Below are 52,986 nucleotides of genomic sequence, written 5' to 3'. Positions count from 1 at the left end.
GACCTGGGACCAGGGCGTCGAGATGATGCGGCATGCCCGGTTCACCGTCGCGACCGGGATCCCGGTCTACTTCTGCGATCCCCACAGCCCCTGGCAACGCGGTAGCAACGAGAACACCAACGGTCTGCTCCGCCAGTACTTCCCCAAGGGCACCGACCTGTCCGTCCATACCCCCGACGACCTCGCTCGCGTCGCCGCTCAGCTCAACGCCCGACCTCGACAGACCCTGGGTTGGAAGACACCATCACAGGTCTACGCAGAAGCCTGTGCGATGACCCCCTGAAGACAAGCGACCAAAATCCTCCTTTTTTGCGGGTTGCCAGGCAAAACTGCTCCCGCTTTGCCCCTCTTGGGGTGAATTATCGGCGCCATGTGGCGATGGCCGGAGACAAGGAAGCACCGCGACGCCGCGCCAGCACCACCCCGGCCAGCTTTCGATCACCTCCGGGTGGCCCGGCCACAGCCGACGCGGGCCGTTGGTCACCGAGACGACCTGATCGTTGACAGCAGGCCCGTCAGGCGACATCCGGGACGCGCACGATGGTGAAGGTGAGCGTGCGCCGCGCGCGGAAACCCAGCGCCTCGTAGAGCCGCAGCGCGGTGTCGTTGCCGGCCGTGACGTGCAGGAAGGGAAGCTCGCCGCGGGCGGCGATGCCGGCGGTGAGGGCCAGCACGAGCCGGGTGGCCAGGCCCTGCCCCCGATACGCGGCGTCGGTGCACACGCCGCTGATCTCGGTCCATCCGGGCGGATGGACCCGCTCGCCGGCCATCGCGACGAGCCGGTTCCCGCGCCGGATCCCGAGGAACGTCCCGAGCTCGATCGTGCGGGGCAGGAACGGCCCGGGATTCGTGCGGGCGGTCAGTGCGAGCATCTCCGGCACGTCGGCGGCGGTGAGGCGGACGATTCCGGAGCCACCCGGGGAGCCGGCGACCCCTTCGCCCGTCATCTGCACCCCGGTGCCACGCAGGACGACCTCCCAGCCGGCGGGTGGCGGGGTCTCGACCGCGGCGAGCGGCACGACCACTCCCGGGCCGGCGAGCGTGCCCAGATCGGCCCAGTCGGCGGCGGCGGGCCGTTCGGGCATGGCCGCGAACGGCGACATCTGCGGCGGGTAGCGCCGGACGTCGCCGCACCGCTCGGCGAAGGGGGCGTGCGGGCCGCACAGCGACGAGCGCACCGGGTTGTCGAGCACGTGGTGCCCGCCGGGGCCGGCGGACCCGGCGGGCCGGGTCCGCCCCAGGTCCGCCTCCGCCGCGGCCTCGGTCACCGCCGGGCCGGCTCCGGGCCGGCCGCCCCCGGAATCGCCGCCGCTGGGATCGCCGCCGCTGGGATCGGGGGCTCCGGGCCGACTGCCTCCGGGATAGCCGGCCCCGGGATCGCGGGCAGGCCGAGGTTGGCGCGCAGCGTGGTCCCCTCGTACTCCGTGCGCAGCGACCCCCGTTCCTGCAGCAGTGGGACGACCTTGTCGACGAACTCGTCGAGCCCGGTGGGCGTCAGGTGCGACCCGAGGATGAAGCCGTCCGAACCGTCGTTCTGGACGAACTCGTCGAGCCGGTCGGCGACCTGGGTCGGCGTTCCGACGAACTCGGCGCGGGCGAACAGGTGGATCGCCAGCTCGCGCAGCGAGTACCCGTTCGCCTCCGCGAGCTCGCGCCACGCCTTCACCGTCGCGTGCGCGTCGCCGTGCCGCCTGGTCCTGCCCTCGATGGCCGGTGGCCCGTCGGTGTCCGGCTCGACGTCGGGCAGCGGGCCGTCCGGGTCGTAGCCGGACAGGTCACGGTTCCAGACCGTCTCCAGCAGGATCTGCGCCGTCCGGCCGGAGACCTGCGCGCGGGCGATCTCCCGGGCCCGCTCGCGGGCGTCCGACGCGGTGTCACCGAGGACGAACAGCGCGGCGGGCAGCAGCCGCACCGAGCCCGGTGGACGTCCGGCGGCGGCGACCCGGGCGGTGATGTCCCGGTAGAACTCCTGCGCCTCGGGGAGGCTGTGGTATGGAGAGAAGATCGCGTCAGCGCCGGCGGCGGCGAAGTCCCGGCCCTGCGGGGAGACCCCGGCCTGCAGGATCACCGGGCGGCCCTGCGGGGAGCGGGGCACGGTGAAGCGTCCGGCGATGTCGAACTGGCGGCCGTGCCGCGCGAACCGGCCCACCTGTCCGTCCCGCAGGAAACGCCCGCGGTCGCGGTCGGCGGCGACGGCGTCGGCCGGCCAGCTGTCCCACAGGGCCCGCGCGGCGTCGAGGAACTCCTCCGCGCGGACATAGCGGTCCTCGGCCTGCAGGAAACCTCCGCGCCGGAAGTTGCGGCCGGTGAACGTGTCGAGGGACGTCACCACGTTCCAGCCGACCCGGCCGTCGGAGAGGTGGTCCAGGGAGGCGAGCTGGCGGGCCAGCTCGTAGGGCTCGTTGAAGGTGGCGCTGACGGTGCCGACCAGCCCGAGGTGCTCGGTGACGGCGGCCAGCGCGGCGAGCACCGGCAGCGTGTCGGGGCGGCCGACCACGTCGGTGTCCAGGAACGCCCCGAACCGTTCCCGCAGGGCCAGGCCCTCCGCCAGGAAGAAGAAGTCGAACTTCCCGCGTTCGGCGGTCTGCGCCAGGTGCTGGAAGGAGGAGAACGCGATCTGGCTGCCCGCGGCCGGGTCCGACCACACCGTGTGGTGGTTCACGCCCGCCAGGTAGGCACCGAGGATGATCTGCTTGCGCGGCTTGCTCACGAGGGCGGCCCTTCGGAGTCAGACGGCGGCGATGTCGGCGTCGGCGCAGCGGTTGGCGGGGCGGGGTGCAGGGTGCCACCCCGCCCCGTCGAGCGCGACGGCGAGATGGAGCGGAGTGGAATCGGGCATGGGTCCCGTCCCTTCCCGGCCGACATGTCGAAATGCGGCCCAGGAAAGCACTCTGCGTAAACACACCTTGTCGAGTCAAGAAGTAGGAAAGTGATCCAGAACACGCCCTGATGGACGTTGACCGGCCGAGCAGGTGGTGCGGGCCCGGACCCGCGGCTACTCGAGCAGGGCGCTCAACCGAACCGGGCGACCAGCCGAACCGAGCGGTCGGTCGAACCGAGCGGTCAGTCGAACCGAGCGGTCAGTCGAACAGGGCGGCCACCAGCGCGGCGCCTCGACGCTCCAGCCAGGTCTCGAACGTCATCAGCTCCGGGTGCAGCGCCCGAGCGGTCGCGATGTCGGCACCGTAGCCGCCACGGTCGTTGACGAAGGCCACCGCGTCGGCGAAGTCCTCGTTCGCCGCGCGGACCACGTCGACGGGCAGCTGCACGTGACCGATGTCGCGGCCGGTGGCCCGACTCAGTGCCCGCGCCGTCTCGGCGGGGCGCAGCTCATCGCCGGCGATCGCGAGGGTCCGCTCCGCGAACCGGGCGGGATCGGCGAAGGCGAGCGCGACGAACGCGCCGATGTCGTCGAGGGCGATGAGCTGCTCGGCGACGTCCGGCGCGAACGGGCTCGCAAGCGTGCCGGTCTGCACGCCGAACGCCGGCGAGGCGTAGTTCTCCATGAACGACACCGGCCGCAGGATCGTCACCGGCAGCCCGCTGCCGCGCAGGTACTCCTCGATCTCCCACTTGCTCGCCAGCGCCCGCGGAGCCGCCGGCCCCACGCCCGCCGCCGAGGCGTGGACCACGTGACGGACACCGGCCCGCGCCGCCGCGTCGGCCACGTTGCGACCCCAGGCGACCTCTTCCGCGAACGGCACGGGCGGATAGCCGAGCGCCCCCCGCTGGACACTGAACACCCCGTGGACGCCCTTCGCCGCCACGTCCAGAGACTGCGGGTCGGCGAGATCGCCGATCACGATCTCCGCACCCCGGTCGGCGAGCCGGCGGGCCGCCGCTCCCGTTGGGTCGCGCGTCAGCGCCCGCACCGCCCAGCCGTCGGCGAGCAGCCGCGCCGCGACCGCACCACCCTGGTTACCCGTCGCTCCTGTCACCAGAACGACATCCCTGCCACCACCGACCATGACGACACTGCCTCTCTCTGCTGCCGGATGGGACCAGAGAGCGGACCATCCGACCTCATCAGCACACGAATAATCACCGAACGTGATTGCCGTGCACACTACGAGAGTGGCTCCCCGAGCCTGGCGGCGATCTCCACGTGTCGCATAAGGCCGACGCAGATCACACCTGGACTCCCCGTGGCATCCCGGGCAGACCACCGCCACCGCCACCGCCGATCAACGACCAGAACGCTCGCAACGCGAGCGTGCCGGCTCCCTGCCGGCCGATGCCTGGGGAGAGCCCGAGGATTGTGGCCGCGCGGGAGCGTGTAGCAGCATCCCGAGCTTCGGGCCGCCGCAGCTGCCGGGCAAGATCTGAGGACCGCGGTCGCCCAGGACGACGAAGATCCTCAGATCTGCGGGCTCCGGATCAGGCTCGGATCGGTGTATGTCTGTTCCGCAGGAACGATCGGACGATGGGGCATCAGATGGAGCCACCGGACAACGCCACGGCGGGGAGCGGGCGGCCTCCCGCACCGCTCCCAGACGGCGACACGCCAGGCCCACGCGGCCACGAGCGGCAGGCATCCGACGAACCGGGGCGACTGTCGGATCTCGGCCTCACTCTCGCACTCAGATTCGAGCACACCGACGCGATCGCGGACCTCGACGCTGCGGTCGCGGCCGGCCAGAAAGCCGTCGACGCCGCCCCGCCCGGCCACCCCCATCGCGCCCGATATCTGTCCAACCTCGGCAACACGCTGCGAACCCGCTACGAGCGCACCGGCACGCTCGCGGACCTGTCCGCCGCGATCGACGCCGGCCAGGCCGCCGTCACCGCCACCTCGCCCAACGACCCCGCCTGGGCCGGGCGTCTGTCGAACCTCATCCTCGCCCTGACCTACAGATTCGAGCGCACCCAGTCGATCGCGGACATCAACGACGCGATCGATGCCGGCCAGGCAGTCGTCGACGCCGCCGCGCCTGACGACCCCTACCGCGCCCGGTACCTGTCCAACCTCGGCAACTCCCTGCGAGCCCGCTACGAGCGCACCGGCACGCTCGCGGACCTGTCCGCCGCGATCGACGCCGGCCGCGCCGCGGTCGCCTCCACCGCACCCGACGACCCCGACCTGGCGGGTCTACAGTCCAATCTCGGTATCGCGCTGCGTGGCCGGTACGAGCGCACCGGCGGGACGACCGACCTCGACGACGCGGTCCACGCCGGCCAGGCGGCCGTCGACGCCACCCCATCAGGCCACCGAGACCGTCCGATGTATCTGGCCAACCTCGGCGCCGCGCTGCGCGCCCAGTTCCGGCGGCGAGGCCGAACGGCCGACCTCGACGCGGCGATCGACACCGGACGAGCCGCGGTCGCCGCCACTCCCCGGGACCACCCCGACCGGGCCGGGTACGAGACCAACCTTGGCATGGCTCTGCGCTCACGGTTTGAACGGACCGGAACATCCGCCGACCTCGACGCCGCGATCGAGGCCGCCCACGCCGCGGTCGCGGCCACCGTCGACGATCACGCGCAGTACGCCAGGTACTCGTCGACCCTGGGCAACGCGCTGACGGTCCGATTTGGGCGGACGGCGGTGGCCTCCGACCTCGACGCCGCCATCGTCGCCTGCCAGGCCGCGGTGAATGCGACCCCCGGCGATCACCCCGACCGGGCCGTCTACCTCTCCGGCCTTGGCCTCGCGCTGCGGACCCGGTACGGGTTCGCCGGCCGCATCGACGATCTTGACGCCGCGATCGAGGCCAGCCGAGCCGCCATGGACGCCACCCCCGACGATCATCCGGATCTCGCTGGCCTTCGCTCCAACCTGTGTGCCGACCTGCGCGCAAGGTTCGAGCGCACCGGCAGCGTGGCCGATCTGGAAGCCGCGATCGAGGCCGGGCGGGCCGCCGTCGACTGCGCCGAGCAGGACCATCCAGATCGCGCCGCGTACCTGATGAACACCAGTGTCGTGCTGGCCGCCCGCTTCAGACTTACGGGTGATCCGACGGACCTGGACGCCGCGCTCGACGCGGCGCGGACGGGCACGCGCCTACTGACGGCCTCGCCTCGAATACGCGCGCGGGCCGCGCGCGCGTGGGGGCGGATCGCCGGCGACGGGCAGCGGTGGGACGAGGCGGTCGAGGGATTCGCGGCCGCCGCCGACCTGCTGGGACGGCTGGCCCCGCGCAGCCTTGCCCGCGGCGACCAGGAGCACCTGCTCACCGAGTTGGGCGGCCTGGGCGCGGACGCTGCTGCGGCGTGCGTCCGCGCCGGCCAAGTCGACCGGGCGCTGGAGTTGTTCGAGCAGGGGCGGGGCGTGCTGCTCGGACAGGCGCTGGACACTCGCACCGACCTGACCGCGCTCGCCGGCGTACGCTCGGAACTGGCGAAACGGTTCACCGCGCTGCGGGCAGACCTCGACCGGGTCGACACGCACTTGGCCCTGACGTCGGACGAGTTCACGCGGAACCACACCGCTCCGGATCCCGAGCGCCAGACCGTGGTGCGAAGAGAGGCGGCCGCGGCGTTCGAGCAGACGATCGACGAGATCCGGGATGTGCCGGGTTTCGAGCGATTCCTTCGTCCGCCCGCCGCCGCCGAGCTGAGAGCGATGGCAGCCGAGGGCCCGATCATTGTCGTCAACGTCTCCCGCTTCGGCTCACATGCCTTGCTCGTACGGCCTGACGGCGTGACCGTCCTACAGCTGCCTGACCTGACCCCGCAGGCGGTCGCCGCACATGTCGACGCACTTCTCGACGTGGTGGCGCAGGTGCCCTCGACGACGGCCGAGCAGCGGCTGACCGGGATACTGGGGTGGTTGTGGGACACGGTCGCCGGGCCGGTGCTGGCGCAGTTGGGGATCACCGACTCTCCCGGGGAACATGCGTCTTGGCCCCGGTTGTGGTGGTGTCCCAGCGGGCTCCTGTCGTTGCTGCCATTACACGCCGCGGCCCGAGCCGGCTCCAGCGGCAATCCTCCGGCAGGAGTCCTGGACCGAGCCGTCTGCTCCTACACCTCGACCGTTCGCGCGTTGGCGCATGCGCGCCGGCCTCCTGCCGGTGCCGGCACGGACGGCGCGGGACCGAGCCGCTCACCGTTGCGTGTCGTGGCGTTGGCAATGCCCGTCACCGAAGGCGAGTCAGACCTGACCGGTGCCGGTAAGGAGGTGGCCGGGCTGCAACAGCGGCTTCCCGGCCATGTCGAAGTACTGACGGGTACAGAGGCAACCTACCAAAGGGTCGTTGCCGCGCTCCCGGGCGCTCGATGGGCCCATTTCGCGTGCCACACCGCCGCCGATCTCACCAATCCGTCGGCCAGCGCGCTGTTGCTGCACGACCACCGGGAAAGGCCACTGACCGTCCTGGACATCGCACGGCTGCGCCTGGACGATGTCGAGCTGGCTGTGCTTTCGGCCTGTTCCACAGCCCGTCCCGGGACCCGGCTGACCGACGAGGCCATCCATCTGGCCTCGGCGTTCCAGCTCGCCGGCTACCGGCATGTGGTCGCGGCCCTATGGCCCGTCCCAGACCGGCCCACCCAGAGGGCCGTCACCGCGATCTACGATCGCGTCATCGCGAACGGTGAATGCCGCGCCGGCGCGGCGCCGGCGGCAGTACATGCAGCGGCCCTGGCGCTGCGCGGACGATATCCGGAATATCCCTCGATCTGGTCCGCATTCGTGCACGTCGGTGGCTGAGAACAACCGTGGCGGCGCGGTGGCCTTTCCCGCCGAGACCAACGACTCTCCCGAGAAGGTGCCACCTGTGAGAAGGCTCGTCTGCGCCAGTCGCGAACCTTTCTCCGGCGATTCGGCCTTCCGCGACCTGGGCTGACTTCGTCCAGCGTCTGCCCACTATGTCCACCGTGCGCGACGCGCGGGTCCGCTTCGGCCCCCCGTGGCAGAAGCGGACCCGCGCCCCGGGCGGACGATCGACTCGCACCCGGCACCAGTCACGTACGCCTCGTCGGCGTCGTGCCTGTTTGCTCCGCACAGCGTCGGACGGGGCATCGATGCCACGGAACCACGCCCGGCTGGCGGGCAACGGCCTTCCTGGAGAACTCTGGAATATCCTGAACACGGCAGTAGCAGCGGCGGGCGACGGCAACGTTGGCATCGGGAGCGTGAGTGGTCGACGACATCACCCCGCTCGCCGAACCCGCAGCCACCGCCGTTGCCGTTACCGAACAACAGCTAGCGGCCAAGCAAAGCCCAGTCGCGCTTTATACAGAGCAATGGCTGGTGCGAGGTTACCGCCGGCCGAGGTGTTCGACCGTTTGATTGCCGCACTCGGCATAACCGGCCGCGAGGCAGGCCGGCGGCAGCATTCAGGACACGGTCGAGGGCTCGCGGCGCGTGGGTCGAGGGTTTCGGGGGCATCGGATGGCAACCATTCCAGCCGCGCGATGGGCGTCCTGGATACGGGCGCGGTCGGGACAGTGGCTACGGCGGCGGCTCGCCCGACGCGCGTCGCCGCCACGCCATCTGCGGCCAGCTGACCTGCAGGCCGCCCTGGACCAGGCGGCCGAGTTACTCTCGGCGGCGCTGCACACCGCCGACACCGCCACGCTGGACGCGGCGATCGACGCGTTCCGGCAGTTGGCCACAGTGATTACCGAGGGCTACCCGGGCCGGGACGTGGTGCTGTACAACCTAGGCGGCGCGTTGGGTACCCGGTTCCGGCGCGGCGGAGACCTCGCCGACCTCGCCAAGGCGATCGTGATGATCAAAGGGGCCGTCGTCGAGGCCGGCGACGACCACGCCGCCCGGCACCGCTACCTCACCGGGCTCGGGGTCGCACTGCGGGACCGGTTCGAGCAGACCGGGGACCTGGCCGACTGGGACGAGGCGGTCGAGGCTGATCGATGGGCGGTCGCGTCCCTGCCGGCGGACCACCCCGACCGTCCGGGCCGTCTTTCCAGTCTGTGTGGAGCGCTGCAGGTGTGGTCGGCGGCCCGCGGCGACGTCGCCGGATTGGACGAGGCCGTGGTCGCGGGCCGCGCCTCGGTCGACCTGCGTCCCGACGACCCCGGCGCACTGTCCAATCTCTGCGGAGCGTTGCAGTACCGATTCGAGCTCACCGGGAACCGGGCGGACCTGGACGCCGCGATCATCGCAGGCCGGTCGGCCGTCGCGCATGCACCGGCCGATGCCACTGATCGTGGGACGTACCTTGCCAATCTTGGGAACAGTCTGCGCAACCGCTTCGAGGTGGCCGGGGATCTGGCCGACCTGGAAGCAGCTGTGCGCGCTGGCCGGGCATCAGCGGCGGCCCTTCCAGCCAGTCACGAGGACCACGGCGCGTGCTTGTCCAACCTCGGCCTCGCCGTGCTGGCCCGGTTCGACCACGCTGGAGAGCGCTCGGATCTCGACGAAGCGGTCGAGATCTGCCGAGCCGCGGTCGACGTGGTCGCCCCAGACTTTCCCGGCCGTGGGCACTACCTGTTCAATCTCGCCACCACACTGCAGACCCGGTTCGAGCTCGTCGGCGACATGGCAGACGTCGACGAGGCCGTCCGCGCCCTGCGGATGGCGACCGCAGGTGCCTCGGCCAGCACTGATCTCGGCTCGCGTGCCCGCTACCTTTCAAACCTTGGTGCCGCGCTGGAGGCCCGATGTGCGCGAGCCGGGGGGCTGGCTGACCTGAACGAAGCGGCCGATGCCGGCCGGCGGGCCCTCGATCTACTGGCCACGGCAACGGTGGACCATCCCGACCGGGCCATGCATCTGTCCAACCTCGGTCTTACGCTCGAACGTCGGTTCGATCGGACTGGCGACCTCGCCGACCTCGACGAGGCGGTCACCGTCGGCCGAGCGGCGGTCGCCGCAGCCGGGGACGGCCACCACCGAGCCGGGACGTCGGGCAACCTGTGCGGGACGTTGCACGCGCGCTTCGCCCGTCTCGGGGTTCTCGCCGACCTGGACGAGGCGATCATCGCCGGTCGAGTCGCGGTCGCCGTCGTCCCGGACGGTTATGCCAGGCACACCAGACAGGCCCGGTACCTGTCCAACCTCGGCACCGCGTTGGAGAGTCGGACTGAACGCACCGGAGACCTCGCCAACCTGGACGAGGCGTTGACGGTCCTCCGGGCCGCCGCCTCCTCTACCCCGGCCGGACATCCCGACCGAGCCAAGTACCTGTCCAATCTTGGGCTGGCACTACAGGTCAGCTGCGAACGGACCGGCAGCCTGGCTGATCTGGACGAGGCGGTCGACGTCGCGCGAGGCGCTGTGGCCGCCGTCATCGACGTAGCCGCGGACCATCCGGACCGGGCGATGTACCTGTCCAACCTGGGCCTGGCGTTGCAGATCAGGTTTGACCTGGTCAAGCGGCCCGCCGACCTCGACGAGGCGATTGCTGCCAGCCGGGACGCCGTCGCCGCCGTCCCCGACGGACATCCGGACCAGGCGATGTACCTGTCCAACCTGGGCCTCGCCTCGCAGGTGCGCTACGAACACTGCGGGAACACGGCCGACCTGACGACAGCCGAGCGTGCCGGCCGCCAGGCCGCTGCGGTCGCGGTCGCGTCGCCGCGGACTCGTACCGAGGCGGCCCGGGGCTGGGGCAGGGCGAGCGCGCTCGGCGAACGCTGGGGGGCGGCGGTGGCCGGGTACACCGTCGCGTCCGAGCTGCTCGGACAAGTGGCCCCGCGCAGGCTTGCCCGCAGTGACCAGGAACATCTCCTCGACACGTTGGGTGAGTTGGGGTCGGAGGCAGCGGCGTGCTGCGTTCACGCCGGCCAGCTCCAGCGGGCGGTCGAGCTGTTCGAGCAAGGCCGCGGGGTGCTGCTCGGTCAGGCCCTGGACACTCGCACCGACCTGACCGCGTTGGCCGAGCAGCATCCGGGGCTGGCCGAACGGTTCGCCGCGCTGCGGGAAGACCTCGACTTCGCCGACAGGACACGACGCCCGCAGCTCGCGGACACCTTCGAACAGCTGATCACGCAGGTTCGTGCGTTGCCGGGCTTCGATCGCTTCCTGCGACCCCCGCAGCTGCGCGAGCTGGCCGAAGCGGCCGCTGACGGCATGGTCGTGATCGTGGTCGTGTCCCGGTTCGGGTCGCAGGCGCTGATCATCGATGCAGCCGGCGCGGTCGAAGCGGTGTCGCTCGGCGAGCTGACACCGGAGGCCGTCGAGCAGCGGGTGAACGAATTCCTGGCCGTGCTGGACGACGAGATACCGCTCGGCGACGACTGGCCGTCGGCGGAGGCTCAAGTGAACGCGATGTTGGCCTGGTTGTGGGACGTCCTCGCCGAGCCGGTACTGGAGCGGATCGGCGCGACGGGCCGGCCAGCTGACGGAACCCCCTGGCCACGGCTGTGGTGGTGTCCGTCTGGGCTGTTGTCCTTCCTGCCGCTGCACGCGGCGGGCCGTCATGAGACTCGGGACGAACCCGTGCCGGCAACCGTGATGGACCGGGTGTACTCGTCCTACACACCGACCGTCCGTGCGTTGACGCACTCTCGCCGTCGCCGTCCGGTGAGGGACCTCGGCGAAGGGTCGGCACGGTCGGAGTCAATGCTTGCGGTGTCGATGCCGTTCACGCCGGGTGCCGCCGACCTCCGCAGCGCGCGGGCCGAGACCGACCGCCTGGCGAACCAGCTGTCGGACCGGGTTCAGGTGTTGACCGGTCCGGCCGCGACCCGCCAGGCCGTGCTGGCGGCGCTGCCGGCGGCGCGGTGGGTGCATTTCGCCTGTCACGGCTACAGCGACGCGACTGATCCCTCGGCGAGCCGCCTGCTGCTGCACGACCACGAGACCGAGCCGCTGCGCGTGGTCGATCTGGCCCGGCTTCGGCTGGACGACGCCGAGTTGGCGGTGTTGTCGGCATGTTCCACGGCGCGGCCAGGCCAGCGTCTGACCGACGAAGCCATCCACCTGGCCGCCGCATGTCAGCTCGCCGGCTACCGACACGTGGTGGCGACCCTCTGGCCCGTCCCCGACCGACCGGCTCGGCGCGCGGTCGCGGCCTTCTACGACCGTGTCTTCCCCGACGGCGGTTATTCGACGGACCGCGTGCAACCGGCACTGCACGCCACGACCGTGGCGTTGCGCGCCCGCTACCCGGCCTACCCGTCGGTCTGGGCCGCCTTCGTGCACGTCGGCGGCTGACCGGCCGACCGCCGCTATTTTCCGATCTTGTGGATGGTTTCGTTCAGCCGGTCCCTGACCGGTTCCGGCGGCGGCGTCTTCGGTCCCTTGCCCGCGTCGGTCGCCCTTCGCGTGCTGAGGTATTCGAGATGGGCGGTGGCCGTCGTCAGTAGCTGGACGTCCCCGGTGGCCGCGGCGGCAGCCATCGTGGCGACCGTCCGGTCAATCTCTGTCCAATGCGCTGCGCTGGCGATCCAGGTACCGGCGTCGGTCAGCGCGTCGAGTGCGTCCTGCCGCGCATCCTCGTCGATCAGCAACATCTTCGTCTCCTCGGTATCGTTCCGCCAGCTGTCCGGTTTGCCGGCGACCTGGTCTCGTCAGCGGCCCGCGCGCACGAACGCGGCCCAGGTCGCCGGGTAGTCGGGTAGTCGGGCCACCGCAGGCGCAAACTGGTGCGCCCGCGATGCGCCGGATTCGTATCGCCCCCGTGATACCCGCCGCCATGGACGGTACGGGTGAGGCCCGGCGCCGGGACGGGAGGGGGAGCAGCCGGGCGCCGTGCCAGACTTGGGACGACGCCGCCGGGGGTGGCGGCGAAAGCGTCTGGGGACACATGGATCACGGCCATTCTCAGCTGCTAGTAGCACCGGAACTCGTCGTGCACGTGTTCGGACCGACTCGTGGGCCGCACTCCGCGGCCGTCTACGACTACCTGACACGAATCTGGCGCGCCTGTGCCGACGAGCTCGGCATGCGTCACCCGATCGAGGCGCTGGGTGTGCCGCGGCTGCCACCGCCTCGCCACGAGCTCGACGTCACCGAGGTGCGGGCACCGGTCGCGGCGCAGCGCCGCGTCGGAGACGGCGTCTTCCAAAGCCTGCTCCGCCGCGAGCACGATGTGCTGTGCCTGTCGGTGATGCTGGCGCCGCCGCCGACCGATCCGACAGGTAGTTGGGCCGATCTCAGCGGTCGGTGGGCACGCGTCTGCCAGCCGGTGCCCGACACACTCCTGGGGATCGCGGAGGTGTACCAGGCTCGGCTGGCCCGTCCCGAGCCCCCGGACCTCGGACCGACTACGGCCCAGCAGAGACCGAGCCGCGAACTGGCGGCGTCGTGCCGGCTGTTGCTACCCGAGCCGGCCGTACGACCGTCCTTCGACTCGTCGGGTGTGGCCACCTCGAACGGATTCGCCGTGTGGGAGGCCAGCAGCGAGGATGACACCCGGTCCACGCGGCGCGCAGTGGTGGTGGCGGGCCACGACCGCGACGCCGAACTCAGCTCGTGGACCTGGAACCGCGGTGGCGACATGGCCGTCACGCCGTTCGCCCGGTACCTGATGCACGCTTCGAAGCTCCGTTACCATCTGCGGGTCTGGTCCGGCGGTCAGCCACTGCGCGGTCTGCGAGACGACGTCGAGCGAGCGGTCGAGCCGGTGGCCCGACTCATCGACGACCGGTTCGGCGCCTCGGCCGGTGACCGGCTGGCCGGCCAGCCGACGTCATCCGACGAGGTGCTGCTGGCGACCCTCCGGCTCGAGACCTATCGGCTCGACTCCGGCGTGACGCAGCTGAGAAAGCTTCGCCGGTCGGTGGACATCGCGGCCGCCAACATGGCCAACTACGTTCCGGCGGGGCCCTCCTCGGTGGGGCAACCGGCGGTCGGGCTGTTCGCCGACGACCACAACCTCGCCGGCTGGTTCGTCCAGCAACTCGACGACGACCTGTTCTACTCGACCACGACGCTGCGGCAGGCTCGGGAAACCATTGCGATGGCGGACTCGCTTCCGCCGGCCACCCTCGACGGGTCGAGGGGGTTGCCGAAGCCGTCGGCCCCGGAGCGGCGGACCGAGTCCGGCGTCCGCCCAGGCGCAGGCGTGAGCGCCAGCCGGGTTCCCGGGCCGCTGCGGGTGCTCGTGCTCGCTGACGAATGGCTGCCGCGGCGCGGTGGCCTCAGCGCGCTGAACCGGTACCTGTGCGTCGCGCTGGCGAAGGCCGGCGTAAGTGTGTACTGCGTGGTGCCGGCCGCGGACCAGTTCGACCGCGACGATGCCGCCGAGATGGGGGTCGAGCTGCTGACCGCGCTGATGGCACCCGGCACGGCGGAACGCGACGTCCTGATGCGGCGACCGCCGCTGCCGACCGGAGTCGTCCCCGACGTCGTGATCGGGCACAGCCGCATCACCGGCGCGCATGCGAAGGCGGTCACCGAGGACCATTTCCCAGCCGCACGTAGGTTGCACTTCGTCCACATGTCGCCTGACGAGATCGAATGGTGGCGGCGCGACCGTGGCGCGGATGCAGGAGCGCTCGCGGAGAACCGTACGGCGACCGAACTGGCGCTCGGCGAGGACGCCACGCGGGTCGTCGCCGTCGGCCCGAACCTGCACCAGTGGATGCGCCGCGAGTTGTCGGTGTTCGACGACACGCCTGAACCGGTGCGCTTCGACCCGGGGTTCGACTACCCCGACGGTCGTCCTGAGCACGATGACGAAAGCCGGTCCGGCAACGGTTCAGGTGGCGGCTCAGGCAGATTCGACCGGCGCTCGCGGACACCACCGCCCGGTAACCCGCAGATCCTGCTCCTGGGCCGGCTCGAGGACGCCAGCATCAAGGGTCTCGACATCGCGGCCCGGGCGGTCGGGTATGCCGTCGGGCTCCGCGGTCGCAGCGATCCTCCGGCGGACCTGTTGCTGCGTGGCGCACCCCCCGGCCAGGCGCAGGATGTCCGTGATCGCATCCTGGAATGGTCCGGCCGACCGGGCCTGACGGTGACCGTGCGCAACTATTCGACGGAGTCGATCCGGCTGCAGCGAGACCTGCGACGGGCCAGCCTGGTTCTCATGCCATCCAGGGTTGAGGGATTCGGTCTCGTGGGACTCGAGGCGATCGCGGCGGGCACACCGGTGCTCATCAGTGATCGCAGCGGTCTCGGGACGCTGTTGCACGAGGTGCTCTCCGAACTGGACGCCGACCGCATGGTCGTGCCGGTGACCAACGACGAGCACGATGTGGCTCGGTGGGGACTAGCCGTGCACGAGGTACTACGAAACCGACCCGCCGCGTTCGCGCGAGCGGCTGCCGTGCGCGACCTCATGCGGCAGCGTCGTAGCTGGGGCCTCGCCGTCGAGCAGCTGCTCAGCACGCTGGGCCCGGCCGCTTCCACGGCCACCGACGACTGAGCGTGCCGGCGAGCGGTGAACCATGGCGACCCGGAATCACGACGCGCTGAACGCGGCTGCCGAGACATCACGTTCAAGGCTTGCCGCCTGGTGACCGTATGTCTCTGTCGACGCTGCTTTGATGACTATGCAGAACCGGTTCTGAGACTCGACGGTCTTTGCCAGCTCGCGGTGCTCTCGGTTGAGATAAGAGATCGCGGCACGGTTCGCGAGCGCCGTCTGGCCGCAGATCAGAATAACCGGCCGACTCGCTCCGGGTGGCGTGAACTTGGCGACAATCGCGTGTTCCTCGCGACCGCGGGCGAGGAGGAACTGCTGTTCGTCAACAACAAAGGCGGCGGTATCGGGCCTGGTCGCGTGATGCGGGAGGACCGTCACGCCCGGCAGCTGCGATGCCAGGTGACCGCCAGTGCGAGCGTTCGACTCCGGACCACCTATACAGAACTCGGCCCGATCCCCGTTACTGCCGTGAAATTCCTCGGCGGACAGCACAGAGGTCATACACCCGGCCTCCTTGGCGATGATCACTGCCTCTATCATGGCATGGACGTCATGATGGCTGGTGCTCCCGGGCGCGTCCCACTTCCTGTTCAGGATGACAAGGCATGTATCGCGGGTCTCGAAACCAAAGAAGGCCGCCTTCGCGCGGAGGACCCGTACGTTCTTCACACGCTGCCAGGCCCAGACCGCACCACCGCTGAGGAGGCTGGTGACGAGTCCGATCACGATGTTGAGTAAGGCTGCTGACATCGGCGCCTTTCAGCTCGACCCGTGTTCACGCTGGAGCGAGCTTCGCATGCCGGAGACGGCGGTGCCATGAAGTAGCGGCGACGGCACCGTGGGAATGACAGCCGTCTCGGCTTCGGCGGGCATAGGTCGTCCGTTCACGACCACGGTGACCCGGCCTTCCTGCGGCAGCAACGTTCGGTGTTCGGCCAGCCCGGCGTCGGGCCTGAGCCGAGTGCAATACGATCAACGGCGGTCCTTGAGCGCTACGGCCTTTGGGGGAAGATCGGTGAGCGAGGGGGCCGCCAGGTCCGCACAGCCGGAGGCGTCCGACGCCCGCGCGCGGTTCGCCTCTGGCCTCTCCCACGCTGTCCTGGACGCCGAGAAGCACCACGGCCGCAGTTTCGACCGCGGTGAGCTGGCGAAGAGGCTGCGGATCTCACGCGCGAGCCTGTACGCGTACCTGAACGGCACGACCCTTCCCAGCAGCCAGACGCTCGATCGCCTGCTCACACTGCTCGGCACCGCCGGTCCGGAGACGGGGCAGCTCGCCACGCTACGCGACGATGCCGAGATCGCCCAGCGCCTGCGCAGACCGCGCCCTGCGACGGGCGCGGTCGCGCCGGACGGCGGCGTCGCTGTGGCGAGTGCCTACGCAGGCGAGACAAGCTCGCTGGCCGTGCCCGCCCATCCACGCCCCGTCCCTCGCCAACTGCCCGGCACGATCCGGGACTTCGTCGGGAGGGCAGCCGAGACCGCTGCGCTCGATGCTCTTGCCCTTCCCCCCGCGGGCGTCGCGCCGGCGCGCGTCCTCACGATCACCGGCACCGCCGGAGTCGGCAAGACGACGCTGGCGGTCCACTGGGCCCACCGGATCGCCGACCGCTTTCCCGATGGCCAGCTCTACGCCAACCTCAACGGCTTCGGCGCCGGCGCCCCGCGTGACCCGGCCGCGGCGTTGCACGCCGTCCTGCTGGCGCTCGGTGTGGGGCCCAACGCGATCCCGGAGGACCTGGAATCGCGGGCAGCCCTGTTGCGCACCCTGCTTACCGGGCGGCGCGTACTGGTCGTGCTCGACAACGCACGATCCGCCGAACAGGCACGTCCCCTCCTGCCCGGGTCCGCCGGCTGCCTGGCAGTGGTGACCAGCCGCATCCGGCTCGAAGGGCTCGTCGTCCGGGACGGTGCAAGCCTCCTCACGCTTGAGGAGCTCCCCCACGATGCCGCGGTGGCGTTGCTCGCCCGGCGGCTGGGCATGCTGCCGTCGCAGCACCGCCCCGAGCTCGATGAACTCGCCCGCCAGTGCGCTCACCTGCCGCTGACACTCAGCGTCGCCGGCGCCCGCGCCGCCGCGCGCTCCCCGGACGTGCTCGGCAAGCTGGTTGCGGACCTGCGTCATCAGCGCTCCCGCCTCGACGTGCTGGGCTCAGACGATGCGGACCTAGACCTTCGCACGGTGCTCCGCTGGTCCTACGAGCCGTTGAGCGCTCCCGCAGCGCGACTGTTCCGCCTTCTCGGCCTGCACCCGGGCCCCGACATCGATCGCGGCGCCTGCGCCGCGCTGCTCGGCGAACCGGACACGGCCGACCAGGCGCTTCGGGGCCTGGTCGCGGCACACCTGGTGACCGAACACAGACCGGGCAGGTATACGTCCCATGACCTGTTGCGCGGCTTCGCCCAGGAACTGGCGGCGCGTCTCGATGCCGCACAGTCGACGGCCGCGGTCGCACGCCTGCTCGAGTACTACCTCGATGCCGCGCAGCGGGCCAACGGCGCGCTCCAGCCGTGGGTAACCTACCTTGCCCCGGCCGTGACGGGTGCCGAGCCGGAAGCGTGGCCCGCGAGCGTGCTCCCGGTACCGCTGTCCGGCGCCACGCCCACGGGCGGGCCGAGCAACGCGCCTACCAGCTACGACACCGCCATCGCCTGGTTCGAGAACGAGCTGCCTGTCCTGCTGGCACTGCTCGAGACTGCCGCGGGCCACGGCTTCGAGTCTCATGTGTGGCGGCTCGCCTGGACGCTGATGCTCTTCCTGCGTCGCACCGGCCGGCGCGCCGAACGGGCGGGCACGCAACAGCTGGCGCTGGACGCGGCCGAGCGGGCGGGCCACCGGCACGCGCGGGCCGCGTCGCGGCGCAAACGCGCCGACGCTCTGGCAGGTCTTGGCCGGACCGGCGACGCCGAGTCGCTGCTCGCCCTTGCACTGACCGAGTTCGAGGCGCTCTCCGATCGCGACGGCGCCCGTCACGTCCACCTCTCCTATGCCCGGCTCTACGAGGCGACTGGCCGCCACAACGACGCACTCGAGCACGCCCGACAGGCACTCACGCTCAGCGCGGGCGACACGGCGAATCCGCTCGCGGTCGCCGACTGTCAGACCCAGATCAGCGTCCAGCTCTGCCACCTCGCCCGGCACGACGAGGCGTTGTCCCATGGGCGGCGCGCGTTGGATCTCTACAGCCGTATCGGTCATCAGGACGGGCAGGCGAACATCCTGCGCTACCTCGGCCGGGCCGAAGGGAACCTGGGGCGGCACGACACCGCGATCGGTCACTACGAGCGGTCGCGTCAACTGGACCACCAGCTGGGTGACCGTTTCTGGGAAGCACAGGTCATGGACCATCTGGCGGACGAGTACCTCGCGTGTGGGGACGGGGAGGCCGCCGAACGCTGGCGCAACGCCGCCCTCGTCCTGCTCGAGTCGCTGGCGCATCCTGGCACCGAGGCCATCCGTGCCAAGGCGCACCGAGCACGCGCCGATGGCACAGCCGGATGCCCCTGACACCCCGGGGAGCCCAGCCAGCTTGACCTTGCGCCGACCAGGCGCACCCTGCGGCTGAGCACGGGAACCGAGCGACGCCGGCGGCGGCGTGCCTGCCGAACGGGCCCGTGACGCGCGCGATGCCGGTGGCCGAACTCCCACCGCGCGCCGTCGGAATCCGACGCAGCCCGGTGCCTGCCCACCTGTTCAGCGAAGTCCAGCTCTTTCCAGACTGTGGTTCTGCGCCGATCCACCTCGTGTTGTCCTCACCTCACGCTTACGGACGCATCCCGTCCCGAGCCCGGAGAACCCCCGGTTCGAATGAGGTGAGACGTGCCCGAGCAGAGAGCGGTCCGCGCAGCAGACCGTCAGGTGGGGGCCGCGCCGCGTGGTCCCGGACGACAGCGAACGGACGTGGCCCACGTGGACGTTGCCGAGGGCGCCCATGGGGACGCGGACGAGAAGCCCGCAGCACCGTTTCCGGTCGGGGACGCCCGGACGCTCAGGACGGTGGCCGGCCTCTCCGCGGCGGGTCTCGTGGCACCCGAGGGACGCGACGAGCTCGAGAAGGTCGCGGCCCGCTACGCAGTGTCGATCACGCCCGTCATGCTCGAACGGATCCGGGACGGCGACGAGGACGGTGGCGTCCACCGGCAGTTCGTTCCCACCGCGGACGAACTGGCCGTGGATCCCGCCGAGACAACGGATCCGATCTCCGACGGGCCGTTCACGCCCGTACGCGGCATCGTGCACCGCTATCCAGACCGCGTGCTGCTGAAGCCGCTGCTCGTCTGCCCGGTCTACTGCCGGTTCTGCTTCCGGCGCGAGTCGGTGGGGCAGGGCGAGAGCGTGCTGCCCCACCGCGACCTGGAGAGGGCCTTCGGCTACATCCAGGATCACCGGGAGATCTGGGAGGTCATTCTCTCGGGCGGCGATCCGCTGCTGTTGTCCGACCGCAGGCTCAGCCACATCCTCGAGAGGCTCGACGCCATCGAGCACGTCCGTGTCGTCCGCATCCACACCCGCGTTCCGGCCGTCGATCCGGCACGGATAAGCGACGCGCTGTGCGACCTGCTGGACCGGGGAACACCGGTGTGGCTCGTCGTGCACATCAACTCCGCGCACGAGCTGGGCGCCGAGGCAGCGGCGGCGCTGCGGCGCCTTTCCCGCGCCGGGATTCCGCTGCTGAGCCAGTCCGTCCTTCTGCGGGGCGTCAACGACAGCACCGAACAGCTCGAGACGCTGTTGCGCACGCTCGTTCGCAACAGAATCAAGCCCTACTATCTGCATCACGCCGACCTTGCGCCCGGGACCGGCCATTTCCGGACCAGCATCCAGCATGGGCAGGAACTCGTCGCGGCGCTGCGCGGCAGGGTCTCAGGGCTCTGCCAGCCCACCTACGTCCTGGACATTCCGGGGGGCCACGGAAAGGTGCCCGTCGGCCCGTCCTATCTCGAGGGCGACGAGCACGTCATGACCGTCCGGGACCCGTGGGGCGGCGTCCACCGGTACCCGCCGGCCCAGGACGCGGCCCGGGTGAGCGCCCGTGCCTAGCGCGACGATGACACCGGTGCGCCCCGTCGCGACGACGCTCGGCCGCACCACCGCCGACCTGGTCTGGCAGGCGGCGCTCGCCGCCGGCGAACGAGAGAGCGCCGGAGAGGCCGCGGGTCTCACGAAGGTCATCGTCAACGGGGCACCCGTCCCCTCGACGCTCGGGGCGTTCGTGCGGGGCCTGAGTGCCGGTGGGCCGGCGCCGGCTCTCGCCGACCTGTGCGCGCTGAGCGCCGAGAAGGTCGAGACGTTGCTCGTGTACGCACGGGCAATCGAGGGTCATGACCGCGCGCTGTACGAAGCGGTCCTCTCCGATCTGGGCGAACACCTGCTCGAGACGGGCCTGCCCCGGGGGCGCGCGGAGTGCGAGATGTTCCTCGGCTGGTATCCCGCCACACCCGGCGGGATCCACCGCGAGGACTGCGACAACCTGCACCTGGTGCTGCAGGGGCATAAGGAGTTCCTGTTCTTCGCCGGGGGCGACTGGATCCCCCGCGACGAGCCGCGACGCCCCGACAGCGACCCGGTCACAGGCCTGGCCGAGGACTACCTTCCTTCCCTGCGCCCCGAGGTCGTGGAGAGTGCCGCGCGGGTGTGTTCGCTCGGCCCTGGGGAGGGTCTCCGGTGGCCGCGGCGCCTGTGGCACGTCGGGCGATCACCGCAGCTGTCGCTGTCGCTGAACGTGGCCTCCTACCGCGATGCCCCCGAGGCCTACCCGGTGCTCCGCGGCACCGACGGGCAGGTAACGCCCGCCTGGCTGCGGGGCTACCATCGGTTCCTCGGCCGGACCGGTACGCCGGGCGACGACCTTCCCACCCTGCTCGCCCAGGCCTCCTCGGCTGGTCTGCGCCCCGCTCCCGCCCCGCTCCGACGCCTCCCGTCCCGGCCGCGACACGCCCGGCGACGTCTGCACACCCCGGTGTTGTGGTGCCAGCTGCGGCCGGGGCTGGTCTCGGTCGCCGTCACCGGAGCGCACCTCGCACTGCCCTCTGCGGTGATCCCGATGCTGGCCTGGCTTTCCCACCCCTCGTCAGCGGAGTGGCCCATGCGTGAGAAAGACCGTGTTCTGGTCCACTGGCTCGCCCAGCAGGGCGTCGTGGAGGTGTCCGCGTGAATGGCCCCGACAGCGCGCTCCCGGGGGTCCGCGGCCAGACCGGACGCGGCGGTCCGACCGGACCCGACACGTGGGCGAGCGACGACACCGACCTGTTCCTGCGCTACGGCGACGCGTTCGTCCCGGCGCGCGGACAGCAGCTGGCACTGCTGGTCGCCGCCGTCTCCGCCACCGGCGAGAGCCCGCACGTCCTCGACCTGTGCTGCGGCGCCGGAACGCTGACCCGGCTGGTGCTCGAGCACGTCCAGGATGCGAGCGTCGTCGGTCTCGACGGCAGCACGCGGATGCTCGCGGCCGCCGAGACCGCCTGCGCGGCGTACCGCGACCGGGTGGCGTTCACCGCCGCCGCGCTGGAGAGCGCCCACTGGCGGACCCCATCCGCCTACGACGCCGTCGTGACGTCGCTTGCCGTCCACCACTTGGACGATGCCGGGAAGCGAGCGCTCTACGAGGACGTCCACCGCATGCTGCGGCCCGGCGGCTGGTTCGCGATGGCGGACCTGGTGCTTCCGACCACGGAGTGGGCACAGCGTGTCGCCGCCGAGCAGTGGGACGAGACGGTCGCGTCAGCCTCGCACCGGCAGTTCGGCTCGCGGGAGGCTTCGGAGGCGTTCGCCGAGCATGGGTGGAACCACTTCACCGATCCCGAACCTGATCCCGTCGACAGGCCGTCCCCGATCGCGAGCCATCTAGCGTGGCTCACCCGGGCGGGTTTCGCGGACATCGACGTGCCGTTCGCGTTCGCGGGCCACGCGGTCATCGTCGCGCACCGTCGGCGAGATGAGCGGTGAGCACCGTCGTCCTGGCGAACACCATCAGTCCCGTCATGGTCAGCACTCCGTCGCCGCGTTACGGGCGCATGATGGCGGCCGTCACGCCACGTAAGCTCTGGCAGGCGTGCGGAGGCGATGCCGTGGTGACACTCGCCCCGGCCTCCTGGGAGTTCCGTGCCTACGTCGGGGCCACCCTGGGCCGAGAGCCCGACGCTGTCGACGTCGTCGCGCCCCCGGCTGTCAGCACCGGGCATGCAGTGGATGTCCTTCGTGCCAGCGGGCGTATCGACGAGGTGGTCGCCCGCGGCACGGTGGCGCCGTTCGCGCTCGATCCGCAGGTCGCGTCGCTCGCGTCCGCCTATGGGCTGCGGGTCGCGCCCTACCGCGACCAGCCGCCGGCGGAGGCCGTGCGCGCCGCCTCGCTGATCAACACCAAGGCGGGTTTCCGTGCAGTGGCCGCCGAGCTCGGGCTGCCACTCGCGCCTGGCGGGGCCGCGGGTGACGCGGCGCAGCTGCGAAGGAAGCTCCCCGCGGTCGCCGAGAGGCACCGCCGGGTCATCGTGAAGCTCGACCGGGGGTCCAACGGCTACGGCAACTTCGTCGTCGACGCGGACCAGGGACCGGTCAGCGAGCAGGTCGAGCGCGGCCTCGCCGAAGCCGCCGAACAACGCTCGGGCTATGTCTACGAAGCATTCCTCGACTTCCACTCCGTGCCCAGCATCGAGATGGAGGTCCTCGACGACTCCGTCCGCCCGCTGTACACATGTGACCAGCGGACGGTCGACCGCTCGTTCACCGGCATGGTCACACCCGCCACCACCGCCTCTTCCCTGCTCACCCGGCTCACGGCACACGCCACGCAGGTCGGCTGGTGGCTGCACCGCCACGGCTACCGGGGCGTGTTCGACCTCGACACCGGTCTCCACGACGTGGATGGCAAGACCGCCTTCGTGTGCAGCGAGGTCAACGGGCGCCGAACCGGTGGGACCTATCTACACGAACTCAGCCGCCTTCTCCTGGACGCCGGTCCGTACGAGGAGATCGCCTGGCGCGCGGACAGCCGGCGTGCGCCGGCCGGTGCGCGCTTCGCCCAGGGAGTCAGGGCGCTCGCGGACGCCGGCCTGGCACCATCCGCCACCGGCGGCGGGGTGGTACTGACCGCCGACACGCTGGAGATCGACGGTCGCTGGCGCTACCTCGTCGTCGGCACCAGCCCGGCCGCGGTGGCGGAGCGTGAAGCGGCCTGCCTCGCGGTGCTGGGCACGGCGTGATGCTGCATCCGGACATCGTTCCCGGGATCAGCCGGCACGGCTCGGGTCTCTTCGCGGCGCGTGACATCCCCGTCGGCGCCGTCGTGTGGGGGCCCTGCCCGTCATGCACACGGCTGCGCCGCGCCGCGCTGCGCACCCTGCCGGAGCCCAGCGCGGCCTGGCTCGACGAGCACGGGTACTGGTGCCGGGACGGCAGCCTCATCCTGCCATGCGGGCACGCACATCTGATGAACCACTCGTGTGCCGCAAACGTGCTCGACGCCGGACTCGCGGTGGGCATCGCCGTCCGGGCGATATCCCGGGGCAGCGAGGTCACCTGCGACTACCGGACGTTCCGGTACGACCCGCCGTGGAGCTTCGTGTGCGCCTGCGGCAAGCCGCAGTGCGCCGGGAGCGTGCGGTCGGCGAGCCTCGGCATGCCGGCCGGGCTCGAGGAGACCTGGGCGCGTCGCGTCGCGGCGGCGCTCCGCAAGGCGCCGGCGGCGCCGCAGCCACTCGGCATGGGCGTCCTCAGCCACGGCGACATCACCGAGCCGGTCAGGAGGCAGCGCTGAGGTCCGTCGCCCCGGTCATCGACCTGGTGGCGCGACGGGACATCCGCCAACGAGACGAAAGGAAGGGACGTGCCGCTGCTCGTGGTGGCGACGCCGCCGACACCCAACGGAGATCTTCACCTGGGCCACCTTTCGGGCCCATACCTCGCCGCCGACATTCTCGCGAGGGCTGCGACCCAGCGCGGTGACCTGGCGGCATTGGTCACCGGACTCGACGACCACCAGACCTACACCGAACTGCGCGCCCTGCGGGACGGATCGGCGCCGGAGGCAGTCGCCGACCACTTCGGCCAGGCGATCGAGGCGTCGTGGCGCGCCGCGGCGGTCCGGCCAGACCACGTCACCTATCCCCGCCAGGACCGCCACCATGCCGCGCGTGCCGCCCAGGCGGTCGCGACGCTGCACCGCCTCGGGCAGCTGGACCTGCGCGAGCGCCCGCTGCCCTGGTGTCGCGCCTGCCAGCGCTGGTGCTACGAAGGATTCGTCACCGGCATCTGCCCGCACTGCGCCGCCCCGTCGGGTGGGAACGTCTGCGAGGTATGCGGGCATCCGAACGACTGCGCGGACCTTGCCCAACCCACCTGCGCCCTGTGCGGCCGGGCCTGCGACCTGCGGCTTTGCGCGCGCTGGTATCTGCCGCTCGAGGCGCACCGCGATCAGCTGCGCGACTTCTGGGACCGCACCGTGATGGACGACCACGTCCGCCGGCTATGCGAGCAGCTCGCCGAGCAGCGGCTGCCCGACGTCGCGGTCAGCCACCCCGGCCATTGGGGCCTCCCACTCGACCTGGCCGGAGCGGCTGGTCAGCGGATCTTCACCTGGCTCGAGATGGCGTCCGGCTACATCGCGGCCACCGACACGCTCACGGCCCGCCAGAGGTTCGACTGGAGCGCCCAGTGGCGCGGCGGACAGGTCGCGGAGTGCTTCGGGTTCGACAACGCCTTCTACTATGCTTTCCTCTTTCCGGTCGTCCTGCGGGCGCTGGAGCCGGATGCCGCACCCGCGACCACGTTCGTCGGCAACGAGCTCTACCAGCTGGCCGGAGAGAAGTTCTCGACGAGCCGCCAGCACGCAATCTGGACACCGGACGCGGTACGACGCCGCCCGACCGACCACCTGCGCCTGTTCCTCGCCTACGACCGCCCGGCCACCGGTCACACGAGCTTCACCTGGCCGGCGCTCGCGGCGCGGCTCGACGACGACCTGCTCTCCCTCTGGCACGGCTGGCTGGCCGAGGCGGCACGGCGCCGCGACCTGATCCAGGCCGCCGCCCCACCCGGCGCCGCGGACGCACTCGCGCAGGGCCGTGCCTGGAGCGAGCCCGCGCGCCACCTCACCGCGGAGAGCTTCTCCCCACGCACGGCCCTCGGCGCCCTGCGCGCCCTGGCCGCACGGGCACGGGCGCACGCTGCCGCGGCGGAGTCCGAGGCGGGCAGCGCCGCAGGGCGTGCCCGCCTCGCCCGCGCCGTCGCCGAGGAGTCGAGCGCCCTGGCCTGGCTGGCGATCGGTCTCTGGCCCATCGCACCGACGCTGGCCGAGCAGCTGTGGCACGCGCTCGGTCTCCATGGCCTGCCGTCCGCGGCCAGCGGGCCGCCGGCCGCGGACGTGACGGCCGAGGCGCCCGGGCGCTGTGCGCTACTGCGCCCCACACTCGCGGGAGCCGCACAGTGAGCGCGTCCGTGCCATCATGTCAGGTGCTGGCGATCGGCCTGGGCCCCGCGAACCTCGCGCTCGGAGCGCTCGCGGCGCCCGTTGCCGACCTGCAGGTCCGCTTTCTGGAAGCCCGCGACGGGATTCGCTGGCACGAAGGGCTGATGCTGGCGGGAAGCGAGCTTCAGGTGTCGTTCCTGAAGGACCTCACTACGATGGTCGACCCGACCAGCCCGTTCACGTTCCTGAACTACCTCGCGGTGCACGGGAACCTCTACCGCTTCCTGATCGCGTGCGATCGTGGGCAGGCGTTCCGCGACGATTTCGCCCGCTACTACCAGTGGGCGGCAAGCCACCTCCCCGACGTCGCCTGGAACGCCCGTGTCGAGGACGTCCGGCTCGTCGGCGGCCGACTCGCCGTCACCACCGACAAGGGCGCCACCTACCGGACCGACAACCTGGTGCTCGGCACCGGACGGCGCCCCTACCTGCCACCGTTCGCTGACAGACCGGGCCTGAGCGGGGTGATTCACGCCTCCCGGTACGACGTAGCCCGCGACCGGATCGCCGGGCGTGACGTGTTGGTCGTCGGCGGAGGGCAGTCGGGCGCGGAGGTCGTGCGGGACCTCATCGACCGGGAGGGGAACCTGCCTCGCTCGCTCACCTGGGTGACCAGCCGGCTGAACTTTCTCCCGCTCGACGATTCCCCCTTCACCAACGAGTGGTTCCACCCGGCCTGGGTCGATCACTTCGGTGCGCTGCCGGCCGCGCGGCGGGCAAGCCTGCTCGAGCACCAGCGGCTCGCCAGTGACGGCATCAGCGGGGACATCCTGCGCGAGATCTACCGTCGCCTGTACCACCTCGACACCATGCGCCCCGGCCTGCTCCGGGCACGGCTCGTCGTCTCCAGCCGCGTGACCAGCCTCGAACCACTGGCGCACCACCGCCACCGCTGCGTACTCGAGGGCATCGACGACGGTGCCACCAGCACGGTCGACGCCGACGTCGTCGTGTTCGCCACCGGCTACCGGCGCGCCGAGCCGCCGGACTACCTTGCCGGCATCGCCCCGCTGCTGAGCGGCTGGGAGCTCGACTCGGACTACGCGCTGCGCTGGGACGGGCCGGCGGCGGTACGCATCTTCGCGCAGAACGCCGGCGACGACAGCCACGGCATCGCCGACCGCAACCTCAGCCTCAACGCCTGGCGCGCTGCCCGGATCGTCAACGCGATCTGCGGGCGGACCGTGTACCGCACCGGTCCTGACAACTCCGCCGTGTCCTGGTCACCGGCGGCACTCGCCCCCTGGGGGCACCGCCAGGGCCCTCCACCCACCGACGACGTGCCAGGAGCGCCTGATGAGGGACGCATGCACTACGCAGGCAGGGCCGCCGCCGCTGACGTCCCCCGCCGGGCCGACGGTGGCGACGATCTTCGAACAGGTCTCGTCCAACCCGGCGCTACGGGTGCGCGAGGCTGACCTGCGTCGACTCACGCTGCCCGACGGCGCTCCCGCCGGCGCCGGTTGGTACAGCCTGGCCTGCGGAACGACCACCCCGGTCGAGACACACACGGTCGCCGAGGTGTGGGCGCTGCTCTCCGGCCGCGGCCACGCACAGGTCGGCGAGCACACCCACGACGTCGAGGCAGGAGATGTCGTCGTCGTGCCGAGCGGTGCCGTCCACGCGCTCACGAACACCGGTGAGGAACGCCTGGACTTCGTGAGCGTCTGGTGGCATCCCCGGTGAGGGCGCCCGAGCCCGCTGAGCTGTTGGTGGTCGGCGGCGGCATCGTCGGCGCACTGTGCGCGGCCCGGGCCCGGGAGAACTACCCGGACTGGGCCGTCACGCTGGTCACAGCGGCGCAGGTCGGGGACGGAGCCAGCCGCTTCACGGCAGGGCTGTGCCTTCCTGTCGCGCGCAGCATCGAGCAGCGGGCGATGGTGACCGACAGCGAGGCGTACTACCGCCGTCACACCGGCTCAGGCTTCCTGCATCGGATCGAGATGATCGACGTGACGGCAGACCCTGCGGCGTGGCAGGCCAGGCTGGTCGGTGTTCGCGCGTTCAGCAACGGCAGACCGGCCCTGCCCGACTGCTGTCGCGTCTCCTCGGGCGAGACGGCCCTGCGCTACGGCGGGGTCCTCGTCGTCAACGCCGCGGGCATCGCCGCCGCCCTGGTCGGACCCGGCTCCGGCGTGTGCGTCCAGTCGCGGACCGACGTCAGGACTCTCGCCCACGATGGCACGGTCTGGAATGCCAGTGTCCACTCGCCGCAGGGCCCCAGGACGATCCGCGCGCACCGGGTGATCCTCGCGACCGGCCCCTGGCCCTGGCCAGCGGGCGAGGGCCTTCCGGACGGTGGCGGCGACGAGCTGCGCACCAAACGGGTCGCGGCCCTCGAACTTCATCTGCCGGACCTCACGCCCGGGACCTGCGTGCATTTCGTCGACGACGACATCTTCCTGCTCGCCACCCCCCGAGGCAGAGCGCTCGCGAGCTTCTACCGCAGCCGGTGGGACGTCTCGCCAGTCGGCTGCGACGGGACCATTGACGCCGCCGATCTGGAAGACGGACTCGCCCAGCTGGCGGCGCGGTTTCACGGCTCCGGACCGTCGGTGCTCGGCGGGCGGGCCTTCTGCGACAGCTACGCCCCCGAACGACACCCGCTTGTCATGCGCGGTGACCACCGCATCGCCTGCGTCACCGGAACCTCCGGCTCCGGCGTGCGCTTCGGACCGGCGCTCGCCGCACGCGCGCTCGCGGCGATCGAGGATCTCTGAAGCCTGCCGGATCAGTTCAGGACACCGCCCGAGAACGGACACCGATCCCACCATGACCAACCCACTCTCACCCGAATCCCTCCTCGCTCTGGCCGCCCGACACGGACTGGACCTCGTCGAGGGCTCGCTGCGCCCGGACAACACCGGCTGGGATTTCCAGGTCGCGCACGCCATCACCAAGGACGGTGTCGCCTGGATCCTGCGGGTTCCCAGACGGCCCGACATCGCCGAGGGCATCGACGTCGAGGCGAGACTCCTCGACGTCGTCCGCGGCCTGCTGCCGGTCGCCGTCCCCGACTGGCGAATCCGCACCCGCGACCTCGTCGCCTACCCGCGGCTGGCTGGTGAGCCTGCGGCGACGGAGGCCGTCGCGACCCGGACACTGTCCTGGCGCATCGACAGGGTCGACCCACCGGACGTCTACGTCGAGCAGCTCGCCGAGATCATGGCGAGGCTGCACCAGGCACCCATCGATGCCGCAGCCGCGACGGGCATCCCGGTCCGCACGCCGGCGGGGGTCCGGCTCACCTTCTCCACCCGCCTCGAACGGGCCCGCCGGGAGATCGGCATGCACGACAGCTGGTGGAACCGTGGGCGGCGCTGGCTTGAGGACGACCGCCTTTGGCCCGCCCGTTCGGTGCTCCTGCATGGCGACCTGCACCCGGGCCACACGCTCGTGGACGGTACGGGCAGCATCGTCGGCCTTCTGGACTGGACCGACGCGGAGGTCGGCGATCCCGGCCAGGAGTTCATCGAGGCAACCCGGAAGTTCGAGCCGAAGAACCTCGCCCGGGTGCTCGACGCCTATCAGCGCCACGGCGGGGACGTGTGGCCCGGCCTGCGCGCGAACATCGAAGAGGGCGTCGCCTTCGCGCCGATGTTCCTCGGCCTTCTCGGGCTCGACAGCGAGCAGCCGCATTACGTCGAGCGAGCCCGGACCGCGCTCGCCGCTCCCTCGCCTCGCTAGGTCGACAGCCGTCTCGCAACCGGCTCGACGGGTGCTCGCCCGGCGGCGCCGACTCGCCGCGCAACTCCCCCAGTGGCATGACAAGGAGATACGAGAAGTGAGCAACATCCCGACGCCGCAGGCCACGATCAGACTCCCTGCCGACAGTCACGTCCACACCGAATGGTCCTGGGACACAGCGGTCGGATCGATGGAGCACTCGTGCTTACGCGCGCTGGAGGTGGGCCTACCGTCCATCTCCTTCACGGAGCATTCGGACTTCACACCCTGGTCCATCAACGAGCGTGTGTACGCACGGCTCGGTGAGCAGTACCGCGCGATGGTCTCCGCGGAGGGCCTGCTCCTGCCACCCGGCCTCGACGTCGAGGGCTATGTCGCGGCGGTCGAGCACTGTCGGGAACGCTTTCCCGACCTGGTCATCACCTGCGGTGTCGAGATCGGCGAGCCGCACTGGCACCCCGAGAAGGTCGACGCGCTGCTGCGGGCCTACCCCTTCGACCGTGTGATCGCGTCCTCGCACTCAGTCAAGCGCCACGGCGGCTACCACATGGTCGGGGACCTCTTCACAGAGATGCCCCCCGATGACGTCGTCCGCGAGTACCTCGCCGACGTCCACAAGATGATCGAGGCGGACACCCGTTTCGAGATCCTCGGCCACATCGACTATCCCGTCCGCGACTGGCCCGCGGACACCGCCGGTCCCTACTACCCCGCGCGGTTCCGCGACGAGTACATGAATGTGCTGGGCGCGCTCGCGGCCAGCGGGCGGGTCCTCGAGGTCAACACCACCGTGCCCCTGCACCCCCAGATCGTGGCCTGGTGGTGCGACGCCGGCGGTCAGGCGCTCAGCTTCGGCAGCGACGCCCACGCCCCGGAAAGGGTCGGCGCCGGTTTCACGCAGGCCGCGGCGATGGCGGAAAGCCACGGGTTCCGCGGCGGCGACGACCCAGCGGGCCTCTGGACGAGGCGGTGACGGCCGCGAGGGCCAAGCGCCCCCCGGAAGCCGCTCCACGCCAGGACCCCGGGTCCGCCCGTGCCTTCCGCGTGGCGCGGGCGGGCGGCCATGTGGCCGGTTCCGTGCGCGGCGGCGGGACTCCCCTGCTCGTCCTGCACGGCGGACCCGGGCTCTCTGACACCAGCTTCCTGTTCGCCGACGAACTCGAGGGCTGGCAAACCGTCAGGTACACCCAGCGCGGCGTCCCGCCGTCGAGCGAACAGGGCCCGTACACCCTCGAACACCACGTAGCGGACGCTGTCGCCGTCATCGACGCGCTCGGCCTCCAGCACGTCTGCGTCGTCGGCCACAGCTGGGGCGGCCATCTTGCGATGCATCTCGCGGTCTCGCGCCCCGACCGGGTGCTGGGCCTGGTGCTCGTCGACCCGTTCGGTGCCACCGGCGACGGCGGGGAGGCGGCGCTCGCGACGGAGATGACCGCCCGGCTGCCAGCCGGGGACGCGGCCCGCGCGGACGCGCTCGATCGGCGGGCGCTGGCCGGGTTCGGCTCGGAGGCCGAGGCCCTCGAGTCGATGGCGCTCTTCTGGCGCAGCTACTACGCCAACCCTGCCCACGCGCCGGCGATGCCGGCGGGTCTGCGGCTGTCCGTGTCCTGTTACGCCGAATCGCTCACGTCGATGCGCCACCACCTGGCCCAGGACACTCTCGCCAGGCTCGCGCCGACCGCCACCTGCCCCGTCCATGTGGTGGTCGGGGGGGCAAGCCCGATCCCGACGTCGGTCGGATCCGCCACGGCCGACCTCTTCCCCCGCGGGCGCCTGATCACGGTTCCGGGTGGCGGCCACCTGCCGTGGACGGAACGACCCGGCTGCCTGCGGGCGGCCCTCGAGAATCTGCGGAACGAGCTGCACGCGGACTCGTTGGTGCCGCCGCACGCTCGTCAGCAATGCGAAAGGGCTGAGCCCGCTGTGTAAGTCCCGAGTGAGACACCCCCTCCGCGTCAGTCCCGGTCCAGAGCGCTGGTACCGGCCGTGCCGGATGTCACTCGAGCAGGTCGGGCTGTTCCTCGACAATGAGGTCGTAGAGGGCCTCGAAAGCCCAGCGAGCGCCGTCGTCACCCCATCCCTCGCCGGCGGTGGCGCTGGCGATCTCGTGGTCCAGGATTCGCAGCGCACCGGCCGCCGCCGCGACGAGCTGGGTCCGCGCGGCCCGCTCCGCCGCGATGTACCAGTACGCCGCCGCCTCCACGCTGGTGCCGACGGTAAGCAGGCCGTGGTTACGCAGGATCGCCAGTTTGCGCGGACCGAGCGCAGTGGCGATCTTCCGGCCCTCCTCCTTGTCCAGCACGACCCCGTTGTACTCGTCGAAGATCACCTGATCCTCGTAGAACGCGAGGGAATCCTGCGAGATCGGATGCAGCGGCTCGCCGATGGCGGCGAGCGCCCGGCCGTACAGCGCATGCGTATGCGCGGCGGCGACGACGTCCGGCCGGGCGGCGTGGATCTGCGAATGGATGTTGAACGCCGCCGGGTTCAGCGGCGGCGTGCCCTCGACGATCTCCCCGTTGCAGTTGACCAGCAACAGGTTGGAGACCTTGATCCGGCTGAAGTCGAGGCCGAACCGGTTCACCCAGAAATGGTCGGTCAGCTCGGGATCACGGGCGCTGATGTGGCCGGACAAGCCCTCGGCGACGCCGAGCTTGGCGAAGAGCCGGTACGCGGCGGCAAGCTTGCGCTTACGGTGCAGCCGCTCTTCCTCGACCGTTCTGACCGGTTCCGGGCGAGGCCACTGCCCGCCTTCCGCCGGTGCGACCAGCCCGGCCCACGGGTTCCCCCGCTCACCGGCGGATGCCCCGGGGGCCGCATCCGGCGCCGGCCGGGTCCCCGTTGCCGACACGTCATATGTGGAAAGCGTCATCTCTTACCTGGTCCTTCCTCATCAGGGGGCCGGTCGCCGACCGACAAGGGGCCGAACCGCGGCGAGAACGGCCGAGGAATCGGTCCGCACCATCCAGTCGGGATGGACGTCGGCAAAACGAACGATCCGGTCGCGGTCGATGACGACGACCGTCGGATAGGGCAGCGTCCACTCTCCGGTGCCGAGAATCGCACCGAGATCCACGCCGCTGCGCCGAGATTCGTCGCGCGCGGCCGCGTCGGGCGCGAAACCTATACCGAAGGAGTCGATCAGAACCCGGTCGGGGTCGCTGGCCACCAGGAATTCGAAGCCGTGCCGTTCCTTGATCGCCAGCAGCTTCTCGGGGATCTGGGGGCTGACGATGACGAGGTGCGCCCCCAGCTCGCGCAGGGCCGGCGCGAGGGTGAGCTGGTAGCCGCGCAGGGCCGTGTTGCACGCGGGGCAGCCCTCGAACCGGAAGAAGACAAGTGTCACCGGCCCGTCGGCCAGCAGGTCGTCGAGTACGACACTGCCGCCACCGACCTCGGCCAGAGCAAAGGGCGCCACCACGTCGCCTGGTCTGACGAAGCGCGCGCGGTCCGCGTTCTCCTCGAGGGAGCGTCGCAGGTCGGCATGGGCCCGAAGCTGCTCCGGTGCCCATTCCGCGTCCCGGGTAGCCTGCAGCTGGTCCAACAGTCCCTGAATCGTCACGGGTGCTGCCGCAGTCTGATTAATCGGATCTCCTCCTCATCCAGTTCCTTTCAGGAGCGTTCTGCTGGCCGACCGAGGCCGGGGGAGGGCGAAAAGGATAAGAAAGGCGACGCCAGGCGGGAACTGACGGTTTCCGTGCGATACGTCTGCGCCGGGTCACCCCGTGGGAAATCCGGCTCCACTACAGCGGCCGGCGCACCCGCACGGAGCCCCGCACGGGCGGCGGGCCGACGTGGGGTGGATACACAGGTAGCAACATGCGCGCAGACGTCAGAGCTTGTCAAGCTTCTCGGTGGAGATAACGGTCAAGACTGGCGGCACCCAGGCCAGTCCCGCGATCGATCCGGATCACTACCATCCCGACATTCCATTTTGTGACGTGGGTCACTTATTTTACGCACTTGACCGATCGACAAACTTTGGTCATGTTGGACCTGTGTCGAGAACTGCGTACCTGGTGTCGCGACAGCACATCGACCTGCTGCGAGTGACCTCCGCGAGCTGTCCGGCCCGCCGCAGCGGCCACTGACGCCCAGCATCAGGACCCGCACGACCCGGCCAGACGACGGGCACGGTGGCCGTGTCGAGCCGGAGCAGCCGCCGGACCGCGGCGCCCCCGCACGCCACATGTCAGGCGGCCACGCGGGGGCGCCAGCGCGTATGGCCAGCGCGCCTGGCAGGCGCCGGAAAGGCACTGGCCGCCGCGCTAGGACCACCCCGCACGGCGCGCACCCCGCTTCACCAGAGGCCGCGACGCCCGCCGCGGGACGCCGTCCCCCGACCTCGGTCGCGCAGGCGGAGCGGCAGGGGTTCCGGAGACATGACAGCGAGCGCAGGTAGGCCCTACGCATGCGGACCGGCGGGAGATCGTCACCCGCGACAGCACCGAGGCCCGTCCATCACCGACCAGCGGCACCCCACCGGCAGCATCCCTGAAGGGACACACCGTGACCACAGTCGTCGACACGCCCGTCCAGTCCTCGTTGGCCGTCCAGGCTCTGCAACCGACAATCGGCGCGGAGATCAGCGGCGTCGATCTCCGGGAGCCACTCACGCCCGAGGTACGCGACCAGATCAGGGCCACGCTGTTGAAGTACAAGGTCGTCTTCTTCCGGGACCAGGAGCTGACCCAGGCACAGCACGAGGACTTCGCCCGACAGTTCGGCCCCCTTTACACCCATCCGGGCGCGGGCAACGCCGGCCCCGACATCAGCCCGGCGATTCACCGCATCGCCAGCGAGGACTTCAAGAAACACGAGAAGGCCCACACTCCGCAGGCCGGCGACGATGTCTGGGAGCCGTACCACACCGACACGAGCTGGCGGCTCGTGCCGACCTGGGGAGCAGTGCTGCGGGCGGTCCACCTGCCCGAGGTCGGCGGCGACACCATCTGGGTCGACGCCGCCCTCGCCTACCAGGGTCTGCCCGACGAGGTGAAGGCCCGACTCGAGGGCCACCACGTCACCCATGACTACCGGGCCGCGCTGCACCAGTCCGGACACGACTATCCGGTGGTCGCCCATCCGATCATCCGCCCGCACCGGGAAACCGGTGCGAAGACCCTCTGGGTGAACTTCACCCAGAGGCCCACGATCGTCGGGCTGGACCGGGCGGAAAGCAGGGAACTTCTCACCGCGGTCATCGACCAGTACCGCAAGCCGGCGAACCAGGTGCGGTTCTCGTGGCGACCGGGCTCAGTCGCGTTCTGGGACAATCGCGCGACCGTCCACTACGCGGTACGCGACTACGGAACGTTTCCGCGATTGTTGGAAAGGATCCTCATCGCCGAGGAAACGCTCTACGCCGACCTGTAGGAAGGGCTTCACCACGTCTGCCGATAAGGCACGCCAGGGAGGTGGTGATGCCACTCTTCCTCGGTGAGCCCGGTTCCGATCCGCCGGCACGCCGGCGCCCGGGCATCCTGGCTACCACCTGCCACAAGGCGGTGTTCGGTTGGATAATTATCCGTGCGAACCGGCGCGGTCCTATCGCCCGCCTGTGTGCGCGCCCAGGCCACCCTGACCGACTGGTGGTGGGCAGCAGGCACGGGCCGCAGCAACCGCCCCGATTTCCCATAATCGAGACCCGCGCCAGCGTGCCCGGGGCGACACGGTCGCCGCGACGCTCCCGGCTTGTCTCACGGCAGCCGGGCAAACACGCCATTCCGTCAGATATTCCCTATGCCAGAGCGGGACAGCACGCGCTGCGGCCAGCCTTTCCTTGACCAGGCAAAACTCCATCCGAACACTCTCCGTAGTCGTTTCAAGCGAGCGGAGTTCGGAATGTCCAATAAAGGCAGATCGCAGGTCACGCTCCGGCGCGGCCTGATCATTGCCACCGGGGCCGCGATGGTGGTCGGCACCACGAGCATCGAGACGAGCGCTGCCCCGGGGCAGACCTCGCCGCCCCAGTCCACGACCGCCCAGGTGGTGGTCGGTTCGGCCATCACCCTCACCGGCCTTCCCGCAAGTTTCGCGCTTTCGGGTAACCCGGGAGACACGGTGGCCACCACCACGCCGGTCACCATGACCGTCCTGACCAACAACTTCGAGGGTTACACGGTCTCGGTCTCTCCGCAGACGGCCACCCTCAACCCGCCGGCACCCACAAACACCGACACGATCCCCATCAGTTCGCTGCAGGTGCGTCCGACCGGGAGCGGGGCCTTCACCCCGCTGGCATTCGGGACGCCGGTCGTGGTCGAAAGCCATGCGTCACCATCGGCCGAACTGGGCGATTCCGTCTCGCACGACTATCAGATCACCATTCCGTTCGTCCGTCCGGACACCTACTCGGCGGTCCTCGACTACGTCGCCACCACCCTGTAATGGTTGTGCCCGGTTTCCGGTCCGATAACAGCCGCACATAGGCGGCTGCCGGGCCGGAAACCGGACAGCGCGACCACACAGAAGGGTTCCAAAACGGTGATGGCCTGATGGTGACCTGCCAGATTCACGAACGCCGGAGGGCCCGAACCGGACGTGTTGCCCGGATCCTCGTCGTGCTCGGCTGCCTCCTCGGGCAGCTCGCTCTGGCCGGCGCGGGCCCGGCTGCCGCGGCCCCCTCTCCTGCCGCGCCGGCGCCCACGGCCCCGGCCCCCGCGTTCGGGCTTTCGGTGAGTCCGACGAGGATGGTCGTCTCGCCGGAGCAGATCGACGGCAGGCATGAGTTCACGGTGACCAACCGGGGGCGGGACCCGCTCGACCTGGCGGTGAGCCACACCGGCTTCTCCGCGGATCATGAGGGCAATGTCCGGTTCCTACGGGAGGAAACCCCGTACTCGGCCATGAGCTGGGTGAAGGTACAGCCCGAGCGGTTCCGCCTCGCTCCCGGCGCCCGGCAGGTCGTCACCGTGCGGATCACGGTGCCGCCCAGACCTGAGCCGGGCGACCATCACGTCGCCATCCTGTTCATGGTTCCCGCGCAGGGGCGTGAGCAGATCCGGCTGAACCGGGGAATCGGCGCGCCGATCTACATCACTGTCCCGGGCCCGGTGGACGACACGGTAAAGATCACGAGACTGGCGATGCCGTCGTTCTCGCCAGGCGGGCCGATTCGGATTTCGGCGACCTTTCGCAACACCGGGACGGTGCATCGCGACTTCCGCGGCGAAAAGGGCCGGCTGCGCCTCCGGGTGGGCGGAGGCACGGTGACTCTCCCCGATTTCACAGTGCCGCGCGGCGAGACCCGTAATGTCTCGGTGCAGTGGAACGACCCGCCGGCGATGTGTCGCTGCCGGGCCGAGCTGGCCTTTCCCTCACGGGATGGCTCGATGCAGCGGGCAGCGGCCTCGGTAACGATTTTCCCGGTGGTCAGGGCAACTGTGGTTCTTGTCGGCCTGGTACTCCTCGGGCTGGTCGGCCTGTTTGGCCGGCGCTTCTACCGCCGCCGGGTCACGGCAGCCGCCCAGGTGCTGCGCCGACAGGAGGATGCCGAGAGTGCCATCGCGGCCGGAAAGAGCGCCATGCCCGATACTACCGATGGTCGGTGATACTCGAACAAGGGCAGCAGAAGACGACTTCATGAAACCTCGGGAGTCGCCGCCGGATATCCGCCGCGACACACCGGATTCCTAGGGGACAACGCCTCACTGTTGTTCGGCGTAAAGACCCTTATCGTGGCCGTGGTGAGCACGGCGAGAGAATCGGAACGGGAAAGGGCACCGGGCCAGGTTTCCCGAATGGGTCGCGGTCCGGAACGAGTCCTGGTACTCCTGGTCATCACCACGTTGTTGACCGGGTCCATCTCGATGTTCACGTCGCCGCCGGCGCTCGCGGCCGGCACGGTGGTCTTCGATCAGCCGTTCCACAACAACACGCCGAACGGCACCGGCGCGGTCGTGCTGCCCGGCCTCGCCCCCGGGCAGAGCGGGGGCAACGCCGCCTGCCTAACGGCCAGCGGGAACAGCACCATCGGCGTGCTGCGCAGCTGCCAGACCGAGAAGGACACCCAGGGGTCCGGGAAACTGCGGCTGACCACTCACTCCGCCAACCTGGTCGGTGGCGTCTTCGGGGCGACCAGCGTGCCGACGTCCCGGGGGCTGGTCGTCAGCTTCAACACCTACCAGTACGGCGGCTCGTCCGGCGGCGACGGCATCGGGTTCGTCCTGGCTGCGACTGATCCCGCGCGGCCGGCGGCACCGTCGAACCTCGGGCAGTCCGCCGGTGCCCTCGGCTACTCGCCGAGCCGGCCGAGCGCGGTCGGGCTGAGCAACGCCTACCTGGGCGTCGGCGTGGACCTCTACGGCGACTTCAGCAACAACCAGTACGAGGGCACGAACTGCGTCGACCCGCCCTACATCGCCTCGGGCGCACGAGTGCCGGCGCAGGTCGTCGTCCGCGGCCCCGGCAACGGGACGACCGGGTACTGCGCGGTCAACAGCACCGCGAGCACGACCTCCGCCGCGCCGCTGAACCTGCGGACAAGCAACCGGGCGAGCGCGCGGGTGCCGGTCAAGGTGATCATCAACCCGACCGGTTCGACGATCGTCGACGACACCGGGACGTCCGTCGGCCCCGAGCGCTACCGGGTCGAGGTGACCCCGATCGGCGGGTCGGCCGTGGTCCTGACCGGCACGCTGCCGGCTGCGCCGGCCGGCCTCTACCCGTCGTCGTCCTGGACCGACGCGGACGGCGTCCCGCGCCAGCTCACCTTCGGCTGGGTCGGCGCCACCGGCGGGGAGAACGACAACCACGAGATCGACGAGGTCAAGGTGGCCACGATCGACGCGGTTCCCACGCTCACGGTCGCGACCACGAGCTACAACGGGTCGAGCCCGCAGCCCGGAGACCCGGTCACCTACACGGTCACCGCGGCCGTGGCAGCCGGCGCCGCGGTGACGCAGCCTGTCACGGTCACCCAGACGGTGCCGGTCAACGTGGTGCCGGTGGGGGCGTTCGGATCGGGCTGGGTCTGCGAGGCGCCGTCGGGGCGAAATATCAGCTGCACCAACAGCAACGCGCCGTTCGCGGCCGGGACGTCCCTGCCACCGATCACGGTGGTGGCGATCGTGACCGGGTCGGGTGTCACGCCATCACTGATCCAGACCACCTCGGTCAGCACCGTGGGCGCGGGCGACGTCGCCCCTGGCTACACCAGCTCCACGACGGCCGGGACCGTGCCGTCGGCCCCCACGGGGCTCGCGATCACACCGACCTCGGGCTCGGTGTCCGGCGGCGGCTCGGCCACGGTGACCGGCACCAACATCGCGGGCGCCACCGCGATCGAGATCGGCACCACGGCCGAGCAGCGTGCCGGCACCCCCGTGGTGCTGCTGCCCTGCCAGTCCGGCCCGGCCGCGGGCTGCTTCACCGTCAACCCCAACGGCTCGCTGTCCATCTCCTCGATGCCGGCACGGTCGACGGTCGAAGCGGTCGGGGTCACCGTGGTCACCTCCGGCATCGCCGGGCTGGTGCCCTACACCTACACCAGCGTCCCCGGCACCCCGGCGGCGCCGACCGCCACCGCCGGGGTCGCCAGCGCCACGGTGAGCTGGGTCGCGCCCTCGGCCAACGGCAGCACGATCAGCAGCTACGTCGTCACCCCCTCTCTGAACGGGGTGGCGCAGACGCCGGTGACGTTCGACGCCTCGACGACCACGCGGACGCTGACCGGGCTGACGGTGGGTGGCTCCTACACCTTCACCGTGCGGGCGGTGAACGCGCTCGGAAACGGTGCGGCCAGCCAGCCCTCGGCCGCGGTGGTGCCCTACAACGTGCCGGCCGCGCCGTCGATCACCGCGGTGAGCGCGGGAAGCCAGTCGGCGACCCTGACCTGGTCGACCCCGGCGAACAACAGCAGCCCGATCACCGGCTACGTGGTCACCCCCTTCATCAACGGGGTGGCCCAGGCGCCGCAGACCTTCACCGGCACCGCGACAACCCGGACGGTCACCGGGCTGACCGGCGGCACCACCTACACGTTCACCGTCGCGGCCGTCAACGCGGCGGGCACCGGGCCGGCTTCGGCGATCTCCTCCCCGGTCACGGCGAACGTCTCGCCCGGCCTGACGAACCCGGCCCCACCAGCCGGCGAGGTGGGCGCGGCCTACACGGTCCAGTTCACGACGACGGGCGGAACGTCCCCCTTCACCTGGTCGCTCAGTTCCGGCAGCCTCCCGCCCGGCCTCATCCTCAACGCGGCCACCGGCCTGGTGACGGGCACCCCGACCACTCCCGGGGACTACCCCTTCACTCTGCGGGTGGTGGACGCCAGCGGCCAGTCGGCGACCCAGAACCTGACCATCGCGATCGCCTCGGCCCCGACGCTGCCGTTCCCCGCTCCCCCGGCTGGTGAGGTCGGCGTGGCCTACAGCCAGCAGCTCACCGTCTCCGGCGGGACGAGCCCGTTCGTCTGGTCGGTGAGCGCCGGCGCGCTGCCCGCCGGCCTCACGCTGAACCCGTCCACCGGGCTGCTGTCCGGGACGCCGACCACCGCCGGCACGGCCTCGTTCGCCGTCCGGGTGACCGACGCGTTCAACCAGTCGGCGACCCGGAGCCTCACCCTCACCATCGCGGCGCCGCCGAGCCTGACGTTCTCGTCGCTGCCGGCCGCCCAGGCGGGCGTCTCCTACAGCCAGCAGCTCACGGTCACCGGCGGGACCGCGCCGTTCACCTGGGCGGTCAGCTCCGGCAGCCTGCCGCCCGGTATCACCCTGGACCCGTCGACCGGCCTGCTGGCCGGCACGCCGACGACTGCCGGCAGCTACCCCTTCACCGTCGAAGTGACGGACGCCTTCGGACAGACCGCGAGCCGGGCCGCCACCCTCTCCGTCGCGGCCGGGCCGCTGGTCATCGCGAAGACGGCGAGCGCCCCGTCAGCGGCCCAGGGTGAGACGGTGACCTACACCGTCACCACCACGAACACCGCCGCCAGCCCGTTCACCGGGGTGACGTTCACCGACGCCCTCGGGGGCGTGCTCGACGACGCCACGTACAACGCCGACGTCTCCGCCTCGTCCGGTGCCGCCGCCTTCACCGGGTCCGCGGTCACCTGGACGGGAGACCTGGCTGTCGGGGCGACCGCCACCGTCACCTACTCGGTGACGGTCGCCAACCCGGGCACCGGCGACCAGGTGCTGTCGAGCTCGGTCACCTCGCCCACCGTGGGGACGATCTGCCCGGCCGGCGGGACCGACCCGCGCTGCGCCAGCAGGGTGACCGTGTCGATCCTGACGCTGACCGCCAGCTCCGACGTGAGCACCACCATCCCGACGGGTGTGATCCGACGGACCTTCACCGCGGTCAACAACGGCCAGACCCCGTACAGCGGACGGCTGTTCGCGATCGGCCTCACCGACGAACAGGACGACGCGACCTACCTCGGCGACGGCCAGGCGACCTCCGGCCAGCTGACGGCGGACGCCCACAACCTGTACTGGACCGGCAACCTCGCGCCGGGAGCATCGGTCACGATCACCGCGTCGGTGCAGGTACGCAACCCGGACACGGGCAACCGGATGGTCCGGACGACCATCTCGTCAACCGCGCAGGGCAGCAACTGCCCGCCCGGCGGAACCGACCCGGCCTGCACCACGACGGTGACGGTGCTCATCCCCGCGCTGACCATCACCAAGACCGCGAACACCGGCGGGGTGACCCCTGGCGGCACCGTCACGTACACGATCCAGGTGGCGAACACCGGCCAGGCCCCCTACACCGGCGCCACCGTGAGCGATTCGCTGGCCGCGCTCCTGGATCATGCCAGCTACAACGGCGACGCCACCGCCACCACCGGCTCGGTGACCTACGCCGCGCAGACCCTCACCTGGACCGGCGATCTGGCGGTGGGGGCCAGCGCGACCATCACCTTCTCGATCACCACGCTCAGCTCCACCACCGGTGACGGAGCCCTCGTCAACACGGCCACCTCCTCGGCACTCGGCGCGAACTGCCCGCCGGGCGGAACCGACCCGGCCTGCACCGCGGCCGTACAGATCCTGGTCCCGCGGCTGACCATCGCGAAGTCGGCGAGCGCGGCGACGTCCACGCCCGGCGGGGTGACCACCTACACGGTCACGGTGACCAACGCCGGCCAGGTCCCCTACCCGGCCGCGTCGTTCACCGACCCGCTCGCCGGGGTGCTCGACGACGCCGTCTACAACAACGACGTCACGGCCACCACCGGTACCGCCAGCTACGCGGCGCCGGTACTGAGCTGGACGGGCGCCCTCGCCGCCAGCGCGAGCGCGACGATCGTGTACTCGGTCACGACCGACAGCCCGGCCGCGGGGGACGGGCTGCTGACCAACACGATCACCTCGCCGAGCGAGGGGAGCAACTGCCCCGCGGGCGGGACGGACACCCGCTGCACGGTGACGGTCCCGATCGCCCAGCTGATCATCTCCTCGGCCTTCGACCAGCCGACCGCGACGCCCGGATCGGTCATCAGAGCGACCACCACCGTCACGAACACCGGGCAGGTGCCGTACACGGGCATCACGATCAGCAGCGACGGCACCGATATCGGGGACGACGTGATCAGCAACGGTGATCAGACGGCCAACTTCGGCACGCTTTCCGTCTCCGCGGCCGGTGGAGTGTGGTCCGGCGACATCCCGGTGGGCGCAACGCTCGTCGTCACCGCCACCATGACGATCCGCGACCCCGACCCGGGGAACCGTGTCCTGAGCGGTTCCTCGACGACGGACGCGCCGGGGAGCAACTGCCCGCCGGGCGGCACCGATCCGCGGTGCTCGCTGTACGCCACGGTCGTCGTCCCCGGACTCACCGTCGGCACCACCGCGAACGCCTCCACCGCGCTGCCCGGGGGCACCGTCGCCTACACGACGACGGTGACCAACAGCGGCCAGACCCCCTACACCGGTGTGACGGTGACGGCCGGGCTGAGCGGGCTCCTCGACGACGCGGTCTACAACGCCGACGCCGTGGCCTCCGCCGGGACGGTGAGCCTCGCGGGCTCCGCCCTCACCTGGACGGGCGACCTCGCCGTGGGCGCGACGGCGACGATCACCTTCTCCGCAACGATCCGCGACCCCGACCCGGGGGACAAGACGGTGCTCGTCACGACCACGTCGACCGCGGCCGGAAGCTCCTGCCCGCAGGTCACCACTCCCGGCTGCCTCTCGGGTGTCGTGGTTCTCACGCCGGCGCTGACGATCCACCAGACCGCCGACGCCGCGACCGCCCTGCCCGGGCAGACGGTCACCTGGACCATCACGGTGGCCAACACCGGCCAGTCGAGCTACCCCGCGGCCACGATCAGCGAGTCACTGGCCGGCATCCTCGACGACGCCGGGTACAACGGCGACGCGGTGGCCTCGACGGGCTCGGTCTCCTACACCGCTCCCACGCTGGCCTGGACCGGCGCGCTCGCTCCTGGCGCCACCGCGACCATCACCTTCACCACCACCGTGGGCAATCCCGCGCCCGGAGACCAGGCGCTGACCGGGACGGTCGTCTCGACCTCGGCGGGCGCGAACTGCCCGGCCGGCGGAACCGATCCGTCGTGCACCACCACCGTGCCGATCACGGCTCCGGCGCTGTTGACCCTCACCACCCGCACGGACGTGCCCAGCGCTCCCGCGGGCGACACGGTCACCTACACCATCACGGTCGCGAACGGCGGCGCCACCCCGTACACGGGCGCCGCGCTCACCGACGACCTCAGCGAGGTGCTCGACCAGAGCACCTACAACGGCGACGTGACGGCCTCGGCGGGCACGGTGGGCATCACGGGGTCCACCCTGTCCTGGAACGGGAACGTCCCGGCCTCGGGACTGGTCACCATCACCTTCTCGGTGACCGTGGGAACCTTCAGCGACGGCACCCTCACCGACCAGCTGGAGTCCGGGTCGTCCGGCTCCAACTGCGCGGCGGGGTCGGCCGACCCACGCTGCACCTCCACGGTCACCGTCAGCAGACTGGCGATCAACGTGACGACGGTCAGCTCCGCCGTTCCCGGCCAGCGGATCGCGTTCACCGCCACGTTCACCAACACCGGAGCGACCCCGTACAGCGACATCACGGTGACGTTGGCCTCTGCCGGTATCAGGGACGACGCGACCCCGACCGGCGACCAGACCGCCAGCTCGGGCACACTGGTCACCATCCCGGGCCAGGCGCTCGTCTGGAGGGGCCCCATCGCGGTGGGGGCGACGGTGACCATCACCGCGAGCTCCGTGATCAACAATCCGGACCTGGGTGACCGGATCGTCCAGGGAGCCTTCGTCACGTCCGCGCCCGGCAGCAACTGCCCGCCCGGCGGGACCGACCCGGCCTGCGGCGGGGCCGTACAGGTCCTGATCCCCGGGCTGACGATGACCACGGCCGCGAACACCACCTCGGCCGAGCCCGGCCAGGTGGTCGGGTACACCACCACCATCACCAACAGCGGCCAGACGCCCTACGCCGGCGCCGTGGTCACGGCCGACCTCACCGGCGCCCTCGACGACGCGATCTTCAACGGGGACGCCGTCGCCTCCGCGGGGACCCCGACGTTCGCCGGCCAGACCCTCACCTGGACCGGCGACCTCGCCGTCGGCGCGGTGGTCACGGTGACCTACTCCCTCACGGTGCGTGACCCCGACCCGGGGGACAAGGTGCTGGTAACCATGCTCGCGTCCACCGAGACGGGCAGCTCCTGCCCGCCAAACAGCGCCAACGCCGGGTGCCTCGGGAGCGTCGCGGTCCTGACCCCGGCGCTGACAGTCACGAGCTCGGTGAGCGCGGCGACGGTCCTGCCGGGCGAGACGGTCACCTTCACCATCGCCATCAGCAACGCCGGCCAGGTTCCCTACACCGGCGCCACGGTCACGGACGCGCTGGCGGACGTGCTCGATGACGCGGCCTACAACGGTGACGCGGCCGCGACCGCGGGCACCGTCGACGTCACCGGCTCCACCCTGACCTGGACCGGCGACCTCAACCCGGACGCCTCCGCCACGGTCACCTTCTCGGTCACCGTGCGCGCCCAGGGGGCGGGGGGCGGCGACGGCGTTCTGACGAGCACCGCCGCCTCCGCGGCCGCCGGCAACAACTGCCCGGCCGGGAGCGGCGACGCGCGGTGCTCGGCGACCGCGCGGATCAGCGAGCTCACCATCGCCACCGCGATCGACCGGACATCCGCGGGCCCGGGCGACGTGATCCATTCAACGATCACCATCACCAACACCGGCCAGGTTCCCTACCCCGGTGCCACGGTGAGCTTCGGCAACGACGACACCGACAACTTCCTTACCTACAACGGAGACGCGGCCGCGACCGTCGGGACCCTCACATTCGGCCCGGGCGGTGTCCAGCTGACCTGGAACGGTGACCTCGCCCCCGGGCAGACGGCCACGATCACCCTGTCGGTGACGGTAAACCCGATCACCCAGGGAGGTGTGGTGACCAACTTCGTCGAGTCCACCACCCCGGGGAGCACCTGCACCGCCGGCGGGACCGACCCGGCCTGCAGCGCCACCCTCACCCTGCTGGTGCCGCAGCTGACCATCCAGAAGACGCCGAGCACGACCGCCACCCTCCCCGGCGGAACCGTCACCTGGACGATCACCATCGCCAACACCGGGCAGACGCCGTACACGGCGGCAACACTTGCCGACGACCTCACCGGTCTCTCCCCGGACGCGGACTACAACGGCGACGCGACCGCCACCGCCGGCACTCTGACGTACACGGAACCGCTGCTGACCTGGACCGGCGACCTCGCCGTCGGCGCCAGCGTGACCATCACCTACTCGGCCACCGTGCACCAGCAGATCCTGGGCCCGCACGCGCTCATCACCACTGTCAGCTCGACAGAGCTCGGCAGCACCTGCCCGCCGGACAGCGGGAACAACCCCTCCCCCTGCCGGACCATCGTCCTGATCCTCATCCCCCAGCTCACCATCACCAAGACCGCCTCCACCGGCGGCACCACCGTCGCGGGCAGCCCGATCCTCTACACGGTCACCGTGGCCAACGCGGGCCAGACGCCCTACACCGGGGCGTCCTTCACCGACGACCTGTCCGGCGTGCTCGACGACGCCGCGTACAACAACGACGCCGCGGCCACCACCGGCACGGTGAGCTACACCAGCCCGCACCTGACCTGGACCGGCGACCTCGCCGTCGGCGCGAGCGCGACCGTCACCTACTCGGTGACGACCGCGCTGCCGGCGAACGGCGACCACACCGCCACAAACGTGGTCTCCTCGGCGACCGCCGGCGCCGACTGCCTGGCCGGCGGCACGGACACCGCCTGCACAGCCACCACCGCGATCCTCGTCCCAGCCCTGACGATCACCAAGGTGGCGGACCGGTCCAGCGCCGTAGTAGGCAGCACCATCGGCTACACGATCACCGCGACGAACACCGGCGAGGCCCCGTACCCGGCGGCGTCCATCAGCGACGACCTCACCGGGCTGGCCGGCAACGCCACCTGGAACAACGACGCCACCGCCACCACAGGCGCCGTGAGCTTCACCGCCCCCGTACTGACCTGGACCGGAAGCCTGGCCGTCGGCGCGAGCGTCACCATCACCTACTCCGTCACCGTCGACCCGACGGCCACGCCCGGGGCGGCGCTGGCGAACCAGGCCGCCTCCGCGGCCCCGGGCAGTACCTGCACCGGCAGCGGGTCCGGGCCAGCCTGCACGGCGACGACGACGATCGAGGCGCAGACGCTCAGCCTGACCGACCTCCCGACGTCCTTCACCCTGTCCGGCGTGCCGAACCAGACGGTCACCGCCGACCACGCGGTCACCATGACCGTCATCACGAACAGCGCGGACGGCTACACGGTCTCCGTGCAGGGAACCGCCCCGGCGCTGGCAGGAACGCTTCCCGGCAACGACGACACCATCCCGCTGGACATGCTGTCGGTCCGGGCCACCGGAGGCGGTGCCTTCCAGCCGCTGTCGCACACCACCGCCGTCCTGGTGCACAGCCAGGACGTCCCGTCCGCGGCGGGAGGAGACGCGATCAGTAACGACTACTCCGTCGACATCCCCTTCGTCGCCTCCGACACCTACAGCACAACCCTGGATTACATAGCTGCCACGCAATGACCCGCGCTGCCCCCGCTCCCCGCCGGGAGACGCCCCACCCACGCGGGGCACCTTCGCCGTGCCATGACCGGCCGCGCGGCAACGTCACCGGGCTCATCAGGAACTCAGGAACGAGGCTCAGATGGCCGCTTCCCCCACCGTTTCCCCCAGCACGTCCCCACCCGGCACGTCCCCACCCGGCGTGCCGCCGCTCGTCGCGGCCCGCCTCCTCGGCGCACTGGGCGCGGGCGCGTTCGCCGTCGCCGCGTCCGTCCTCATGCCCTTCGGGGCGCTGGCCGCGACGGCCGCCACCCCAACGCCCGACCAGCGACAGAGCGGCCCGAGCCTGACGATCACGGTCGACGACGGCAGCGCCGCCGTCAGGGAAGGCGACCGGCGGACCTACACCACCACGATCCGCAACATCGGCACCACCGACGCGGAGGATCTGGTCGTCACCCTGTCCCTGCCACCGGGAACCCGGGTCGACTCGGCCGACGGCGATGCCTTCGTCGACGACAGCGTCGTCTGGCAGGCCGACATACCGCGTGGGCAGACGTCCACTTTCGTCGCTTCGCTCAAGGTGGGACAGGTACCGCCCAACCAGCTCCGGCTGGCGGTGGTCTCCTGCGTCGCACTCGAGGACGCGGACAGACCGGTCGTCTGCGCGGCCGACTCCGACGTGCTGCCGTCCGCCGCCGCCACCGACGCCGCGCACCGGGACGATCGGTCCGACGGGGTCATCGGCCCGCTTGGCCTGGCCGCGTCGCTGGCCACGCTGGGCGGGGTTCTGGTGCTCGGGGTCGGGGCCGCACTCGCAGGCCGGCGGCTCCTTCACCGCCGCCGGCTCGTGACCACCGGTGAGGTGACCACCGGTGAGGCGACCGGCGGCGAGGTGACCGGCGGCGGGGCAGCCCTTTCCCAGGACCGGATCGTGGCCCGCGAGACCGTCGAGGTTCCCGCCCAGCCAGCCGCCCCGGACGATGCCTGGGACCGTTCCGTCGACCACGGCGCTGTCCCGCATCCGAGGCGATAGAGACTGTGCAGACGGAGGCGAGCCTGGCCCTCGCTGATGGCGCCTCCGCCCGCAGGACCGTGTGCGACGGTGGGTCGGCGCGGAGGAGACCCTCGGCAGGAGACGTCACGTCGCCACCGGTGCTCGCACCGGCACGGCCGGGGCGGCCGGGCGGGCCGTCATGGCCTGCGCGGCCAGCGGGCGCAACAGCAGCGCATAGGCGGGCCAGGCCAGCACCGCGACGGCGAGGAACAGCACCTGCACGGGCAGCACCGCGCCGACCAGCGCGACCAGCCCGCCGGCCAGGGGCAGTGTGCTCTGGTTCAGCAGCACGATCAGGCTGATGACGCGGCCCCGTTCCGCCGGGGCGATCCAGTGCAGCCGCTCGACCCGGATGAAGACGTTGAACAGCCCGGTCATGCCGAGGCACAGACCATAGCCGAGCACATACAGCGGGAACAGCGGGGCGACCCCGATGAGGACCACCCCGGCAACGCTGACCAGGAAGGACAGCACGCCGATCCGGTAGACGGACAGGCGCCGCAACAGCCAGGTCATCGACAGCAGGGTCACGATCGAGAACACGCCGACCGTGATCTGCAGCGTCGCGAAGACCGCGTCGCGCTGGTGGAAGTGGCCGATGGTCAGGGGTGCCCCGGTGGCCACGGCGAGACCCACCATCAGGTTGGCGACCATCGTCAGCCCGACCAGGGACAGCAGGATCGGCGCCCCGGCCAGGCTGCGGACGCCGACCCGCAGGTCGCCGAGCACACTGCGCCGCGCGTCCACCGGCACGCCCGCGGCCCGTTCACCCGCGACCGGTACGCCCGCGGCTCGCGTGGCCGGTGCGGCCGTGGCCGGTGCAGCCGCGGCCGGTGCAGCCGTGGCCGGTGCGGCCGGTGCGCCGAGGCCGCGCAGCGCGGCGACACCGCACGCACCCACCGCGAACGCCACCCCGCTCACCCACAGCAGCCGCGTCGGGGACACCCAGAGCAGCATCAGCCCGCCCAGGGCCGGCCCGAAGACCCCGGACCCGCTGTTGATGATCTGCAGCACGCTCTGGGCCTTCGCCAGGTCCTTCTGCGGCACCAGCTGCGGGATGGTCGACTCGAGCGCGATGAACGTCTGGGCGTAGCAGAACGCGCACAGCGCCATGAGCGCCGCGGTCAGCCCGAACACATGCCCCGGCCAGCTGGCCAGCGCCAGCGCGGTGAGCAGGCACGCCACCGCCCGGACGCTGTCGCTGGCCGCGTAGACCCGACGTCCGCCGAACCGGTCGGACAGCACCCCGGCCAGCGGAAGGGAGCTCAGCCGCGGCAGCCATTCGACCAGGAACGCCAGGCCCGCCAGCGACACGCTGCCCGTCGCGGTGTAGATGATCAGCGGCACGGCGAACTGGAGCACCTGGTCGCCCAGCGTCGACAGGACGCGGGCGCCCAGGAACACCCGCAGCCGCCAGCTACCCATGACCCCGCCCCACCCGGCCGTCGACGTCGACGTCGATCCGTTCCTCGACGGCATCGCTGAGCCGGTCGAGGCGGTCCAACAGCGTCGCGGCGTCGTCGGCGACCAGGATGATCTGGCCGACGAAGCCGGCGTTGTCCGCGATCTCGGTGCGTACCCGCTGCCCGGGCGCCGCGCGGAGCTCCCCGTCGTGCAGCGGGATGCCGAGCTCGTCCGCCACGGCCGCGACGTCCGGGACCGAGACGACGACGCCGTCCCGCGGCGCGCGCAGCATCCGGATGCCGCTCACCGCCTGGGCCTGCGGCCGGCTGTGCACCACCGCACCGGTGGTCGACCAGCGCAGCCATTCCCGCCAGGGATCGAAGCCGGGGAAGGCGAGCCTGGCCAGGTCCCAGATGTGCATGCCGCCGGGGCGCAGGTTGGTCTCGACCGCCGCCACCCCCTGCTCCAACAGGAACAGCTCGGTGTGGAAGGCCCCGTTGGACGGGGACACCAGCTGCCGGACGTGCGCGCCGCCCTGGTCGAGCAGGGCGGTCTGCACCTCGTCCAGCGGCGCCGGCACGATCTGCTGGAACTCGGCGCGGAACCGGCCCGAGGTGGTGCGCTTCTCCGTCAGCCAGCGCGCGCCGCCGACGAAGTCCCAGCTGTACTCGCGGGCGCCGGTCACCAGTGTCTCCACCATCACGCCACGGTCGTGGTACGGCTGCAGGGCCGCCCACAGGGCCGGGCAGGCGGCGAGGTCCGGCACATGCTGGCAGCCTCGGCTGTTGCCCTCGCTGGTCGGCTTGACGAACGCCGTGCCGCCGAAGCGGGCGACGGCGGCCTCGAACTCGGCCAGCGAGTGGACGACCAGGCTGCGCAGCGGCGTGTAGCCGGTCGGATGGTCGGCGGACGCGGCCTCGACCGCACGGAACCGGTGCTTGTCGAGGCCGAGCGCCGCCCGGGCCGGCTCGGCGCCGGGCAGCCCGAACCGCGCCGCCAGGTGCGCCCCCAGCACGACGCCCCGGTCGGAGAACGGCAGCACGCCGATCGGCCGCAGGTCGTGGCGGTCCAGCCGCGCGGCGACCTGCCCGGCCACGGCGGCCGCATCCGGCGGCGGCTCATCCGATCCGTCGTCCAGACCGGGCAGGCCAGGCAGGCCAGGCAGGTTGGGCTGGTCGAGCGGGCTCAGAGGGGCGGCGATCACGAGGTCGGCGGCGGCGGCGTCCTGCGGCTTCGGCTGGTCCGTGACCAGGACGAGCCTCGCCCGGTACTCCTGGTGGCACAGGTCGCGCAGCTTCGCGACGTCGTAGACGCGGGTGTTGTTGTAGCCGGTGAGGACGAAGCACGCGGTGCTCATACCGGCTCCAGGACGGCTGTCTGCGTGCAGATCTCGGCGAGGGTGTCGCGCAGGCCCTCGGCGCTGCCGCGGACCACCCCGGACAGCGGTGTCGCCGCCGCCGCGTAGCTGATCTCGCCGGCCCTGGCCGCGGGGCGGTCGTTGTGCACGTACGAGACCAGGCGCCCGGCGAAGCGGCCCGGGTCGAAGTCGACGCTGGTGCCCTCGGTGCGATGGTGCGCCGGGAAGACGAACCAGCCGTACCAGTGCGCCGAGGGTCGGGTGGGAGGCTCGTCGATGTCGCCGTACAGCTGGTGTGCCAGGTCCACCTGGTAGAGGTTGACGCCGGTGCGCAGCTCGAACGTCTCCGCGACGCCGGCCCCGCCGACCCGGCTCGCCGTCTCCAGGAACAGGAACCGGCCGTCGCCGGTCCGGATCAGCTCGAAGTGAAAGGCGCCGTCGCGCTGGCCGAGGACGGGCAGGGTGCGGCGCAGCAGCGCGAGCGCCTCCGGTTCGTCCGGGGTCTGCGCGGAGCCGAGCGGGCTGCCGTGGGCGAAGTTCAGGCAGTCCCCGACGTAGACGCTGCTCGTCACGGTGCGGACGACGCCGTGGCGCAGGTAGCCGTCGAGGTGCCAGATCTGGCCGGGCACGAACTCCTCGACGAACACATCGGACGCGTCGGATGCGTCGGATGCGTCGGATGCGTCGGACGTCGCCGGGCGTGCGGCGAGGCGGTCGAGGATGTGCCGGGCGTCACCGGTCTCGATGCCGGTGCTGGACGCCTCCAGGCGCGGCTTGATCAGATACGTGCCGGTGGCGGGCGGGTTGCGGCGGAAGTCCGCGACGCTCCAGAACGCGGGCTGCGCGATGCCGGCGGCCGCGGCGCGGGTGCGCATCAGCCACTTGTCCCGCAGCGGCGCGATGTCGGCCGGCCGGTCGCCGGGGATGCCGAATCTCTCGCGCAGGTGCGCCGCCGGCAGCAGGTCGTATTCGGAGCGGGCGATCAGCCGGTCCGCGCTGCCCAGCCAGTCGGCGTGCTGGGCGGCCAGCGCGTCGACGTCTGCGGTCGGGGTGGTCAGGACACGTCGGTCCGAACCGGCCGGCAGGCCGTCGGTGGTGCCGGTGGTGCTGAGGTAGCGCACGGTGTGGCGGCCGTGGTCGACGGCCAGGTCGTAGCGGATCTTCGCGAACGGGATGCGATGCAGGATGACGATGTTCATGGCCGGTAGCCGATCTCCAGATAGGACTCCGTCTCGGCGACGAAGTCGGCCGGCAGGTCGGGGCCGAGCGCCGTGATGTCCCACAGCGCCTGGCCGACGAAGATCTCCCGATCGACGTGCGGCAGCGTGTCGCCCTCGTGGACGAAGACCTTGTCCTCCAGGACCTCGATCCGGCCCGGCCGGCGGCTCAGCCGGGCGACGTGGCGCCCCGGCTCGCCGAAGAACACCCGGAAGAAGGTCCTGCGCACGCCGTCGCCCGCGCGCTCGCCAGGCTCGTCAACCGGCGGCTGGTCAACCGGTGCCTGGTCAATCGGTGCCTGGTCGGCTGGCCGCTGGTCGGCCGTCCGCTGGTCGGCGTCTCCCAGCAGCAGGTCGATCCACCGGCCCATCAGGTCCACCCCGCTGTGCAGCCGCGTGCTGGGGACGATGTACGCGCCGCCGATCCGCAGGTTGACCTCGACGATCTCCCAGGTGCCCCGGCTGGTGTACCGGGCCTCGACGTGATGCACGCCGGTGTCCACGCCCAGCGCCTTCAGTGCGAGCGCGATGTGGTCGACGCCGTGCGCGACCACCGCGGCGTCCAGCGAGACGGGTGGGCAGGCGCAGGCGTTCTCGAGCACCGTCCGCCCGGACTCGCGCAGGTCGACCTTCTCGTGCACCGCGTGCACCGTCGCCGAGCCACGCTCGACGCTGACCTCGAAGCTGCATTCCACGCCGTCGATGAACTCCTCGATGAGGAACGACGGGGTGCCCTCGAAGGCGCCGGCGTAGGCGACGTCGCTCGCCGCGCGTTCCCAGAGCCGCTCCAGCTCGGCGGCGCCGGTGAGCCGGTCGGCACGCTGCGCGCCCAGCGAGGCGAACCCGGTGCGCGGCTTGACGAAGTACCGGGACGGGTCGGCCAGGGCCGCGTAGCGCTCGTCGTCGAACGGCCAGGCCGCCACCTGCGACAGGCCGTGCTCACGCAGCTGCTCGCGCATCGTCAGCTTGTCCCGCAGGCCGCGGACGGTCTGTTCGGTCAGGTCACCGACGCCGAGCGAGCGGTTCGCGTACGCCATCAGCTCCCGGTAGGCGTCCCAGACGGTGATGCAGCCAAGCAGCCGGACGCCGGCCGCCGACAGCCGTGCGAGCTCGGCGTCGACGTCGGCCTGGCGCACGGCGTGGCCGTCGGTGACGTGCAGCCCCGCGACCTGCGAGCGCCATTCCGGCGTCCCGGCGTCCTGCGCGGGACGCGACGACAGGACGTAGGGGGTGATCCCACGCTGGCGCAGGGCCTCGGCCAGCGGCGGCACCATGGTCTTGAGCTGGTGCGCGAGAATGAGAAAGGCAGAATTCCCAGCCATGCCGATAATCCGTTCTCGAGGACGCGGGCCGGGTCGGTGGCGGGTGTGGCGGGGTGGCCGCCGACCCGGCGGGATCAGACTGTGGGTCGGTGTCAGGCCGACTGGAGCTCGGCGGTGCCGAAACGCTCGTAAATGTCCACGAAGAACTGCCTGAGCAGCTCCTGGATCTCGTCGAAGTAACGCTTGATGTCGACGATGTCCTGCTCGCCCTCG

Annotated in this window: 34 protein-coding genes (1 of these 34 cut by a window edge); 22 read left to right on the top strand and 12 right to left on the bottom strand. The window is 71.1% G+C overall.

Features of this window, described 5'->3' with window-relative positions:
- A partial coding sequence (locus tag AWX74_RS30855) for an IS30 family transposase (RefSeq protein WP_114476433.1) occupies positions 1–283 on the top strand: 283 nt, incomplete at its 5' end.
- Between the two features lie 232 nt (positions 284–515).
- Here the strand turns inward: AWX74_RS30855 and AWX74_RS30850 are convergent.
- From AWX74_RS30850 to AWX74_RS30840, 3 genes are all read right to left on the bottom strand, one after another.
- Entirely contained in the window at positions 516–1,268 is a 753-nt protein-coding gene (locus AWX74_RS30850; RefSeq protein ID WP_207550453.1) for a GNAT family N-acetyltransferase, read from the bottom strand.
- Entirely contained in the window at positions 1,265–2,710 is a 1,446-nt protein-coding gene (locus AWX74_RS30845) for an NtaA/DmoA family FMN-dependent monooxygenase (RefSeq protein WP_091283956.1), read from the bottom strand. The genes AWX74_RS30850 and AWX74_RS30845 overlap by 4 nt, the downstream gene beginning before the upstream one ends.
- A 370-nt stretch (positions 2,711–3,080) precedes the next feature.
- Positions 3,081–3,938, bottom strand: a complete 858-nt coding sequence (locus tag AWX74_RS30840) for an NmrA/HSCARG family protein (protein ID WP_242666492.1) — start codon at positions 3,936–3,938, stop codon at positions 3,081–3,083.
- Between the two features lie 485 nt (positions 3,939–4,423).
- Here AWX74_RS30840 and AWX74_RS30835 point away from each other — a divergent pair, with 485 nt between their 5' ends.
- Positions 4,424–7,648 carry a CHAT domain-containing tetratricopeptide repeat protein gene (locus tag AWX74_RS30835; protein ID WP_165615856.1) on the top strand — a complete coding sequence of 1,075 codons (3,225 nt, stop codon included), beginning with the start codon at positions 4,424–4,426 and terminating at the stop codon, positions 7,646–7,648.
- A gap of 684 nt (positions 7,649–8,332) precedes the next feature.
- Positions 8,333–12,061, top strand: a complete 3,729-nt coding sequence (locus AWX74_RS30830) for a CHAT domain-containing protein (protein WP_226931304.1) — start codon at positions 8,333–8,335, stop codon at positions 12,059–12,061.
- A gap of 14 nt (positions 12,062–12,075) precedes the next feature.
- On the opposite strand, the gene AWX74_RS30825 is transcribed toward AWX74_RS30830, so the two are convergent.
- Positions 12,076–12,360, bottom strand: a complete 285-nt coding sequence (locus tag AWX74_RS30825) for a CATRA system-associated protein (RefSeq protein WP_091283950.1) — start codon at positions 12,358–12,360, stop codon at positions 12,076–12,078.
- Positions 12,361–12,698: 338 nt separating this feature from the next.
- On the opposite strand from AWX74_RS30825, the gene AWX74_RS30820 reads away from it, so the two are divergent.
- The gene (locus AWX74_RS30820; protein WP_091283948.1) at positions 12,699–15,218 is read left to right on the top strand and encodes a CATRA conflict system CASPASE/TPR repeat-associated protein; all 2,520 of its coding nucleotides are present in this window, start codon (positions 12,699–12,701) and stop codon (positions 15,216–15,218) included.
- A gap of 36 nt (positions 15,219–15,254) precedes the next feature.
- Here AWX74_RS30820 and AWX74_RS30815 read toward each other — a convergent pair whose 3' ends face one another.
- The gene (locus AWX74_RS30815) at positions 15,255–15,968 is read right to left on the bottom strand and encodes a hypothetical protein (RefSeq protein ID WP_091283946.1); all 714 of its coding nucleotides are present in this window, start codon (positions 15,966–15,968) and stop codon (positions 15,255–15,257) included.
- Positions 15,969–16,233: 265 nt separating this feature from the next.
- On the opposite strand from AWX74_RS30815, the gene AWX74_RS30810 reads away from it, so the two are divergent.
- The 13 genes from AWX74_RS30810 to AWX74_RS30750 all read left to right on the top strand — a co-directional run bounded on the left by AWX74_RS30810 (position 16,234) and on the right by AWX74_RS30750 (position 31,297).
- Positions 16,234–18,726 carry an ATP-binding protein gene (locus tag AWX74_RS30810; protein ID WP_242666491.1) on the top strand — a complete coding sequence of 831 codons (2,493 nt, stop codon included), beginning with the start codon at positions 16,234–16,236 and terminating at the stop codon, positions 18,724–18,726.
- 402 nt (positions 18,727–19,128) lie between these two features.
- A complete protein-coding gene (locus AWX74_RS30805; RefSeq protein WP_193209839.1) occupies positions 19,129–20,259 on the top strand; it encodes a lysine-2,3-aminomutase-like protein in 1,131 nt (376 codons plus the stop codon).
- Entirely contained in the window at positions 20,252–21,373 is a 1,122-nt protein-coding gene (locus AWX74_RS30800; protein WP_131799580.1) for a hypothetical protein, read from the top strand. Before AWX74_RS30805 ends, AWX74_RS30800 begins: the two co-directional genes overlap by 8 nt.
- On the top strand, positions 21,370–22,164 hold the full coding sequence (locus tag AWX74_RS30795) for a class I SAM-dependent methyltransferase (protein ID WP_165615855.1): 795 nt from the start codon (positions 21,370–21,372) through the stop codon (positions 22,162–22,164). Before AWX74_RS30800 ends, AWX74_RS30795 begins: the two co-directional genes overlap by 4 nt.
- Positions 22,161–23,417 (top strand): preATP grasp domain-containing protein, encoded by a 1,257-nt coding sequence (locus tag AWX74_RS30790; RefSeq protein ID WP_091283937.1) that lies wholly within the window; start codon positions 22,161–22,163, stop codon positions 23,415–23,417. The genes AWX74_RS30795 and AWX74_RS30790 overlap by 4 nt, the downstream gene beginning before the upstream one ends.
- The gene (locus AWX74_RS30785; protein ID WP_341271985.1) at positions 23,417–23,971 is read left to right on the top strand and encodes an SET domain-containing protein; all 555 of its coding nucleotides are present in this window, start codon (positions 23,417–23,419) and stop codon (positions 23,969–23,971) included. The genes AWX74_RS30790 and AWX74_RS30785 overlap by 1 nt, the downstream gene beginning before the upstream one ends.
- Positions 23,972–24,040: 69 nt before the next feature.
- Positions 24,041–25,642, top strand: coding sequence for a class I tRNA ligase family protein (locus AWX74_RS30780; protein WP_091283933.1), 1,602 nt, complete (start codon positions 24,041–24,043; stop codon positions 25,640–25,642).
- Complete coding sequence (locus tag AWX74_RS30775) at positions 25,639–27,099, top strand: lysine N(6)-hydroxylase/L-ornithine N(5)-oxygenase family protein (RefSeq protein ID WP_165615854.1); 1,461 nt, start codon at positions 25,639–25,641, stop codon at positions 27,097–27,099. The genes AWX74_RS30780 and AWX74_RS30775 overlap by 4 nt, the downstream gene beginning before the upstream one ends.
- On the top strand, positions 27,086–27,367 hold the full coding sequence (locus tag AWX74_RS30770; RefSeq protein ID WP_165615853.1) for a cupin domain-containing protein: 282 nt from the start codon (positions 27,086–27,088) through the stop codon (positions 27,365–27,367). The genes AWX74_RS30775 and AWX74_RS30770 overlap by 14 nt, the downstream gene beginning before the upstream one ends.
- Complete coding sequence (locus tag AWX74_RS30765; RefSeq protein ID WP_165615852.1) at positions 27,364–28,401, top strand: NAD(P)/FAD-dependent oxidoreductase; 1,038 nt, start codon at positions 27,364–27,366, stop codon at positions 28,399–28,401. Before AWX74_RS30770 ends, AWX74_RS30765 begins: the two co-directional genes overlap by 4 nt.
- Before the next feature lie 52 nt (positions 28,402–28,453).
- Positions 28,454–29,368, top strand: coding sequence for a macrolide 2'-phosphotransferase (locus AWX74_RS30760; protein WP_091283927.1), 915 nt, complete (start codon positions 28,454–28,456; stop codon positions 29,366–29,368).
- Between the two features lie 97 nt (positions 29,369–29,465).
- Positions 29,466–30,341 carry a PHP domain-containing protein gene (locus AWX74_RS30755; RefSeq protein ID WP_207550452.1) on the top strand — a complete coding sequence of 292 codons (876 nt, stop codon included), beginning with the start codon at positions 29,466–29,468 and terminating at the stop codon, positions 30,339–30,341.
- Positions 30,338–31,297, top strand: a complete 960-nt coding sequence (locus tag AWX74_RS30750; protein WP_165615851.1) for an alpha/beta fold hydrolase — start codon at positions 30,338–30,340, stop codon at positions 31,295–31,297. The genes AWX74_RS30755 and AWX74_RS30750 overlap by 4 nt, the downstream gene beginning before the upstream one ends.
- A gap of 67 nt (positions 31,298–31,364) precedes the next feature.
- On the opposite strand, the gene AWX74_RS30745 is transcribed toward AWX74_RS30750, so the two are convergent.
- Together AWX74_RS30745 and AWX74_RS30740 are read right to left on the bottom strand one after the other, a co-directional pair.
- Complete coding sequence (locus AWX74_RS30745; RefSeq protein WP_091283923.1) at positions 31,365–32,240, bottom strand: class II aldolase/adducin family protein; 876 nt, start codon at positions 32,238–32,240, stop codon at positions 31,365–31,367.
- Positions 32,241–32,261: 21 nt separating this feature from the next.
- The gene (locus AWX74_RS30740) at positions 32,262–32,930 is read right to left on the bottom strand and encodes a peroxiredoxin-like family protein (RefSeq protein WP_242666490.1); all 669 of its coding nucleotides are present in this window, start codon (positions 32,928–32,930) and stop codon (positions 32,262–32,264) included.
- A 947-nt stretch (positions 32,931–33,877) separates the two neighbouring features.
- On the opposite strand from AWX74_RS30740, the gene AWX74_RS30735 reads away from it, so the two are divergent.
- The 5 genes from AWX74_RS30735 (at position 33,878) to AWX74_RS30715 (ending at position 47,452) form a co-directional block, all read left to right on the top strand.
- Positions 33,878–34,744 (top strand): TauD/TfdA dioxygenase family protein, encoded by an 867-nt coding sequence (locus AWX74_RS30735; RefSeq protein ID WP_091283918.1) that lies wholly within the window; start codon positions 33,878–33,880, stop codon positions 34,742–34,744.
- Positions 34,745–35,110: 366 nt separating this feature from the next.
- A complete protein-coding gene (locus AWX74_RS41660; RefSeq protein WP_242666489.1) occupies positions 35,111–35,758 on the top strand; it encodes a hypothetical protein in 648 nt (215 codons plus the stop codon).
- Positions 35,759–36,282: 524 nt separating this feature from the next.
- Positions 36,283–36,921 (top strand): hypothetical protein, encoded by a 639-nt coding sequence (locus AWX74_RS30725; RefSeq protein WP_131799578.1) that lies wholly within the window; start codon positions 36,283–36,285, stop codon positions 36,919–36,921.
- 189 nt (positions 36,922–37,110) lie between these two features.
- Positions 37,111–46,437 carry a DUF7927 domain-containing protein gene (locus AWX74_RS30720; RefSeq protein WP_091283914.1) on the top strand — a complete coding sequence of 3,109 codons (9,327 nt, stop codon included), beginning with the start codon at positions 37,111–37,113 and terminating at the stop codon, positions 46,435–46,437.
- Positions 46,438–46,558: 121 nt separating this feature from the next.
- Positions 46,559–47,452 (top strand): COG1361 family protein, encoded by an 894-nt coding sequence (locus tag AWX74_RS30715; protein ID WP_091283912.1) that lies wholly within the window; start codon positions 46,559–46,561, stop codon positions 47,450–47,452.
- A gap of 105 nt (positions 47,453–47,557) precedes the next feature.
- On the opposite strand, the gene AWX74_RS30710 is transcribed toward AWX74_RS30715, so the two are convergent.
- The 5 genes from AWX74_RS30710 to AWX74_RS30690 form a co-directional block, all read right to left on the bottom strand.
- Positions 47,558–48,898 carry an MFS transporter gene (locus AWX74_RS30710; RefSeq protein ID WP_091283910.1) on the bottom strand — a complete coding sequence of 447 codons (1,341 nt, stop codon included), beginning with the start codon at positions 48,896–48,898 and terminating at the stop codon, positions 47,558–47,560.
- Positions 48,891–50,234: an ATP-grasp domain-containing protein gene (locus AWX74_RS30705; protein ID WP_091283908.1), complete on the bottom strand. Its 1,344-nt coding sequence runs from the start codon at positions 50,232–50,234 to the stop codon at positions 48,891–48,893. The genes AWX74_RS30710 and AWX74_RS30705 overlap by 8 nt, the downstream gene beginning before the upstream one ends.
- Positions 50,231–51,433: an ATP-grasp domain-containing protein gene (locus AWX74_RS30700; RefSeq protein ID WP_091283907.1), complete on the bottom strand. Its 1,203-nt coding sequence runs from the start codon at positions 51,431–51,433 to the stop codon at positions 50,231–50,233. Before AWX74_RS30700 ends, AWX74_RS30705 begins: the two co-directional genes overlap by 4 nt.
- On the bottom strand, positions 51,430–52,773 hold the full coding sequence (locus tag AWX74_RS30695) for an ATP-grasp domain-containing protein (RefSeq protein ID WP_091283905.1): 1,344 nt from the start codon (positions 52,771–52,773) through the stop codon (positions 51,430–51,432). The genes AWX74_RS30700 and AWX74_RS30695 overlap by 4 nt, the downstream gene beginning before the upstream one ends.
- A gap of 92 nt (positions 52,774–52,865) precedes the next feature.
- A protein-coding gene (locus AWX74_RS30690; protein ID WP_091283903.1) for an iron-containing redox enzyme family protein crosses the window boundary here: on the bottom strand, positions 52,866–52,986 show its end. It continues 635 nt past the right edge of the window; the window shows 121 of its 756 coding nt (coding positions 636–756); its start codon lies beyond the right edge, outside the window; it ends in the stop codon at positions 52,866–52,868.

The organism is Parafrankia irregularis (assembly GCF_001536285.1).
GTDB lineage: Bacteria > Actinomycetota > Actinomycetes > Frankiales > Frankiaceae > Parafrankia > Parafrankia irregularis.
Note: the sequence above shows the minus strand (reverse complement) of the source record. Positions and strands in the feature narration are given on the sequence as shown.

Bases quoted from the DNA above. Each gene is read 5' to 3' on its own strand.
- AWX74_RS30705 (WP_091283908.1), bottom strand. From the start codon at position 50,234: ATGAGCACCGCGTGCTTCGTCCTCACCGGCTACAACAACACCCGCGTC.
- AWX74_RS30835 (WP_165615856.1), top strand. From the start codon at position 4,424: ATGGGGCATCAGATGGAGCCACCGGACAACGCCACGGCGGGGAGCGGG.
- AWX74_RS30760 (WP_091283927.1), top strand. From the start codon at position 28,454: ATGACCAACCCACTCTCACCCGAATCCCTCCTCGCTCTGGCCGCCCGA.
- AWX74_RS30830 (WP_226931304.1), top strand. From the start codon at position 8,333: ATGGCAACCATTCCAGCCGCGCGATGGGCGTCCTGGATACGGGCGCGG.
- AWX74_RS30815 (WP_091283946.1), bottom strand. From the start codon at position 15,968: ATGTCAGCAGCCTTACTCAACATCGTGATCGGACTCGTCACCAGCCTC.
- AWX74_RS30720 (WP_091283914.1), top strand. From the start codon at position 37,111: ATGGGTCGCGGTCCGGAACGAGTCCTGGTACTCCTGGTCATCACCACG.
- AWX74_RS30700 (WP_091283907.1), bottom strand. From the start codon at position 51,433: ATGAACATCGTCATCCTGCATCGCATCCCGTTCGCGAAGATCCGCTAC.
- AWX74_RS41660 (WP_242666489.1), top strand. From the start codon at position 35,111: ATGCCAGAGCGGGACAGCACGCGCTGCGGCCAGCCTTTCCTTGACCAG.
- AWX74_RS30710 (WP_091283910.1), bottom strand. From the start codon at position 48,898: ATGGGTAGCTGGCGGCTGCGGGTGTTCCTGGGCGCCCGCGTCCTGTCG.
- AWX74_RS30785 (WP_341271985.1), top strand. From the start codon at position 23,417: ATGCTGCATCCGGACATCGTTCCCGGGATCAGCCGGCACGGCTCGGGT.
- AWX74_RS30825 (WP_091283950.1), bottom strand. From the start codon at position 12,360: ATGTTGCTGATCGACGAGGATGCGCGGCAGGACGCACTCGACGCGCTG.
- AWX74_RS30745 (WP_091283923.1), bottom strand. From the start codon at position 32,240: ATGACGCTTTCCACATATGACGTGTCGGCAACGGGGACCCGGCCGGCG.
- AWX74_RS30715 (WP_091283912.1), top strand. From the start codon at position 46,559: ATGGCCGCTTCCCCCACCGTTTCCCCCAGCACGTCCCCACCCGGCACG.
- AWX74_RS30695 (WP_091283905.1), bottom strand. From the start codon at position 52,773: ATGGCTGGGAATTCTGCCTTTCTCATTCTCGCGCACCAGCTCAAGACC.